General features: G+C 67.1%; 57 protein-coding genes (1 of these 57 only partly in view). 31 read left to right on the top strand and 26 right to left on the bottom strand.

Features of this window, described 5'->3' with window-relative positions:
- Positions 1-17 precede the first annotated feature (17 nt).
- The 3 genes from C1924_RS05590 (at position 18) to C1924_RS05580 (ending at position 1,664) form a co-directional block, all read left to right on the top strand.
- Positions 18-602, top strand: a complete 585-nt coding sequence (locus tag C1924_RS05590; RefSeq protein ID WP_108764404.1) for a hypothetical protein — start codon at positions 18-20, stop codon at positions 600-602.
- A 59-nt stretch (positions 603-661) separates the two neighbouring features.
- A complete protein-coding gene (locus C1924_RS05585; protein ID WP_108764403.1) occupies positions 662-1,108 on the top strand; it encodes a GNAT family N-acetyltransferase in 447 nt (148 codons plus the stop codon).
- Positions 1,109-1,169: 61 nt separating this feature from the next.
- Positions 1,170-1,664 carry a hypothetical protein gene (locus tag C1924_RS05580; protein ID WP_108764402.1) on the top strand — a complete coding sequence of 165 codons (495 nt, stop codon included), beginning with the start codon at positions 1,170-1,172 and terminating at the stop codon, positions 1,662-1,664.
- A gap of 18 nt (positions 1,665-1,682) precedes the next feature.
- Here C1924_RS05580 and C1924_RS05575 read toward each other — a convergent pair whose 3' ends face one another.
- From C1924_RS05575 to C1924_RS20455, 3 genes are read right to left on the bottom strand one after another with little or no spacing between them, the layout of a single operon-like run.
- Positions 1,683-2,174 carry a hypothetical protein gene (locus C1924_RS05575; protein WP_159094756.1) on the bottom strand — a complete coding sequence of 164 codons (492 nt, stop codon included), beginning with the start codon at positions 2,172-2,174 and terminating at the stop codon, positions 1,683-1,685.
- Between the two features lie 16 nt (positions 2,175-2,190).
- A complete protein-coding gene (locus C1924_RS05570) occupies positions 2,191-2,703 on the bottom strand; it encodes a hypothetical protein (RefSeq protein ID WP_159094755.1) in 513 nt (170 codons plus the stop codon).
- Positions 2,688-3,779, bottom strand: a complete 1,092-nt coding sequence (locus C1924_RS20455) for a PAAR domain-containing protein (RefSeq protein ID WP_254051215.1) — start codon at positions 3,777-3,779, stop codon at positions 2,688-2,690. Before C1924_RS20455 ends, C1924_RS05570 begins: the two co-directional genes overlap by 16 nt.
- Positions 3,780-3,996: 217 nt before the next feature.
- Between C1924_RS20455 and mqo the strand changes: the two genes are divergently transcribed.
- The 11 genes from mqo to C1924_RS05510 all read left to right on the top strand — a co-directional run bounded on the left by mqo (position 3,997) and on the right by C1924_RS05510 (position 17,173).
- A complete protein-coding gene (gene mqo / locus C1924_RS05560; protein WP_108764399.1) occupies positions 3,997-5,682 on the top strand; it encodes a malate dehydrogenase (quinone) in 1,686 nt (561 codons plus the stop codon).
- 338 nt (positions 5,683-6,020) lie between these two features.
- Complete coding sequence (locus C1924_RS05555) at positions 6,021-8,216, top strand: TonB-dependent siderophore receptor (protein ID WP_108766978.1); 2,196 nt, start codon at positions 6,021-6,023, stop codon at positions 8,214-8,216.
- 416 nt (positions 8,217-8,632) lie between these two features.
- Positions 8,633-10,276 carry a malonate decarboxylase subunit alpha gene (mdcA, locus tag C1924_RS05550; protein WP_108764398.1) on the top strand — a complete coding sequence of 548 codons (1,644 nt, stop codon included), beginning with the start codon at positions 8,633-8,635 and terminating at the stop codon, positions 10,274-10,276.
- 10 nt (positions 10,277-10,286) lie between these two features.
- Positions 10,287-10,607, top strand: coding sequence for a malonate decarboxylase acyl carrier protein (mdcC, locus tag C1924_RS05545; protein ID WP_108764397.1), 321 nt, complete (start codon positions 10,287-10,289; stop codon positions 10,605-10,607).
- Positions 10,604-11,512, top strand: a complete 909-nt coding sequence (locus C1924_RS05540; RefSeq protein WP_108764396.1) for a biotin-independent malonate decarboxylase subunit beta — start codon at positions 10,604-10,606, stop codon at positions 11,510-11,512. The genes mdcC and C1924_RS05540 overlap by 4 nt, the downstream gene beginning before the upstream one ends.
- Entirely contained in the window at positions 11,509-12,219 is a 711-nt protein-coding gene (mdcE, locus tag C1924_RS05535) for a biotin-independent malonate decarboxylase subunit gamma (RefSeq protein WP_108764395.1), read from the top strand. Before C1924_RS05540 ends, mdcE begins: the two co-directional genes overlap by 4 nt.
- The gene (gene mdcG / locus C1924_RS05530) at positions 12,212-12,853 is read left to right on the top strand and encodes a malonate decarboxylase holo-[acyl-carrier-protein] synthase (protein WP_108764394.1); all 642 of its coding nucleotides are present in this window, start codon (positions 12,212-12,214) and stop codon (positions 12,851-12,853) included. The genes mdcE and mdcG overlap by 8 nt, the downstream gene beginning before the upstream one ends.
- The gene (gene mdcB, locus C1924_RS05525) at positions 12,850-13,707 is read left to right on the top strand and encodes a triphosphoribosyl-dephospho-CoA synthase MdcB (RefSeq protein ID WP_108764393.1); all 858 of its coding nucleotides are present in this window, start codon (positions 12,850-12,852) and stop codon (positions 13,705-13,707) included. Before mdcG ends, mdcB begins: the two co-directional genes overlap by 4 nt.
- On the top strand, positions 13,704-14,624 hold the full coding sequence (gene mdcH / locus C1924_RS05520; protein WP_108764392.1) for a malonate decarboxylase subunit epsilon: 921 nt from the start codon (positions 13,704-13,706) through the stop codon (positions 14,622-14,624). Before mdcB ends, mdcH begins: the two co-directional genes overlap by 4 nt.
- A 104-nt stretch (positions 14,625-14,728) precedes the next feature.
- Positions 14,729-16,096 (top strand): SLC13 family permease, encoded by a 1,368-nt coding sequence (locus C1924_RS05515; protein ID WP_108764391.1) that lies wholly within the window; start codon positions 14,729-14,731, stop codon positions 16,094-16,096.
- Positions 16,097-16,453: 357 nt separating this feature from the next.
- Positions 16,454-17,173 carry a GntR family transcriptional regulator gene (locus C1924_RS05510; RefSeq protein ID WP_108764390.1) on the top strand — a complete coding sequence of 240 codons (720 nt, stop codon included), beginning with the start codon at positions 16,454-16,456 and terminating at the stop codon, positions 17,171-17,173.
- A 117-nt stretch (positions 17,174-17,290) separates the two neighbouring features.
- Here the strand turns inward: C1924_RS05510 and C1924_RS05505 are convergent, their stop codons facing one another.
- The gene (locus C1924_RS05505) at positions 17,291-17,614 is read right to left on the bottom strand and encodes a hypothetical protein (protein ID WP_108764389.1); all 324 of its coding nucleotides are present in this window, start codon (positions 17,612-17,614) and stop codon (positions 17,291-17,293) included.
- Positions 17,615-17,772: 158 nt separating this feature from the next.
- Between C1924_RS05505 and C1924_RS05500 the strand changes: the two genes are divergently transcribed.
- Positions 17,773-18,720, top strand: a complete 948-nt coding sequence (locus tag C1924_RS05500; protein WP_108764388.1) for a nucleoside hydrolase — start codon at positions 17,773-17,775, stop codon at positions 18,718-18,720.
- A gap of 4 nt (positions 18,721-18,724) precedes the next feature.
- Here the strand turns inward: C1924_RS05500 and C1924_RS05495 are convergent, their stop codons facing one another.
- The 5 genes from C1924_RS05495 to C1924_RS05475 all read right to left on the bottom strand — a co-directional run bounded on the left by C1924_RS05495 (position 18,725) and on the right by C1924_RS05475 (position 23,600).
- Positions 18,725-19,984, bottom strand: a complete 1,260-nt coding sequence (locus tag C1924_RS05495) for an MFS transporter (RefSeq protein ID WP_108764387.1) — start codon at positions 19,982-19,984, stop codon at positions 18,725-18,727.
- 167 nt (positions 19,985-20,151) lie between these two features.
- Positions 20,152-21,465, bottom strand: coding sequence for a HAMP domain-containing sensor histidine kinase (locus C1924_RS05490; protein ID WP_108764386.1), 1,314 nt, complete (start codon positions 21,463-21,465; stop codon positions 20,152-20,154).
- Positions 21,462-22,202 carry a response regulator gene (locus C1924_RS05485; protein ID WP_108764385.1) on the bottom strand — a complete coding sequence of 247 codons (741 nt, stop codon included), beginning with the start codon at positions 22,200-22,202 and terminating at the stop codon, positions 21,462-21,464. The genes C1924_RS05490 and C1924_RS05485 overlap by 4 nt, the downstream gene beginning before the upstream one ends.
- A gap of 57 nt (positions 22,203-22,259) precedes the next feature.
- A complete protein-coding gene (locus C1924_RS05480) occupies positions 22,260-22,805 on the bottom strand; it encodes a redoxin family protein (RefSeq protein WP_108764384.1) in 546 nt (181 codons plus the stop codon).
- A gap of 3 nt (positions 22,806-22,808) precedes the next feature.
- Positions 22,809-23,600 carry an alpha/beta hydrolase gene (locus C1924_RS05475; RefSeq protein WP_108764383.1) on the bottom strand — a complete coding sequence of 264 codons (792 nt, stop codon included), beginning with the start codon at positions 23,598-23,600 and terminating at the stop codon, positions 22,809-22,811.
- A gap of 343 nt (positions 23,601-23,943) precedes the next feature.
- On the opposite strand from C1924_RS05475, the gene C1924_RS05470 reads away from it, so the two are divergent.
- The 5 genes from C1924_RS05470 to C1924_RS05450 all read left to right on the top strand — a co-directional run bounded on the left by C1924_RS05470 (position 23,944) and on the right by C1924_RS05450 (position 27,493).
- Complete coding sequence (locus C1924_RS05470; protein WP_108764382.1) at positions 23,944-24,588, top strand: DoxX family protein; 645 nt, start codon at positions 23,944-23,946, stop codon at positions 24,586-24,588.
- Positions 24,589-24,687: 99 nt separating this feature from the next.
- Complete coding sequence (locus C1924_RS05465; protein WP_108764381.1) at positions 24,688-25,164, top strand: hypothetical protein; 477 nt, start codon at positions 24,688-24,690, stop codon at positions 25,162-25,164.
- Between the two features lie 55 nt (positions 25,165-25,219).
- Positions 25,220-26,065: a DUF692 domain-containing protein gene (locus C1924_RS05460; RefSeq protein ID WP_108764380.1), complete on the top strand. Its 846-nt coding sequence runs from the start codon at positions 25,220-25,222 to the stop codon at positions 26,063-26,065.
- The gene (locus tag C1924_RS05455; protein ID WP_108764379.1) at positions 26,058-26,792 is read left to right on the top strand and encodes a putative DNA-binding domain-containing protein; all 735 of its coding nucleotides are present in this window, start codon (positions 26,058-26,060) and stop codon (positions 26,790-26,792) included. Before C1924_RS05460 ends, C1924_RS05455 begins: the two co-directional genes overlap by 8 nt.
- A 50-nt stretch (positions 26,793-26,842) precedes the next feature.
- Positions 26,843-27,493, top strand: coding sequence for a ferric reductase-like transmembrane domain-containing protein (locus C1924_RS05450; protein ID WP_108764378.1), 651 nt, complete (start codon positions 26,843-26,845; stop codon positions 27,491-27,493).
- A gap of 61 nt (positions 27,494-27,554) precedes the next feature.
- Here the strand turns inward: C1924_RS05450 and C1924_RS05445 are convergent, their stop codons facing one another.
- The 4 genes from C1924_RS05445 to C1924_RS05430 all read right to left on the bottom strand — a co-directional run bounded on the left by C1924_RS05445 (position 27,555) and on the right by C1924_RS05430 (position 31,289).
- Positions 27,555-28,691, bottom strand: a complete 1,137-nt coding sequence (locus C1924_RS05445) for a metallophosphoesterase (RefSeq protein ID WP_108766977.1) — start codon at positions 28,689-28,691, stop codon at positions 27,555-27,557.
- 329 nt (positions 28,692-29,020) lie between these two features.
- Positions 29,021-30,559: a TerC family protein gene (locus C1924_RS05440; RefSeq protein WP_108764377.1), complete on the bottom strand. Its 1,539-nt coding sequence runs from the start codon at positions 30,557-30,559 to the stop codon at positions 29,021-29,023.
- Between the two features lie 38 nt (positions 30,560-30,597).
- A complete protein-coding gene (locus C1924_RS05435) occupies positions 30,598-30,822 on the bottom strand; it encodes a helix-turn-helix transcriptional regulator (RefSeq protein WP_108764376.1) in 225 nt (74 codons plus the stop codon).
- The gene (locus C1924_RS05430) at positions 30,822-31,289 is read right to left on the bottom strand and encodes a DUF2975 domain-containing protein (RefSeq protein ID WP_108766976.1); all 468 of its coding nucleotides are present in this window, start codon (positions 31,287-31,289) and stop codon (positions 30,822-30,824) included. The genes C1924_RS05435 and C1924_RS05430 overlap by 1 nt, the downstream gene beginning before the upstream one ends.
- A gap of 245 nt (positions 31,290-31,534) precedes the next feature.
- Here C1924_RS05430 and C1924_RS05425 point away from each other — a divergent pair, with 245 nt between their 5' ends.
- Together C1924_RS05425 and C1924_RS05420 are read left to right on the top strand one after the other, a co-directional pair.
- Complete coding sequence (locus C1924_RS05425; protein ID WP_079221004.1) at positions 31,535-31,846, top strand: metalloregulator ArsR/SmtB family transcription factor; 312 nt, start codon at positions 31,535-31,537, stop codon at positions 31,844-31,846.
- Positions 31,847-31,860: 14 nt separating this feature from the next.
- Complete coding sequence (locus tag C1924_RS05420; RefSeq protein ID WP_108764375.1) at positions 31,861-33,252, top strand: DUF2867 domain-containing protein; 1,392 nt, start codon at positions 31,861-31,863, stop codon at positions 33,250-33,252.
- Positions 33,253-33,286: 34 nt separating this feature from the next.
- Here C1924_RS05420 and C1924_RS05415 read toward each other — a convergent pair whose 3' ends face one another.
- Both C1924_RS05415 and C1924_RS05410 read right to left on the bottom strand, forming a co-directional pair.
- Positions 33,287-33,718, bottom strand: a complete 432-nt coding sequence (locus C1924_RS05415; RefSeq protein ID WP_108764374.1) for a pyridoxamine 5'-phosphate oxidase family protein — start codon at positions 33,716-33,718, stop codon at positions 33,287-33,289.
- A gap of 123 nt (positions 33,719-33,841) precedes the next feature.
- A complete protein-coding gene (locus tag C1924_RS05410) occupies positions 33,842-34,867 on the bottom strand; it encodes an AI-2E family transporter (protein ID WP_108764373.1) in 1,026 nt (341 codons plus the stop codon).
- A 141-nt stretch (positions 34,868-35,008) separates the two neighbouring features.
- Between C1924_RS05410 and C1924_RS05405 the strand changes: the two genes are divergently transcribed.
- Positions 35,009-35,425 carry a hypothetical protein gene (locus C1924_RS05405; RefSeq protein ID WP_108764372.1) on the top strand — a complete coding sequence of 139 codons (417 nt, stop codon included), beginning with the start codon at positions 35,009-35,011 and terminating at the stop codon, positions 35,423-35,425.
- Between the two features lie 27 nt (positions 35,426-35,452).
- On the opposite strand, the gene C1924_RS05400 is transcribed toward C1924_RS05405, so the two are convergent.
- On the bottom strand, positions 35,453-36,460 hold the full coding sequence (locus tag C1924_RS05400) for a LacI family DNA-binding transcriptional regulator (protein WP_108764371.1): 1,008 nt from the start codon (positions 36,458-36,460) through the stop codon (positions 35,453-35,455).
- Positions 36,461-36,555: 95 nt separating this feature from the next.
- Here C1924_RS05400 and C1924_RS05395 point away from each other — a divergent pair, with 95 nt between their 5' ends.
- From C1924_RS05395 to C1924_RS05375, 5 genes are read left to right on the top strand one after another with little or no spacing between them, the layout of a single operon-like run.
- Positions 36,556-37,608: a sugar phosphate isomerase/epimerase gene (locus tag C1924_RS05395; RefSeq protein ID WP_108764370.1), complete on the top strand. Its 1,053-nt coding sequence runs from the start codon at positions 36,556-36,558 to the stop codon at positions 37,606-37,608.
- 27 nt (positions 37,609-37,635) lie between these two features.
- A complete protein-coding gene (locus C1924_RS05390; RefSeq protein WP_108764369.1) occupies positions 37,636-38,853 on the top strand; it encodes a nucleoside permease in 1,218 nt (405 codons plus the stop codon).
- Positions 38,854-38,865: 12 nt separating this feature from the next.
- Positions 38,866-39,990 carry a Gfo/Idh/MocA family oxidoreductase gene (locus tag C1924_RS05385; protein ID WP_108764368.1) on the top strand — a complete coding sequence of 375 codons (1,125 nt, stop codon included), beginning with the start codon at positions 38,866-38,868 and terminating at the stop codon, positions 39,988-39,990.
- A gap of 19 nt (positions 39,991-40,009) precedes the next feature.
- Complete coding sequence (locus C1924_RS05380; protein ID WP_108764367.1) at positions 40,010-40,876, top strand: sugar phosphate isomerase/epimerase; 867 nt, start codon at positions 40,010-40,012, stop codon at positions 40,874-40,876.
- A gap of 30 nt (positions 40,877-40,906) precedes the next feature.
- Positions 40,907-41,191, top strand: a complete 285-nt coding sequence (locus C1924_RS05375) for a cytochrome c (RefSeq protein WP_254051261.1) — start codon at positions 40,907-40,909, stop codon at positions 41,189-41,191.
- 9 nt (positions 41,192-41,200) lie between these two features.
- On the opposite strand, the gene C1924_RS05370 is transcribed toward C1924_RS05375, so the two are convergent.
- The 5 genes from C1924_RS05370 to ssb all read right to left on the bottom strand — a co-directional run bounded on the left by C1924_RS05370 (position 41,201) and on the right by ssb (position 45,941).
- Complete coding sequence (locus C1924_RS05370) at positions 41,201-41,950, bottom strand: DUF1080 domain-containing protein (protein WP_174208942.1); 750 nt, start codon at positions 41,948-41,950, stop codon at positions 41,201-41,203.
- Positions 41,950-42,525, bottom strand: a complete 576-nt coding sequence (locus C1924_RS05365; protein WP_108764364.1) for a gluconate 2-dehydrogenase subunit 3 family protein — start codon at positions 42,523-42,525, stop codon at positions 41,950-41,952. The genes C1924_RS05370 and C1924_RS05365 overlap by 1 nt, the downstream gene beginning before the upstream one ends.
- Positions 42,525-44,210, bottom strand: coding sequence for a GMC family oxidoreductase (locus C1924_RS05360; RefSeq protein ID WP_108764363.1), 1,686 nt, complete (start codon positions 44,208-44,210; stop codon positions 42,525-42,527). Before C1924_RS05360 ends, C1924_RS05365 begins: the two co-directional genes overlap by 1 nt.
- Positions 44,211-44,237: 27 nt before the next feature.
- On the bottom strand, positions 44,238-45,134 hold the full coding sequence (locus C1924_RS05355; RefSeq protein ID WP_108764362.1) for a TIM barrel protein: 897 nt from the start codon (positions 45,132-45,134) through the stop codon (positions 44,238-44,240).
- A gap of 213 nt (positions 45,135-45,347) precedes the next feature.
- Positions 45,348-45,941, bottom strand: a complete 594-nt coding sequence (ssb, locus tag C1924_RS05350) for a single-stranded DNA-binding protein (protein ID WP_108764361.1) — start codon at positions 45,939-45,941, stop codon at positions 45,348-45,350.
- A gap of 372 nt (positions 45,942-46,313) precedes the next feature.
- Here ssb and C1924_RS05345 point away from each other — a divergent pair, with 372 nt between their 5' ends.
- Positions 46,314-47,345 (top strand): LacI family DNA-binding transcriptional regulator, encoded by a 1,032-nt coding sequence (locus C1924_RS05345; RefSeq protein WP_108764360.1) that lies wholly within the window; start codon positions 46,314-46,316, stop codon positions 47,343-47,345.
- 68 nt (positions 47,346-47,413) lie between these two features.
- Here the strand turns inward: C1924_RS05345 and C1924_RS05340 are convergent, their stop codons facing one another.
- Positions 47,414-47,791 carry a hypothetical protein gene (locus tag C1924_RS05340; RefSeq protein ID WP_108764359.1) on the bottom strand — a complete coding sequence of 126 codons (378 nt, stop codon included), beginning with the start codon at positions 47,789-47,791 and terminating at the stop codon, positions 47,414-47,416.
- Positions 47,792-47,944: 153 nt separating this feature from the next.
- Here C1924_RS05340 and C1924_RS05335 point away from each other — a divergent pair, with 153 nt between their 5' ends.
- Positions 47,945-48,847, top strand: a complete 903-nt coding sequence (locus tag C1924_RS05335) for an ABC transporter ATP-binding protein (RefSeq protein ID WP_108764358.1) — start codon at positions 47,945-47,947, stop codon at positions 48,845-48,847.
- A gap of 12 nt (positions 48,848-48,859) precedes the next feature.
- Positions 48,860-52,444 carry an ABC transporter permease subunit gene (locus C1924_RS05330; RefSeq protein WP_108764357.1) on the top strand — a complete coding sequence of 1,195 codons (3,585 nt, stop codon included), beginning with the start codon at positions 48,860-48,862 and terminating at the stop codon, positions 52,442-52,444.
- A gap of 88 nt (positions 52,445-52,532) precedes the next feature.
- On the opposite strand, the gene C1924_RS05325 is transcribed toward C1924_RS05330, so the two are convergent.
- The 4 genes from C1924_RS05325 to C1924_RS05310 form a co-directional block, all read right to left on the bottom strand.
- On the bottom strand, positions 52,533-52,919 hold the full coding sequence (locus C1924_RS05325) for an SseB family protein (RefSeq protein ID WP_108764356.1): 387 nt from the start codon (positions 52,917-52,919) through the stop codon (positions 52,533-52,535).
- 143 nt (positions 52,920-53,062) lie between these two features.
- Positions 53,063-53,452, bottom strand: coding sequence for a hypothetical protein (locus tag C1924_RS05320; RefSeq protein WP_108764355.1), 390 nt, complete (start codon positions 53,450-53,452; stop codon positions 53,063-53,065).
- 94 nt (positions 53,453-53,546) lie between these two features.
- On the bottom strand, positions 53,547-55,262 hold the full coding sequence (locus C1924_RS05315) for an alpha-amylase family glycosyl hydrolase (RefSeq protein ID WP_108764354.1): 1,716 nt from the start codon (positions 55,260-55,262) through the stop codon (positions 53,547-53,549).
- Positions 55,262-55,418, bottom strand: the end of a protein-coding gene (locus tag C1924_RS05310) for an MFS transporter (protein ID WP_108764353.1). The gene runs 1,331 nt beyond the window's last position; the window shows 157 of its 1,488 coding nt (coding positions 1,332-1,488); its start codon lies off the right edge, out of view; the stop codon is at positions 55,262-55,264. The genes C1924_RS05315 and C1924_RS05310 overlap by 1 nt, the downstream gene beginning before the upstream one ends.

The following is a 55,418-nucleotide window of genomic DNA, read 5'->3' as shown; positions in this document are numbered from 1 at the left end:
GTTGAGGGGGCTGAGTCATGCAGACAGACCCGGTATTCCTGCATATCCGCGTGGTGATGGGCATCATCCTGGGCCTGTCGATCACCACGCTGCTGAAGGGGGTGGCGCAGATCATCGAGCACCCGCAGCGGCGCGGCTGTTCGGCGCTGCATCTGTGCTGGGTGGCATGGACGCTGGTTTCGCTGGTCACCTTCTGGTGGTGGGAATTCCGCCTGATCGAGGTGCACCGCTGGACGTTTGAAACCTACCTGTTCGTGATCGGGTACTGCGCCATGTGGTTCCTGCTGTGCGCGCTGCTGTTTCCTGATGATCTTCGTGAGTACCGCAGTTACGGCACCTATCTGATGCAGCGCCGGCGCTGGATCTTCGGCGTGATCGCGGCGTTGACGCTGCTGGATCTGGTGGATACCGCGATCAAGGGACGAAGCCGCTGGCAGCTGCTGGGCGAAGCCTACCCGCTGCACACGGCCCTGATGCTGGCGATCTGCGTGCTGGGATGGCACCTGCGCACGGCGCGCGCGCAAGGCGTGCTCGCCGGAGTGGCACTGGCCTACCAAGTGGGCTATTTCGCCGCGGAATACTTCACAATCGGCAGTGACTGAATGGCTCCGCCTGGCACCGCCCGGCGCTACCGGTTCCGCACCACGCACAAGGACGCTGCATGCCCATCCACTACCGCCCTGCACTACCCGCTGATGCGGCCGCCTGCATCGATCTGCGCGGGCGCACCCGAGAAAACGCCTTCAGTGCCGCGCAGCTGGCCGAACTGGGCATCACCGTGGACAGCTGGGCGGCCGGCATCGCCGAGGGTGATTTCATCGGCCGCATCGCCGAAGACGACGGCACCCTGGTCGGCTACGGCTTCGCCGACCGCGACAGTGGCGAGGTGCTGGTGCTGGCCGTGCTGCCGGACCACGAAGGCCAGGGTATCGGCCAACGACTGTTGCAGGAGGTGATCGCGCTGGCCCGCGCGGCCGGGCATGCACGCCTGTTCCTGGCCTGCTCGGCCGATCCGCGATCCCGCTCGCATGGTTTCTACCGCCACCTGGGCTGGCGGCCGACCGGCGAGGTGGACGAAGCCGGCGACGAGATTCTTGAACTGCGCTGAGTACCGGCCCGCTGATGCTGTCGCTTGGGCTGCCGGGCCCGGAGAACAGCAAGGAGACAACATGTACCGCCACGTGATCTCATTGATCGCTGCCGTTGCTGCCACCACGCTGCCGGCGTACGGCAAAGAACCGCTGTCCGGGATCGAACTTCATGCGCGCTGCGTGGACGATACCCAGTGCCGTTTTCGTGGCGACACGCTCGTTGTGGAGCTGGAACTCCGCAATGCAGGCAGCGAGCCTGCGAGGCTTCCCCTGGAATACATCCGCAGCCGCGGACCCTCGGTGAAGGTGAAGGACAACCGATCTGGAAAGGTGACTGCCCTGCGCTCAGGCATGGCCCCGGCAACACTATTGGACCAGATGCAGGAACTGCAGGCGGGCCGCTCCCTGCGCATCGGCTTTCCGATCAAACCGCAGGAACTTGCACGGTCCGCACTGCGCCCGATGGATGTGACACTGCAGTTCTCGGTCAATCTAAAGCCGGGTGCAACTGGCGCCGAGGCGCAGGTGGTCCAGGCAGAGTTGAACGTGATCGATGCCGAACCGGCGGGATGATGTCCTGGGGACGCCAACTCAGCGCGGCGCACTGCCAGCAGGGTCGGTGATACGCAGTTCGCTGCTGACGACGCGTGCCTGCCCACCACGTACACCCGGCGCCAGGTTGACGCTGAATACCGCCGATACGTCGATCGGGCGACGGTCGAAATGGCTGATCTCCGTCGGCAGGATGCGCCAGGGAAACCGGAAGGACTGCCCAGGTCGCAGCGTCTGCAGTGACTTCAGCAGACGCGCATCCGGCGGATTGATGGCCAGCGATGTTTCCTTGCCCGAATGACGGTCCACCAGCTTCACGCTGGGCCCACGCCGGCGATAGAACTCGGCCGGCACCTGCACGTCCTCACTCCCGGCATTGCGCAGTTCCAGCTCCACCCGGATATCTTCACCGAGGAAGTGGCAGGGGGCATTGTCGATGCAGCGCGCGCGGAGTTCGAGTCCGTGGAACGTTTCCTGCCCGGATACAGCTGGAGGCATGGCGAGTGCGAGGGCGATCATGAGACGGGGCATGTGATCTCCCTGACGTTTACTTGCCGGCTTGGCGATCCTCCGGCTGCTGCGCGATACGGACCCGGCTTTTCACCAGTTCCATTTCTTCGCGCGGCTTCTGCGGCACCAGGTTGAGGGAGAACTCGACGCTTACATCGATCGGGTGAAGAGCGAACGACTGCAGCAGCTCCGGCATGACCGATCGGGTCATCCGGATGGACTGACCCGGCGCGAGCGCTTCCAGTTCGTTGACCAGAGATCGGTCCGGGTGAGGCGTGCGCAGCCAGGTCGATTTGCCGGAGTGGTTGTCCATCACCTGGACGCGGGGCCCCATGCGATGCAGGTATCGGATGGGCAGCTGCACGCTCTCCCGTCCATCATTGCGCAGTTCGAGTTCGACCACGATCTCCTCGCCAGTGAAACGGCAGGTGGGGTTGTCGATGCAGCGGGCATTGAGAACGATCATCGCAGGCGGCTCACTGTCAGTTGCGGTAGCTTGGGGTACGGCGAAGAAAACAAGGAGTGGAGCAAGGGTCAGATAATGTCGCATGTGATCTCCCGGCCGATTTCGCGGGTCAACAGCTCCCGTACCTCCAGCGCCACGGACCAAGCATGGAAGGGCCTGATCACTTCGCTGGACGACATGATGGTCTCATCCTCGCCCGGATCGTCTTCAGCCGGCAAGGCGACGATCTTGTTGGCATCCAAGCTGCCATCGGGGCGAACGTACTGCACATTCCATGTCTCTGGCGCGTAGGAATACTCATCAGGCAGGCCAACGCAATGGCCGAACTCATGGGCGAACGTGAGCAGATCCGTCGCGATGGACACATCCACTACGGGATAGTCGAGCTGCTCCCGATCAAAGCGGGTATGCACACGCACCGTGTAGTCGTGCGAAGGCGCATCCCATTCCACTGCATAGCGGATGGGGAAGGTACGGATTCCGCACAGGGGATCATTCACCGACAGCCGCAGCTTGCCGTTCCAGTGCCTGTCGATGCCTTCCTGCATCTGCCGCTTGGCGGCTTCCAACTGCGCGCTGCTGACACCCGGCTGCGCAACTGCTCGGGCCCGGATGAATACGAGGGCATCCCCTTCCGACTTGAGGGGTACCTGAATCCGGAAGGTTACCCTCGAGATCAGCGGGACGCGTGTGCCGTCCAGCTCGGTGGTCTGGTAATAGCGCCCGTCGATATCGCGGTCGACCAGAACCTCATGATCACGCACCCAGCACTGCGGTGCCTCGGTGCCTGGCGGCGCAAAACCCGGCGTCCTCAGCTCCGGCTTCTTCAGCAACACCTTTGCGACCGAAGCAACTGCGCCAAGTGCGGCCATCGCCTTTCCACCCGCACCGCCACCACCGCCACCACCCACAACATGCGCACGCTGCTGCTGGCCAGCCATCAGGGCGCAGCCGCAGCTGGCCTTGTCGCCCTCGCGCGCGACCGGCTGGCCGTCGATGACCAGGCTGGCATCGCCGCTGACGATGGAACCGGGCCCGTGGCGGGCACAGATGACCCGGTCGCCCACGCGGGCTACCGCGCGACCTTCGATATCGGTGTGGGGGGAACCTGAAAGAACCGAGCCGCCCGTCTGCAGGGCGTCGCCAACTACGATGAGCATCCGTGACATCGGTGCGCGGCCCCTCCATGGCCGGTCGTTGCGGGGTATCAGCCCACTAGTGTAGCGCCGCAGGCCTGCGAGCGGGATGGTGCATCGCACCAAAACAAGACCATAAAGGGTTAGAATCGCGCCAGGATGCTGCAAGGCTTTGTTTCTTCACGCCATTTGCCGTTCAGGCGCGCATCCTGACCCCCTCCCCACGCCCCAAGTCATTCCCATGAAGAAATTTGGCAAGGCTCTTCTCGCCCTGCTCGTGCTGGTGCTGCTGGCCGCCGCGCTGTTCCTGTACTGGCCGCTGACCCAGCGCTCGGTGCCCGCCGCCAGCAACGACAAGCCGGTCGACGTCGTTCTGGTCGGCGCCGGCATCATGAGCATCACCCTGGCCACTTACCTGCAGGAGCTGCAGCCGGACTGGAACATCCAGGTCTACGAGCGGTTGGACACTGTGGCCGGCGAAAGTTCGGACGGCTGGAACAACGCCGGCACCGGGCATTCGGCATTCGCCGAGCTGAACTACACCCCGGAACTGCCCGACGGCAGCATCGAGACCAAGCGCGCGGTCGGCATTGCCGAATCGTTCGAGGTCTCGCGCCAGTTCTGGTCGCACCAGGTGAAGGAAGGCCGGCTGAGCCAGCCGAGCGACTTCATCAACCCGACTCCGCACATGAGCTTCGTCTGGGGCGACGACAACATCGCCTACCTGCACAAGCGCCAGCAGGCCCTGGTGAAGAATCCGCTGTTCTACGGCATGCAGTACTCGGAGGATCCGGCGCAGATCAAGCAGTGGGCACCGCTGCTGATGGAAGGCCGCGACCCGAAGCAGAAGGTCGCTGCGACCTGGATGCCGCTGGGTACCGACGTCAATTTCGGCGTCATCACCCGCCAGCTGGCCGCCGGCCTGCAGCGCAGCCCGAATTTCGGCCTGCACCTCAACCATGAAGTGCGCGCGCTCCGGCAGAACGCTGACAAGAGCTGGAACGTGACGGTGAAGGACCTCAAGGCCGGCACCGAAACCACCACCCACGCCCGCTTCGTGTTCATCGGTGCCGGTGGTGCTGCGCTGAAGCTGCTGCAGATGTCGGGCATTCCCGAATCGAAGGATTACGCCGGTTTCCCGGTGGGCGGCCAGTTCCTGGCCTTCCAGGGCGCGGACGTGACCTCGCGCCACCACGTGAAGGCCTACGGCATGGCCGAAACCGGTTCGCCGCCGATGTCGGTGCCGCACCTGGATGCGCGCAAGCTGGACGGCAAGCCGGTGATCCTGTTCGGGCCGTTCGCGCTGTACAGCACCAAGTTCCTCAAGCACGGCTCGTGGTGGGACCTGTATTCCTCGGTCAACCACAACAACGTCGGCCCGATGCTGGAAGTGGGCAAGGACAACCTGGACCTGGTGCAGTACCTGATGGCCCAGGCGCGCCTGAACGACGCCGACCGCCAGGCCGAGCTGGTGAAGTACTTCCCCAACGCCAAGCCGGGTGACTGGAAGCTGGTGACCGCCGGCCAGCGCGTGCAGATCATCAAGCGTGACCCGCTGAAGGGCCCGGTGCTGCAGTTCGGCACCGAGATCGTGACCGACAAGGACCACACCCTGGCCGCGCTGCTGGGTGCTTCGCCGGGTGCCTCGACCTCGCCGCCGATCATGCTGGACCTGATGGCCAAGGCCTTCCCGGAGCAGATGAAGGCCGGCTGGGAAGCCCGCCTGCGCCAGATCGTGCCGTCGTACGGCCAGAAGCTCAACGAGAGCCCGGCGTTGACCAACCAGGTCCGTACGCTCACCAGCCAGACCCTGCACCTGCCCTACCTGGAGGTGCCGGCTGAAGGCGCGACAGTAGAGAACGCTGCAACGCCTGCCCCGGCCCCGCCGGAAAAGCGCAACGCCAACGAAGAGCTGCAGGCGCTGTAAGCCCGCTCGCTCTGCAGGACGCACGGACGGCCACCTTCGGGTGGCCGTTCTTGCTTGTGGCGTCCCCGCAGCTGGGGGCAGAGCCCTTTGCGGAGCAAAGGGATCCGACCCCGGGGTCGGATCCCTGCGCCGCAGGCGGAGGGCTCTGATCCCTTGCCGGTCCGCAGACACTATTTCCCGGTGTCACGAATTGTAATGTTGTTAAGAACGATTTACATTTGCGTCCCGCACGACGCCCGCATGCCTCCCAGATGGATCTGAGCCCACCCGACGCAGCCGCCCGGGTGCTGGCCGACGGCTGCCGCTCCCACCCCCTCTTCCATCTCGCCGAGCCCTCCATGTCCCTGCCTGCCCGTTCCCCCCTGCCCCGCCGTGCGCTGCTGCCGGCCGCCCTGCTGTCCTGCCTGGCCATGGCCGCGCCCGCCGCATCGGCCGCCGAAGCCGCTGCCGACGCCAGCGACGCCAAGACCCTGGACCGGGTGAGCGTGCGCGCCGAACAGACCGCGGCCCCGTCGAGCACGACCCGCCTGCCGATCACCCTGCAGGAAACCCCGCAGTCGTCCAGCGTGATCAGCCTGCAGCGCCTGCAGGACGAATCGCTGTTCAGCATCAACGATGTGATGCGCAACGTCACCGGCGTCAGCGTGTCCTTCTATGACACCCAGCGCCCGCTCTACTACGCGCGTGGTTTTGCCATCACCGATTTCCAGGTGGACGGCATTCCCACCTACAGCGGTTCGACCAACCAGGAATACGACACCGCCTTCTACGACCGCGTGGAAGTGATCCGCGGTGCCAATGGCCTGCTCAGCGGCGCTGGCGTGCCCTCGGCCACGGTCAACCTGCTGCGCAAGCGCCCGGGCAAGGAATTCGACGCTTCGTTCTCGGTCAGCGCCGGCAGCTGGGACTACCGCCGCATGGAAGCGGACGTGACCGCGCCGCTGACCGCCGATGGCCGCTTCCGCAGCCGCGTGGTGGCCGCCTACACCGATCGTGATTTCTATTACGACCGCTACAAGGAAAACAAGATGGCCGGCATGGCCGTGCTGGAAGGCGACGTGACCGACAGCACCACGGTCACGGTGGGCTACCAGACCCAGGACAACAACCCGGTGGGTTCGACCTGGGGCACCGTGCCGTTCTTCGACAGCCAGGGCAATTTCGCCCACCTGCCGCGCTCGACCAACCTGTCGCCGAAGTGGAGTTACTGGCAGCGCGAGACCAGCACCGTGTTCGCCAACCTGGAACAGCGTTTCGGTGACGACTGGCTGCTGAAGATCAACACCTCCTACACCCGCGGCAACGTGCAGAACGTGCGCCTGTACGGCACTGGCAACCCGAACCCGGTCACCGGCTCGGGCATCTTCCTGCGCGCTGCAGCCGGCGATGCGGAAGACACCCGCCGCAACGTGGACGCCTACCTGACCGGCACCTTCAGCCTGTGGGGCCAGGAACACGACGTGACCCTGGGCACGCAGTGGTCGGACCTGGAAGGCACGACCAACACCACCACGCTGAACTTCCCGACCGACTGGGCGCGCTGTGGCAATGAACGCTGCTACTACATTCCCAATGTCTACGACTGGAACGGCGACATTTCCGAGGTGACCTACACCCGTACCGGTGCGCGCCGCGTGGCCAAGACCACCCAGAGTGGCGTGTACCTGGCAACCCGCCTGCGCCTGGCCGACCCGCTGGCACTGATCGCCGGTGCGCGCCTGAGCCGCTGGGAAACCCGCACCCGCGCCTACAACGCAGCCGGTGCCTATACCGCCACCAGCGGTGCGTACAAGGTCAGTGATGAAGTCACCCCGTACGTGGGCCTGGTCTACGACATCACGCCGGCCGTTTCGGTCTACGCCAGCTACACCGAAATCTTCAACCCGCAGAACTACAAGGACAAGAACGAGAACCTGCTGGCGCCGGTGCAGGGCTCGAACGTGGAAGCGGGCATCAAGACGCAGTGGTTCGACGGTCGCCTGACCGCCAATGCCGCCGTGTTTGAAGCCAAGCAGGACAACTACGCCGTGCGTGACATGAGCGTGCCGGATGGTTCGCTCAGCGATGGCAGCTCGGCCTACATCGGCGTCAACGGCACCAAGGCACGTGGCTGGGAGATGGACATCAACGGCGAGATCCTGCCGGGCTGGACGGTCAACGCCGGCTACACGCACGTCAAGGTGACCCGCGCGGCGACCGACCTGCTGTACGCCAACCCGGCCGAAGATCTGCTGCAGTTGAACACCCAGGTGCGCCTGCCCGGCGTGCTGGACCGCCTGAGCGTCGGCGCGGGCGTGCAGTGGCAGAGCAAGGTGCAGGGCTACAACATCCCCTACCCGCTGGGCGGCACGGTGACGGTGAACCAGCCGGCCTACGCGCTGGTGCAGTTCAACGCCAACTACCGCATCACCGACAACTGGACCGCGACGCTGAGCGTGCGCAACGCCCTGGACAAGACCTACTGGGCCAACCTGGACTACAACAACTACGGCGAACCGCGCTTCGTGGCCACCAGCCTGCGCTGGAAGTTCTAAGCCACCAGTAAACCGGTGCCCGGGGTCGGATCCCTTTCCGCAGGAAAGGGCTCTGACCCCATCCGCCGCCTGGGAAGCCGGTGGGTGCCGACCGTTGGTCGGCACGCGGGGTCGGATCCCTTTCCGCAGGAAAGGGCTCTGACCCCATCCGCCGCCTGGGAAGCCGGTGGGTGCCGACCGTTGGTCGGTAAGCGGGGTCGGATCCCTTTCCGCAGGAAAGGGCTCTGACCCCATCCGCCGCCTGGGAAGCCGGTGGGTGCCGACCGTTGGTCGGCACGCCCTTCGCCACGACCCTGATCGTCGCCTACCTGAATGGGCCCGCCTGAGCGCGGGCCCTTTCTTTTTGCTGCACTGCGGGTTGCACACCCCTCCATAATTATGCCGTAATTATTTCAACGCCATCTGGAAGCCGGTCGATGAACCCGAGCTGGGACACGCTGGAACGCAGCCGCCAGGCCCGTCTGCAACGCGCCGCGCCATGGGCCAAGGGCCACCTGGTCGCGGCCACCGACGTTGCCGAACTGCTGCACGCGCTGCTGGAGCCGGGCGACAAGGTCTGCCTGGAAGGCAACAACCAGAAGCAGGCCGATTTCCTGGCCCAGGCCCTGGCCGACCTCGACCCGACGCGCGTGCACGACCTGCACATGGTGCAGTCGGTGCTGTCCCTGCCCTCGCACCTGGACGTATTCGAGCGCGGCATCGCCTCGAAGCTGGATTTCTCGTTCTCCGGCCCGCAGTCGGTGCGTCTGGCCAACCTGGTGGCCGAAGGACGTATCCAGATCGGCGCCATCCATACCTACCTGGAACTGTTCGGCCGCTACTTCATCGACCTCACCCCGCGCGTGGCGCTGGTCGCCGCGCAGGCCGCCGACCGCCACGGCAACCTCTACACCGGGCCGAACACCGAAGACACCCCGGTGATCGTCGAAGCCACCGCGTTCGGCGGTGGCATCGTCATCGCCCAGGTCAACGAAATCGTCGACACCCTCCCCCGCGTCGATATCCCCGCTGACTGGGTCAACTTCGTAGTGCAGGCGCCGCGCCCGAACCATATCGAGCCGCTGTTCACCCGCGACCCGGCACAGATTTCCGAAATCCAGGTGCTGATGGCGATGATGGCCATCAAGGGCATCTACGCCGAATACGGTGTGAACCGCCTCAACCACGGCATCGGCTTCGACACCGCAGCCATCGAGCTGCTGCTGCCTACTTACGCCGAATCGCTGGGGTTGAAAGGAAAAATCTGCCAGCACTGGGCGTTGAACCCGCACCCGGCCCTCATTCCCGCCATCGAATCGGGCTTCGTCAAATCGGTGCATTCGTTCGGTTCGGAACTGGGCATGGAGAAATACATCGCCGCCCGTGGCGATGTCTTCTTCACCGGCGCCGATGGCTCGATGCGCTCCAACCGCGCGTTCTCGCAGACCGCCGGCCTGTATGCCTGTGACATGTTCATCGGTTCCACCCTGCAGATCGACCTGCAGGGCAACAGCTCCACCGCCACCCGCGACCGCATCGCCGGCTTCGGTGGTGCACCGAACATGGGTTCCGATGCCCGCGGCCGCCGCCACGCCAGCGACGCGTGGATCAAGGCCGGCCAGCAGGCCGCACGCCCCGGCGAGATGCCACGCGGGCGCAAGCTGGTGGTGCAGATGGTGGAAACGTTCCGCGAGCACATGGCGCCGGCCTTCGTCGAACGCCTTGACGCCTGGGAACTGGCCGAGCGCGCCAACATGCCACTGCCGCCGGTCATGATCTACGGCGATGACGTCAGCCACGTACTCACCGAAGAAGGCATCGCCAACCTGCTGCTGTGCCGCACCCCGGAAGAACGCGAACAGGCGATCCGCGGCGTTTCCGGTTACACCGCCGTGGGCCTGGCCCGCGACCGCGCGATGGTGGAAAACCTGCGCGACCGCGGGGTGATCCGTCGCCCGGAAGACCTGGGCATCTCGCCACGCGATGCCAGCCGCGATCTGCTGGCCGCGCGTTCGGTGAAGGACCTGGTGCGCTGGTCCGGCGGCCTGTACGACCCGCCCAAGCGCTTCCGCAACTGGTAAGGGACAGAGCATGGAAACCCTCGACTATCGATTCGACGGCCGTACCGCCGTGCAGTTCCCGCACGACGCGGTGCTGGTGGGCGTACTCGCCTCGGGCAACCTGGAAATCCTGCTGGAGCCGGCCGCACAGGACGGCGCGATGACGGTGCGCATCATCACCGCCGCGCAGGGCTTCGGCACCATCTGGCAGGCGGTCATCGCAGACTTCGCGCAGCGCCATCCGCTGCGCGATGTGCGCGTGTCGATCAACGATGCCGGTGCGACCCCGGCCGTGGTCAGCCTGCGCCTGGACCAGGCCGTGGAAACCCTGCTGGCCGGAGGCACCCCATGAGCCACGTACAGCGCCACAGCTTCTACGAAGCGGATGCACGCGCGCGCATTGCCGGGCTGGTCGACGCCGGTTCGTTCCACGAATTCCTCGGCCCCGCACAGCGGGTCATGAGCCCGCATCTGGCCCAGTTGGACCAGCCGGCCGCCTTCGACGATGGCATCGTCGTCGGCGAAGCCACGCTGCAGGGCAGACGCGTGCTGCTGGCCGCACAACAGGGTGAATTCATGGGCGGCGGCGTGGGCGAAGTGCACGGCGCCAAGCTGACCGGCCTGCTGCGTCGCGCTGCGGAAACCCGCCCCGACGGCGTACTGCTGCTGCTCGATACCGGCGGCGTACGCCTGCATGAAGCCAACGCCGGGCTGATCGCCATTTCCGAAATCATGCGTGCCACCTTGGGCGCACGCGCGGCCGGCGTGCCGGTCGTCGCGCTGATCGGCAGCGGCAACGGTGCCTTCGGCGGCATGGGCATCGTCGCCCGCTGCTGCACCACGGTCATCATGTCCGAAGAAGGCCGGCTGTCGTTGTCCGGGCCGGAAGTGATCGAGACCGTGCGCGGCGTGGAGGAGTTCGACGCGCGCGACCGCGCCCTGGTGTGGCGCGTGACCGGCGGCAAGCACCGCTATCTGATCGACCAGGCGCAGGTGCTGGTACCCGATGCCATCGATGCGTTCGCCCGCGCGGCCGCCGAGGCGCTGCAGGCCGACGCCACCAGCACCGATACCGACGCTGCCTTGAGCGTCCTGCAGGCGCGCCACGCCGCATTGACGGCGCGCGCACAAGCCTGGGGCGAGTGCCGCGACGGGCTGGAGATCTGGGCCCGCCAAGGCATTGCCGATCCGGAGCGCCTGCCACTGCTGGATACCGACGCCTTCCTCGCTGCCACCGCCGACCGGAGCCTGCCATGAGCGCACCGCTGCAGACCCTGCTCGACGCCCTGTTTCCCCGCGGACATCGCATCGACATCCGTGATTCGGTGCTGACCGGCACGGCCACCACCGAGGATGGCGAGGTGACGGTCATCGGCACCACCGACCGCATTGAAGTGGGCGTGGACCATGCGCTGGCGCTGGCTGAAACCGTGCTCGCCAGCACCGCCACGCATCCGCAGCGGCCCATCGTGATGCTGGCCGACACTGCGGGCCAGCGCCTGGCGCGCCGCGATGAACTGCTGGGCATCAATGGTTACTTCGCCCATCTCGCGCAGACCATCGACCTGGCCCGCCGCCGTGGCGCACGCCTGGTCACCCTGGTCTATGGCGAATCGGTGAGTGGCGGCTTCCTGTCCTTCGGCCTGATGGCCGACCACATCCATGCCCTGCCCGATGCGCAGGTGCGGGTGATGGACCTGCGCGCGATGGCAAGGGTGACCAAGCAACCGCTGGAAAAACTGCAGGCGCTGAGCCAGAGCTCGCCGGTGTTCGCGCCGGGCGTGGCCAACTACGTGGCGATGGGCGCGGTGGAATCGCTGTGGGAGGGCGACCTTGCCCAGCACCTGCTGCAGGCCCTGCGCACGCCCAGCGAGGGTGACCTGCGCGCCGCACGGGGTGCACAGCGCGGTGGCCGCGCCCTCGCTGCGGATGTCGCCACCAAGGTGGCGCACGGCGATGCCTGACCGGCCCGCCCGCCACACGCTGGTCTGGCTTTCGGCGCATGCCGATTGGCGGGCCGACGTGGCCGCGCACGAACCACGCCTGGCGGCATGGTTCGCGCAGGGCCTGCCGGCCATGGTGGCCCGGCGTGCGGTGGATGATCCCGATCCGCGCCTGCGCCTGGGGGTGCCGCTGCCGCCGGGCGAAGGCAAGCAGCGCCTGGCCCTGCGCGTGCCGCTGCGCGACGTGCTGCGCCAGCAGCTGCCTCCCGCCCTGGAAAACGTACTTGATGCCGGAGTTGCCAGCGACTGGCAGGCCGCCCTGCACGCGCTGGCGCGCTTTGCGCCGGCCCGTGTGTTCGGCGCCTTCGCCTGGCAACACCTGAGCGGCCTGCCCTACGTGCACGCGGCATCGGACATCGACCTGCTGTGGCAGGTGGACACCGGCCCGCAGGCCGATGCACTGGTCGCGTGCCTGCAGCGCTGGGAGCACGAACACGGCCGTCGTGTGGATGGCGAACTGTGCCTGGCCGACGGGGGCGCCGTGAACTGGCGCGAGTACGCGGGTGGCAGCCGCCAGGTGCTGGTGAAGCGCCTGGAAGGTGCCGCGCTGGAAGCCCGCGAGCGTCTGTTCGCTGCCACCGGAGCCGCCGCATGAACGCCCTCGCGCATGCTGCCCGCCCCCTGGCACACGCCATCGACAGTGCGCGGCTGGGGCGCCTGGCCATCGCCAGCCTGCATGCCGAGCTGGCCTGTGCGCCCAAGCCGGGCCTGGTCACCCCCTTTGATACCGGCAGCCATGACGACATGGATGCCAGCACGTTCCTGCGCAGCCTGTTCGCCCTGCGCCATTACTTCACCGCCATCGCCCGTGCCGGTGCCGTGGATGCGCCCTTCGCGCAGCTGCGCACGCTGGGCATCGCCGCCGAAACCGCCATGCTGCGCGCTACCGGCGGCACCAACACCCATCGCGGCGCCATCTTCAGCCTTGGCCTGCTGGTGGCTGCCGCCGCACGCTGCCGCCGCGAGCAGGGCCGCGCGGTATCGGCCGCGCAGGTCTGCCTGGCCGTGCAGCACTGGGCCAACGACTTCGCCGCTGCGCCACTGGATGCCTCCAGCCCCGGCCAGCGCGCACGCCTGCGCCACGGCGTGCCCGGCGTGCGCGAGCAGGCCGCCGCCGGTTACCCGGTGCTGCGCGTACTGGCCGTGCCCACGCTGCGCCACGCGCTGCAGCAGGGCCTGCCGCGCGACGCGGCGATGTCCCAGACCCTGATGCAGCTGATCGCGCAGGTGGACGATCTCAACCTGCTGCATCGCGGCGGCGCCGACGGCCTGGCCTGGGCCCAGCAGCAGGCACGCGGATTCATTGCAGGCGGTGGCACCTTCGCTCCCGGCTGGGAGGCACGCCTGCACGGCATCGGCAAGGACTTCGTCGCGCGCCGGCTGAGCCCCGGTGGCAGTGCGGACCTGCTGGCCTGCAGCCACTTCCTGCTGCAGCAGGAGGCTGTATGAGCCTTGCCCTGCTCTGCCCCGGCCAGGGTGCGCAGCATGCGGGCATGTTTGATCGCATGCGCGATCTGGCTGCCGGCCGCGAAGTACTGCAGGCTGCGGGCAGCGTGCTCGGCCGTGATGTCTTCGCCGCTGCCGCCGACGAGGCGCGCTTCGACAACGCGCTTGCGCAGCCGCTGCTCTGTGCGGCCACGCTGGCGCACTGGCAGGGCCTGCGCGATGCGCTGCCGGTACCGCTGCTGGTGGCCGGGTACAGCATCGGTGAGCTGGCCGCGCATGGCATTTCCGGCGGCCTGGATGCTGCGGCCACGTTGACGCTGGCGGCACAGCGCGCGCAGCTGATGGATGCCGCCAGCCCCGCCGATGCAGGCCTGCAGGCGGTGCTGGGGCTGCAACGACACACCCTGCAACCGCTGTGCGATGCACACGGCGCGCACGTGGCCATCGCCAACGGCGCGGACCACTTCATCGTCGGCGGCACGCGCAAGGCGTTGCAGGCGCTGGCCGATGCAGCGCGCGCACAGGGCGCGGAGGTCCGTCCGCTGCCGGTGCACGTCCCTGCGCATACGCCGCTGCTGCAGGCAGCGGTGGCCCCGTTCGCCGCCGCACTCGATGCCTCGCCCCTGCAGGCGCCGCGCGTGCCGCTGCTGGCCGGCATCGATGCGCGCCCCGTGCGGGATCGCGCGGCGGCGGTGCGCACCCTGTCGGCGCAGCTGGCACAGACCATCGAGTGGGCGCAGGTGATGCGCCAGGCCTTCGAGCGCGGCGCGCGCGTGTTCCTGCAGTTGGGGCCGGGCAATGCGTTGGCGCGCATGGTCGCGCCGGCCTACCCGTGCTGCCAGGTGCGCGCGGTGGAAGAGTTCCAGAGCCTGGACGGCGCGGCGGCCTGGGTCCGCACCGCGCTGGACCGGCTGCAGTAACGGGTTCGAGCAGCACGTATCACGCATCACGTTGTACGACGCCTTACCCCGTGATGGCGGGTCACCATCGAAGCTGTACGCGAGTCACGTGTCTGGGAGGGCGCATGAGTCCACAAATCGCAACGATCATCGGCCTGGTGATCATGTTCATCGTCGCCACCGCGATGCCCATCAACATGGGTGCGGTCGCCTTCGCCCTTGCCTTCATCATCGGCGGAGTCTGGGTCGGCATGGGCGGCAAGGAAGTGCTCGCCGGCTTCCCCGGCGACCTGTTCCTGACCCTGGTCGGCATTACCTACCTGTTCGCCATCGCGCAGAAGAACGGCACCATCGATCTGCTGGTGCACTGGGCGGTGAAAGCCGTACGCGGCCACATCGTGGCCATTCCGTGGGTGATGTTCGTGATCACCGCCGTGCTGACTGCCTTCGGGGCGCTGGGCCCGGCCGCCGTGGCCATCATCGGCCCGGTCGCGCTGCGTTTTGCCAAGCAATACAAGATCAACCCGCTGATGATGGGCCTGCTGGTGATCCATGGCGCGCAGGCCGGTGGCTTCTCGCCGATCAGCGTGTACGGCGGCATCACCAATGGCGTGGTGCAGAAGGCCGGCCTGGAAGTGACCGAGATGGCGGTGTTCCTGACCAGCCTCGGCTTCAACTTCATGATGGCGATCATCTGCTTCCTGGCCTTCGGCGGCATCGCGCTGATGCGCCGCGGTTCGATCACCGCCCCCGGCACCGTGGGTGGCGCTGACCTGGCCGTGGCCGCTGGGCCGCAGGCATCGTCGCGGCAGTTCGCCATCGAAGGCCACGGCGCGCTGGTCGCTGCCGGTGGCGGCACGCTGTCGAACGATCCGGCCGCGCTGGATGCGGTGGGCTTCACCCGCGAGCGTCTGTTCACCCTCATCGGCCTGCTGGGCCTGGGCGTGGCGGCACTGATCTACAACCTCAATGTCGGCCTGGTGTCGATCACCGTGGCGGTGGCGCTGGCCCTGCTCTCGCCGCAGAGCCAGAAGGGTGCGGTCGATGGCATCAGCTGGTCGACGGTGCTGCTGATCTGCGGCGTGGTGACCTACATCGGCGTGCTCGAACATGCCGGCGCGGTGGACTTCATCGGCCATGGTGTTTCCAGCATCGGCATCCCACTGCTGGGCGCGCTGCTGGTCTGCTATGTCGGCGGCATCGTGTCTGCGTTTGCTTCGTCGGCCGCGGTGCTGGGCGCGACCATTCCACTGGCGGTACCGTTCCTGATGCAGGGCCATCTGGGCGCTGCCGGAGTGATCTGTGCGCTGGCGGTGTCATCGACCATCGTCGACGTCAGCCCGTTCTCCACCAACGGCGCACTGGTGGTCGCCTCGGCGGCGAAGGAAGAGCGCGAGACGCTGTTCCGCCGCTTCCTGGTCTACAGCGGCCTGGTGGTCGCGTTTGGTCCGCTGCTGGCCTGGCTGGTGTTCGTGGTACCGGGCTGGATGTAAGCGCGAAGGGGCGCCGGAGCTTTCCGGCGCCCTTCGGAACGCGTGGTCGACCGTTGGTCGACTGCTCTTCGCACGAACGATAGCCGGTAGAGTCGACCGTTGGTCGACTGCTCTTCGCGTGAATGCCGGAAAACCCCGCGCTTCGCGCGATAGGCGGTAGAGTCGACCGTTGGTCGACTGCTCTTCGCGTGAATGTCGGAGAAACCCGCGCTTCGCGCGATAGTCGACTGACAGTCGACTCTACCCCCGTCGTTCCACCCCGCCGTCCCACCCCCTTCGTTCCACCCCGTCGTTCTCCGCACCGCTCTTGCCCGCCGCGTTACAGGTTCCACGCAGGGAGGCAGTACACTTTCCACCATGGCCATTGCTCCCGCTCCGCGTTCACCGAAGAAGCGCGCACCTCTTTACGAAGAGGTGGCCGAGCATGTGCGCGAGCGCATCTACGATTACCGGCTGCCGCCGGGCGAATGGATCGATGAGCCGGCGCTGTGCGAGGAACTGGGCATCAGCCGCACGCCGCTGCGCGAGGCGCTGAAGCTGCTGGCTGCCGAAGGCCTGGTGCAGATTGATGCCGGCCGTGGCGCGCGTGTCACCCGGCTCACTCTGGAAGACCTCAACCAGTTGTTCCCGGTGATGGCGATGCTGGAAGGCCGCTGCGCGCACGAGGCGGTCAAGCACATCGACGATGCCGGCGTGCAGCAGCTGGAAGACCTGCATGCAGCGATGGAAACGGCAGCGGCCAACGGCAACATCGCCGAGTACTACCGCAACAACTATCTCATACACGAAACCGTGCAGCACTACGCCGGTAACCCGTGGCTGATCCGCATCACCCACGATCTGCATCGCATCCTGAAGATGCACCGTGGCCGCCAGCTGCTGGCCCCGGGCCGCACGGCGCAGTCGCTGGCCGAGCACCGCGAACTGATGGACTGCTTCCGCCGCCGCGACGCCCAGGCCGCCGAACGCACGATGGAACGGCACCTGCTGAGCCAGGGCCAGGCACTGGCCGCCTACGTGGCCGATGGTGGGTTGTTGAACGTGCCGGCCCCGCTGCCGACCGAAGGCGGCGGCTGACCTGGCTGTCGCCTCGCCGGGGACGGCCCGGCGCTGCCGATGGCCGCGGCCCCGTAGAGTCGAGCTTGCTCGACTGCTTTTCCAGAGCCAGTCGAGCAAGCTCGACTCTACATCGCCTCAATCGCCGCAGCTGCCACCATCGCCGCCACTGTCGCTGCTGCAGTCCGATCCGCCATGGCTGTGGCTGCTGTGGCTGTCACCGGCATACCCACCCGAGGAATCGTAGCTGCCTACGAAGCTTCCCTCACTGCGGCTGACCGACCCGTCGGCGGTGGCGATCGCCATGCACAGGATCGGGCCGACCAACGGCAGCAGCCAGACCAGCAGCAGCTGCACCATCCGCCCTCCCACCGACACGTCGTCGCGCCGCACCACCACATACGTGGCGACCACGTTCAGACCCAGCACCAAGGCAATCAGGACCAGGGTGACAACCAGCATGCCGCAGCTCCTTGCGCAGGGGGTGGCGGCATTATGCCCCCGTCGCGCCCCCCGGTTCGCCCTGCCTGTCATGAAGATGGGACAATGTAGGGCGCGCCGGCCTGGCCCCCAGGGCCCGCCGGCCCCCTTGCACCACACGGAAGAAGAAGAACAACAACATGCTGAAAGTCATTTTCGATACCGACCCGGGCGTCGACGACGCCCTGGCCCTGCTGTACCTGCACAAGCACGCGCAGATCGACCTGGTGGGCGTCACCACCACCTTCGGCAACGCGTCGGTGGAATCGACCACCCACAACGCGCTGTACCTGAAGCAGGCCTGGGGCTTTGCCGCCCCGGTCGCGCGCGGTGCCGCCGGCCCGCTGCAGCCCGAAGCCACCCCGGAAGCCTGGCCGGTGCACATCCATGGCCACAATGGGCTGGGCAACCACCCGGTATCGGCCACGCTGGACGTGGAAGCCGATGCGCGCCCGGCCCACCAGCTGATCATCGACCTGGTCCGCGCCCATCCGGGTGAAGTGACCCTGGTCGCGGTCGGCCGCATGACCAACCTGGCCCTGGCCCTGCAGCACGCCCCGGACATCGCCGGCCTGGTGCGCGGCGTGGTCCTCATGGGCGGCGCCTTCCACGTCAACGGCAACATCACCCCGGCCGCCGAGGCCAACATCTGGGGCGACGCCGAAGCGGCCGACATCGTGTTCACCGCGCAATGGCCGGTCACCGCCATCGGCCTGGACGTCACCACCCGCGTGGAAATGGACCGTGACGGCCTGGACACGCTGGCCGCCATCGGCGGTGCCGACGCCGAACTGGTGCGTGCGCTGTCGCAGGACTACGTGGACTTCTACCTGCAGGCCGGGCACAAGGGCATGGTCGTGCACGACTGCTGCGCCTGCATCGCCCTGACCCGCCCGGAGCTGTTCCAGTTCGAGCGCGCCAGCGTGCGCGTGGCCACCGACGGCGTGGCCCGCGGCATGACCATTCCCAAGCCGGAAGGCCTGGCCTTCGGCCCCAGCGTGTGGGATGGCCACGTGCTGCAGTCGATCGCCATCGGCGTGGATGCTGCGGCGGTGCTGGCCGACATCGAGCAGACCCTGGCCGTCTGATCGCCTAGCGCCTGCCCCTGCCCGGGGTCGTCTCGGGCAGGGTCCACAGCACCGGCAGCACCAGCACCGCCACCAGCGCGATCATCGCGCCCGGCGCCGCCGCCCAGCCGCTGCGTTCCACCCACCATTGCGCCAGCCACGGTGTCGCTCCACCGAACACCGCCGTGGCCATGGTCACCCCTAGTGCCAGCCCGCTCACCCGACCCTCGCCCGGAAACTGCTCGGCCGTGGCCGGTGCGGCCACCGCGCTGACGCCGCCCGCCACGCAGGCCAGTACCACCGCCGCCACCGCAATGCCCAGCGGCGCGGCCTCGGCCATCCAGCCGAACATCGACAACGGCAGCAGTGCCGCCAGTACCGTCAGGCCCAGCAGCAGCGGGCGCCGCCCGAAGCGGTCGGACAGTGCACCGCACACGGGCGTGATCGCAATGACCGCCACTGCGGCAACCGTGGACAACCACAGCGCATCGCCTTCGTCGTGCCCCTGCGCGTGCAGGAAGGCCGGCACGTAGGTGATGCCGACGTAGTATGTGATTGAACCGAGTGCGGAAATCGCGAACGTGCGCGCCACCGCGCCAGGATGGTTGCGCAGCACGTGGCGCAGCGGCGTCGCCGGAATGCTGCCCGCGCGGCGCTGGCGCTCGAACTCTGGCGATTCGTGCATGCCCGAACGCGCGATGAGAATCACCAGTGCCAGCGCGGCACCGACGAAAAATGGAATGCGCCAGCCCCAGCCATCCAGCTGCGCGGGCGTCAGCATCGCCACGGTCACGGCGGAGAGCGCCACCGCCAGCAGCGCGCCCACTTCACTGGCGGCCGACGCCAGCGAAGTGACGAGGCCACGTCGTCGTGCGGGGGCGCTTTCCAACAGATAGGCCACCACGCCGGTGTACTCGCCCCCCACCGAAAACGCCATCACGCAGCGCAGGACCAGCAGCAGCACGCCGGCCGTGGTGCCTGCCGTGGCTGCGGTCGGCAGCAGGGCGGTAGCCAGCATGGCCGCCGCCATCAACGCCATCGAGGCCAGCAGCATCCAGCGCCGGCCGAGACGGTCGCCGAGGTGGCCGAAGCACAGCGCCCCCAGCGGGCGCATCAGGTAGGACACGGCAAACCCGGCCAGGGTGACCAGCATGGCCTGCTCGCCACCGCCGAAGAACACCCGCGACAACACGGTGGCGAAGTACAGGTACAGGGTGAAGTCGTACCACTCCACCACGGTGGACAGGCCCGCCACCCACATCGAGCGCTGCCGCGCCGCGGTCATCTCAGTCATTGCCGCAGGGTGTCACGGGCAGGGTGAGGGCGTGGTTCACCTGTACACGGGTGCCCTTGGGGTCGGATCCCGTTCCCGCAGGAAATGGGCTCTGCCCCCAACAGGCGGTGACGGGGTCAGAGCCCTTTGCCACGGGCAAAGGGATCTGACCCCGCCCGCTACCCCGGCAGCTGCAATACCGCCTGCAATCCACCGCCTTCGCGATTGCGAAGCTGCAGCGAACCACCCAGCGACTGCGCCAGCTGCACGGCGATGGCCAGCCCCAGCCCGGTTCCGCCGGTATCGCGGTTGCGCGAGCCTTCCAACCGGTGGAAGGGCGCCAGTACGGCCTGCAGTTGATCCTCGGGAATGCCCGGGCCACGATCGGAGACGCTGATCCACGGCCTGCCGGCAGCATCACGACCGGCATCGATTTCGGCACTGCCGGCATAGCGCAGCGCGTTGTCCACCAGGTTGCCGACCACCCGCCGCAGCGGCTGCGGCCAGGTCTGCACGGTCAGCCCCGACGGCGCGCCGCCTGAGACCGGCTTGCCCATGTCCTCGTAATCGCCGACCACGCTGGCCAGGAAGGCCGCCAGATCCATCGCCACCGGTACGCCGCTGGCAACGTGGCTGCTGCGCGCATAGGCCACGCCCTCGCGCACCAGCTGGCCGAGGTGATCCAGGTCATCCAGCAGGCGCTGCTGGGTGGCATCCTCAGGCAGCGTCTCCACGCGCAGCTTCATCCGCGTGATCGGGGTCTGCAGGTCATGCGAGATGGCCGCCAGAATCTGCAGACGCTCACTGACATGCCCACGGATACGCGCCTGCAGTGCGTTCAGCGCTGCCGCAGCGGTGCCGACTTCGGCCGGGCCATCTTCCGGCAGCCGCGGTGCGTCTTTACCCGGCTGCAGATGCTCCACCGCGTGCGACAGCTGCTGCAACGGACGCAACGCCAGGCGTACTGCCAGCCACGCGCACAGCAGCAGCACAGCCAGCTGCACCAGCAGCACGGCCGGCAGCCATCGCGCCAGCGGCAGGCCCGATGGCGTGACCTCGATGGTCAACGGCGAACCGTCGTGCAGGCGCAGTTCCACCTCGAACCGTTCTGGCAGGCGCGCCACCTGCCGTGCCTGCAGCGCATAGCGGTGCTCCAGGCTGTCATCGATGATGGCGGTGACCTGGCGCGCACGCTCGGTTTCAAGCGCCGGGCCGGACGCCGCCGGGCGCAGCAGGTAGCGGTAGGTCCGGCGTTCCAGGCGCGGCACCCAGGCCTGGCGCTGGTCGGCCGGCAGGTGTTCCAGCAGCGCCACGCTTACTGCCACGTCTTCGTCCAGGTTGCGCAGCATCATGCTGCGCGTGGCCTGGTAGCGCTCGTAGAACAACAGGCCGAACGACAGCGCGTGGGCCAGGGTCAGCCCGCCCAGCAGCACCAGCAGCAGGCGCGCGGACAAGGTGCGCGGCCACAGCAGGCGGCGCGCGGCGGCGTTCATTCCCCCGGCCCCAGCAGCTGCACCGGCACGCTGAACACATAGCCTTCGCTGCGCACGGTCTTGATGTAGGTCGGTTCGCGCGCATCATCGCCAAGCCGCTGGCGGACACGGCTCACCAGCAGATCGATCGAACGATCGAACAGTTCGGCATCGCGGCCCTGGGTAAGGCTGAGCAGCTGGTCGCGGCTGAGCACGCGGTTGGCATGGTCGAGGAACACCCGCAGCAGGCGGAACTCGGCGCCGCTGAGCGGATAGGCGGTGTCCTGTGCATCGAGCAGGTGGCGCGCGGTGGTATCCAGGCGCCACTCGCCAAACGCCAGCTGGCGGCCGGCCTCGGTCACCTGCAGGTTCGGCGGCAGCATCTGCGTGCGTCGGATCACCGCGTTGATGCGCGCCAGCAGTTCGCGCGAGGAAAACGGCTTGGTCACGTAGTCATCGGCGCCCATCTCCAGGCCGATGATGCGGTCGGTTTCATCATCGCGCGCGGTCAGCAGTACCACCGGCACCGCGCGATGCTTGCCCGCACGCAGGTTGCGGCACAGGCTCAGGCCATCCTCGCCAGGCATCATCACGTCCAGCACCACCAGGTCGACGGCGTGGGTGTCCATCAGCGCGCGCATTGCGCGGCCGCCATCGGCCTGGCTGACACGAAGACCATTGCGCTGCAGGTAGTCGGCCAGCATCTGGCGGATGTCGCTGTCATCGTCGACGACAAGGATGTGCGGTACGTGGTTCATGGCGTTCTCGATGGAGGCGGAGGACAAGGCCGCGCGGCGCGGCCATGGTAGCGCGGCTCAGAGGCTGGCCAGCAGGCGCTGGATCTCGCGTTCGGTACGTGCATAGTCGCCTTCACCGTAATGGCGGTAGACCACCCGGCCCTGCCGGTCGAGCAGGTACAGCGCCGGCCAGAATCGATTGCCCCACGCATTCCAGATGCGGTACTGGTTGTCCTGCACCACCGGCCAGCGGATGTCGAGGCGGTGGATCGCGTGGCGCACGTTGCTCTGCAGCCCTTCATAGGCGAATTCCGGCGTGTGTACGCCGATCACGCGCAGGCCCTTCGCGGCATAACGTGCATGCCACTGGTGCACGTACGGCGCGACGTTGAGGCAGTTGCTGCAGCCGTAGGTCCAGAACTCGACCAGCACCACTTCGCCACGCAGCTGCTCCAGGGTCAGCGGTGGGCTGTTGTGCCACGGCCCGCCGCCGCTGAAGCCCGCGCTGGGGGCGGCTTCGGCCGGCTGCGCACCGGCCTCCGGGCTGGGCCAGGCCAGCAGCAACGCAGCGGCACCCAGCAGGGCCAGCAGCAGCGGTACGGTATAGGCACGCAACGTCGTCATCGGTCAGCCCCCCTGCTCGGCCAGCGGCAGTTCGGCCGGCTTCACCCCGGCAGCTTCGAGGATGCTGTCGGCCACCTGCGCCGGGTGCGAAAGCAGCGATACATGGCTGCTGCCGATCGACTGCAGCTCCGCGCCGATGCGCCGCGCGGTGGCGACCTGCAGCTGCGGCGAGAGCATGCGGTCATCACGGCTGACCACATACCAGCTCGGCTTGCTGCGCCATGCCGCAATGGTCACGGTTTCACCCAGCGCACTCGCCTTCAGCGGCACCTGCGTGCTGTACAGCAGCGTGGCGGTCTTCTTCATCACATCGGGTGCGAAGTCCTGGGCGATGGCATCGGCCGGCAGGGTCAGGTAGCCGTCCTTCTCCTGCAGGCGGGTCAGCCCGGGGCCGACCGGGAAGCCTTCGCCCTGCTGCGCCGAGGACTGGCCGGCATCCGGTGCGAACGCGGCCACGTAGACCAGCGCCTGCACCTTGGGATCGTTGCCGGCTTCGGTGATGACCGTGCCGCCCCAGCTGTGCCCCACCAGCACCACCTTGCCCGGTGCGGCGGCAATCGCGCGGCGGGTGGCCGCCACATCGTCAGCCAGCGAACTCAGCGGGTTCTGCACAGCCACGGCCGGCAGCTTCCAGTCATGCAGGGTGGTGATGACCTTGTTCCAGCTGGAGCCATCGGCGAAGGCGCCGTGCACCAGGATGATGGTGGGCGGCGCGCCGGCATCGGCCTGCGCGGCGAGGGCGGGAGAGGTGGCGCCCAGCGCAAGGGCAGCGGCAAGCAGGGTGGTGCGGATCATGGGTGGCACTCCGGTGTTGGGAGTGACCATTTCCGCCTGCGGGTGTATCGCTGCTGTTTCGGCATGGAGCGGAGTTGTACCGGACTGTAGAGCGGCGGCGCGTTCCTACAGTTGGATACATTCGGCCACCGGCCATGGCACGGCACTGCCGGGTGGACAGGGTTCCCCGCACGTGTGCGCGCGACGGCCGCGGCGGCGCCGACGCGGCCTCTTTGTATCCGACTGTACGAAACCCCTGCCGTGGCCACAGTGGCTGACAAAACCCCGGGCAACGGCACACGTTGCCGATACCTGCGTGGCCCGGAATGGCCTCCATCGACCACTGGCCCGCAGGACACCCCGCATGATCAGCACCGCCGCTACCCACTACACCCCGCGCCTGGACGCCGTTGGCCGCTGGCTTTCGCCGCTGGCCCTGCGTGCCCTGCTGGCCTGGGAATTCTTCGAGTCCGGCCGCGAGAAGCTGGGCGGGCAGAACTGGTTCGCCGATCTGGAAGGCCGCTTCCCGTTCCCGTTCTCCACCCTGCCCGCTTCGCTGAACTGGCAGCTGGCCACGTGGCTGGAACTGGTGGGTGCGGTGATGCTGCTGCTCGGCCTGGCCACGCGTTCGGTGGCCTACATCTTCTGGGTGCTGACCATCGTCGCCATTGCCGCCGTGCACTGGCCCGACCAGTGGAACAGCCTGGACGAACTCTGGCAGGGCTATGCGATCACCGACCAGGGCTATGGCAACTTCAAGCTGCCGCTGCTGTTCCTGGCCATGCTGCTGCCGCTGATCCTCAACGGTGCCGGCACCCTCAGCCTGGACCGTCTGCTGGCCGGCCGGCAACACGCCACGCTCGGCGATGACGGCCTCGGCTGGGGCGTCAGCCTGATCGCCCTGCTGCTGCCCCTTGCCGCGATGCTGCCCGGCATCGGTTTCGGAGGCTCTCTGCTCGGTGGCGCCCTGCTGCTGGCGTACGAGCTGCGCCGTCGCCGCAGCGCCTGATCCACCACGTTCCTCCACACGCTTCCTCCCTTCATTTTCCGCCGCCCCGCGCGGCGTCCATCCCGCACGCCCTGCGTGCACTCCCAAGGAGTCATCACCATGTCCGTTTCGATCAAGAACCCCTCTGCCTCCCGTCTGCCGCGCATCGGCGCCATTGGCATCGCCCTGGCCGGAGGGCTGTTGCTGGCGGGCCAGGCCGCTGCGGTCCAGCCGTTGGCAATCAGTGCTGTGGCCATGAGCGCCGCTGCCGAAGGCAAGTGCGGCGAAGGCAAGTGCGGCGCCAACAAGGCCAGCACCAGCAAGCCCGCCGGCAAGGCCAAGGTGGCCGAAGGCCAGTGCGGTGAAGGCAAGTGTGGCGATGCTTCGTTTGCCCGCACCGACCGCGACCACGACGGCCGGGTCTCGCGTGCCGAGTTCAACGCCGTGGCAGGCGACCGCGCGGCGGAGTTCGATCGCATCGATGCCGACCACGACGGCTTCATCAGCGAACAGGAAGCGCACGACTACCTGCGCAGCGTCTACACCGCCCACGGCAAGCCGATGCCGAAGGGTCTGTTCTCCCGCGTCCACGACTGATTGCCCACCACCGGCGCCGCCCTCGTGGCGGCGCCACGGCCCCGGAGTACCCCGCATGTTCCTGCCCCTGCCCTCTGCCAGCGCCGGTCTTGGCCTGCGCCGCGGACTGATTGACGAGCTGCTGGCAATGCCCGCCGATGCCATCGACTTCCTCGAAGTCTCGCCCGACAACTGGATCGGCGTCGGCGGTGCCCACGGTGCCGCGCTGCGTCAGCTCAGCGAGCGCCACCGCCTGACCTGTCATGGCCTGTCGTTGTCACTGGGTGGGCCGGACCCGCTGGACAGCACCCTGCTGGCACAGACGCGCGCCTTCCTCGACCTGCACCAAGTGCAGCTGTACAGCGAGCACCTGAGCTACTGCGCTGCCGGCGGCCATGTCTATGACCTGTTGCCGCTGCCCTTCACCAGCGAAGCCGTGCACCACGTCGCCGGTCGCATCGCCCAGGTGCAGGACACGCTGGGACGGCGCATCGCGGTGGAGAACATTTCCTATTACGCCGTGCCCGGTGCGGACATGAGCGAGATCGACTTCATCAATGCCGTGCTGGCAGAAGCAGACTGCGACCTGCTGCTGGACGTCAACAACGTCTTCGTCAACGCCTGCAACAACGGCTACAACGCCTTCGATTTCCTCGACCGCGTGCCTGCGCACCGGGTTGCATCGCTGCATGTGGCCGGCCACTTCGACGAAGACGATGGCTTCAAGATCGATACCCATGGCGCGCCGGTAAAGGGCGTGGTCTGGGCGCTGCTGCGCGAGGCCTATGCGCGCATCGGCGTGCGCCCCACCCTGCTGGAACGCGACTTCAATTTCCCACCGCTGGCCGAACTGCTGGCCGAAGTCGCGCAGATCCGCCAGGCCCAGGCCGCGGTGGTACTGCCGGAGCGGGCCCATGGCTGAGTCGCTGGCCACCCTGCAGCAGCGCTGGGCCGACCATGTGCGCGACCCGTCGATGCCCGCCCCTGAAGGCGTCGAGGCACGCCGGCTGGCGGTATACCGTCGCCTGTGCATGGGCAGCCTGGACAGCCTGCTGGCGGGCAGCCTGCCGCGCCTGCGGGAACTGCTGGGCGAAACGCGCTGGCGTGGCCTGGTCGAGCACTTCTACGCGCGGCATGCCTGCCACACCCCGCTGTTCCCGCAGATCGCCAGCGAGTTCGCGGCGTGGCTGGCAGTGCAGGACACGTTCGCGCTGCCCGGCTGGGCGGCGGAGCTGGCGCACTACGAAAGCACGCAGCAGGCGCTGCACATCGAAGCACGTGAGGCCGGGCATCCGTTGCACCCCATGCCTGCGGGCAGCGACGTGCTGGTGCTCTCGCCGCTGGTGCGGGTACTGGGCTACCAGTGGCCGGTGCATGAAGACGCCGGGCTGGACGATGCACCCGCCAGCGAACCCACGCTTCTGCTGCTGCGCCGCGTGGAGGGCTACCACCTGCAGGTCGAGGAACTGGCACCGCTGGCGTATGCGCTGCTGTCGGCCTTTGGCAACGAGGGTGCGCGCATGGATGACGTCCTGCAGGCGCTGGCCGAGGCGCATGGCGTGGCCGCTGATGGACTGCGCGTGGTTGCCGCGCCCGTGCTGGGCGAACTGTATGCGGCCGGCGTGCTGGTGGCGCTGGCCGGCTTCTGAGATTGCCGGCCAGCGGCCGGCACTACCCCTATCTGATTCGAGGTTTGACCATGGCTGTTTCCAACACTTCCTTCCTGCACGGCTGGCGCTTGTTCGTGGCCATCGCCGTGGTGCTGATCGCCTTCGCACTGGCGGCATTCGCGCTGCAACCCGACGTGGCAGAAGGCAGCCGTGCCGCCATCCGGGTGACGGCGCGCACCTCGTTCCTGCTGTTCCTGGCCGCGTTCACCGCATCCTCGTTCGCCAGCCTGCTGCCCGGGCCGACCAGCCGCTTCCTGCTGCGCGAACGCCGGATCATCGGCCTCTCCTTCGCGTTCTCGCACCTGCTGCATGCCATCGCGATCACCGCATTCGGCATCCTCAACGCCGCGTTCTGGCCCGCACGCTCGGCCTTGGCCAATCTGCCCGGCACCATCGGCTATGTCGCCATCCTCGCCCTGGCCATCACCTCGCACCGTGGCATTGCCCGGCGCATGGGCCCCACCGCGTGGCGTCGCCTGCACGTGACCGGCATGTGGATCATCGCGGCGGTGTTCACCTACTCGTACTTCAAGCGCGTGCCGGGCAACTTCTGGTACGCCGTGCCTTCGGCGCTGCTGTTCACCGCCGTCGTGGTGCGCACCATCGCCAAGCGCGCGCAGTCGCTGAAGCGAAGTGTGCATGCACGGGGTCAGAGCCCTTTGCCGGGCAAAGGGATCTGACCCCCAAGGACCGGGGTCGGATCCCATTCCCGCACGGAATGGGCTCTGACCCCAGCAGGCATCACCGCGCGCGGCGCAGGGTGAACATCGTGATTTCCGAAGGCACGCCGATGCGCGCGGGGAAGCCCGCCCACAGGCCGGCGCCATTGCTGACGTACAGGGTCATGCCATCCACCTCGTAACGGCCGGAGACGTAACCGCCGTTGGCCCGCTTCACCAGCTGGTCCATGCCGATGATCTGCCCGCCGTGGGTATGGCCGGACAACTGCAGCTTCACCCCACGTGCGGCCGCCTCGACCGCATTGCGCGGACGATGATCGAGCAGGATGACCGGCGCCGCCGGATCGGCACCGGCCAGGGCCGCCTGCAGGTCGGGCTGCGGCAGGCCATAGCGGGCAGCCACCGGATCGGTGACGCCGGCAATGGTCAACGCTGCATCGCCACGCCGCACCTGGGTGTGGCTGTTTTCCAGCACCTGCATGTGCACCGCGCGGAAGGCCTGCATCCACGCGCTGTACTGCGCGTAATACTCGTGGTTGCCGGTGATGGCGATCACGCCGTCCGGCGCCTGCAGGTCACCCAGCGGACGGAAATCATCACGGCGCGCGTCCACTGTGCCGTCGATCAGATCACCGGTGATGACGATCAGGTCCGGCTTCAGTGCATTGCTCTCGGCCACCACCTGGCCCACCCACTCGCCGGTCAGCAGGCGGCTGGCGTGGATGTCGGTGAGCTGCAGCACACGGTAGCCATCGAAGGCCGCCGGCAGATCCTTGATCGCCACCTCGATCTGCCGCGGCTTGGGTACGGCCATGCCCTGGCTGACGCCATAGCCACTGACCAGCAGGGCCACCGCCGCCGCCAGCGGCCGCAGCAACGGCGCGCGCAACGCCGACACTGCACGCGGCAGGTGCAGCGCGCGTGCTGCCAGCAGTCCGGCATCGAACAGCAGCATCGCCAGCGCCAGCAGCAGCACGGCGGTGGAGCCGGTGGCCAGTACGGCGATGGCCATCTTCGGAATTTCCGGCGAGGCCATCGTGCCCCAGAACGTGGCGACGATGCGCAGCTGCACGGCCAGTGCAACCAGCAGCAACGACAACAGGGCCTTGGCCCACAGCGGCAGGCGCAACGGCCAGAACAGGCGCCAGGCCACGTACAGGCCCATCAATAAACCAATCGTACTCAGCACTGCGCGGATCCATAACGTGGGGCCCGCCATGGTGACGGGCAAAGGTTGCAAAGGGTAGAGTCGAGCGTTGCTCGACTGCCCCAATGGTAGAGCCGAGCCCATGCTCGGCCGCCCCAACGGTAGAGTCGAGCGTTGCTCGACTGCCCCAACGGTAGAGCCGAGCCCATGCTCGGCTGCCCCAACGGTAGAGTCGAGCGTTGCTCGACTGCCCCAACGGTAGAGCCGAGCGTTGCTCGACTGCCCCAACGGTAGAGCCGAGCCCATGCTCGGCTGCTGTTGAAGCAGTCGAGCAAGCTCGACTCTACGAAAAGCAGTCGAGCAAGCTCGACTCTACGTCGTCAGGCGCCGACCAGGCGCTGCACCCGGAGGCGGGCGATGCGGCGCTTCTCCATCGCCAGCACGGTGATGCGTACGTCGGCCACGTCCACGGCATCGCCTTCGTCGGGCAGGCGCCCCAGCTGTTCCAGCACCAGGCCGGAAATGGTCATGTAGTCGCTGCTGCGCGGCAACGACACACCCGCCAGGCGCTGCAGGTCATCCAGGGTCAGCGCGCCGTCGGCTTCCCACTGGTCCTCGCCCTGCGCAACCACGCCGTAGCGCTCATCCTGGGTGTCGGCCAGATCACCGGCAATCGCCGCCAGCAGGTCGTTGGCGGTGACCAGGCCTTCCACGCTGCCGTATTCGTCCACCGCCACTGCCAGCGGCACCGGGTGCCGGCGGATCAGTTCCAGGGCCTGCAGCGCGCTCGCGCTGGACAGTACGTACTGCGGCTCGCGCAGGTTGCCTTCCAGCTGCAGCGGCCTGCCCTGCAGCAGGTCGGCCAGCAGATCGCGGCTCTGCACCACGCCGCGTAGGCGGTCCAGATCACCCTCGCCCACCAGCAGGCGCGTATGGGGCGAGGCCACCAGGCGGGCCACCACGTCGTCCTGGCCACGCGTCAGATCGATCCACTGCACGTCGGCGCGCACCGTCATCACGCTCGACACCGGCCGGTCAGCCAGGCCCAGCACGCTGCGGATCATCTCGTGCTCGGCCGGCTGCAGGCGTTCCTCGTCCGCATGTTCTTCCTCACCGTGGCCATCGTCGTGGCCGTTGGCCGGGCGTGCGCCCAGCATGCGCAGCACCGCATCGGCGGTGCGCTGGCGGAACGGCTGGCGGCGCTCGTTGCGCTCGCGGTTGAAGCGTACCCACTGGTTGAACGCTTCCACCAGGATCGAGAACGCGATGGCCGCGTACAGATAACCCTTCGGAATCTTGTAGCCGAGGCCTTCGGCCACCAGGCTGAAACCGATCATCAGCAGGAAGCCCAGGCACAGCACCACCACCGTGGGATGCTTGTTGACGAAGCGGGTCAGCGGCTTGCTGGCCAGCAGCATCAGCACCATCGCGATGGTCACTGCGGCGTACATCACGCCCAGGTTGTCGACCATGCCGACGGCCGTGATCACCGAGTCAAGCGAAAACACGGCGTCGAGCACCACGATCTGCGCCACCACCATGGCGAAGCTGGCATAGACCTTCTTGCCATCTTCATGATGCTCGCGGCCTTCCAGCCGCTCGTGCAGTTCCATGGTGCCCTTGAACAACAGGAACAGGCCACCGCCCAGCAGGATCAGATCGCGGCCGGAGAAGCTGTGGTCGAACAGCGTCAGCAGCGGCTCGGTCAGTTTCATGATCCAGGCCAGCGCGGCCAGCAGTACCAGGCGCATCAACAGGGCCAGGCTCAGGCCGATCACCCGCGCGCGGTCGCGCTGATGCGGCGGCAGCTTGTCGGCCAGGATCGCGATGAACACCAGGTTGTCGATGCCGAGCACGATCTCCAGCACGATCAGGGTCGCAAGGCCCATCCAGATCGAGGGGTCAGCCAACCATTCCATTTCGGGTCCGTTTCTTCATGAGGTAAGGGAGAGAGGGGTCAATCGTCGTCCTGCGCCTGCAGCGGGTCATGCCCGAGCAGATCGCCCGGCGTGCACTGCAGTTCGCGGCAGATCGCATCCAGGGTGGAAAAGCGGATGGCGCGCGCCTTGCCGGTCTTGAGGATGGACAGGTTGGCCAGGGTGATGTCGATGCGCCCGGCCAGTTCGGACAGGGTCATGCCCCGTTCCTGCAACATGCGGTCGAGCGTGATGACGATCGCCATCAGATGACTCCATCGAGGTCATCGCGCATCGCCGCACCGACGGCGAACACGCGCGCCAGCACGAACAGCATCAGCACTGCGATCAGGCCGGTGATGGACATGCCGCCGCCGACTTCCATCCAGGCGAAGTCAGGCCCCATCCATGAGGCGTACACGCCGATGATGATCGACAGCACCTCCATCGCCAGCATCAGCCACGCCATGCGTTGCAGGCGCCGCGCATTGGCATGGGTGAACGGGCGCGCGCCGGCCGCCGAGCGCAGCAGCCGCGCCAGGTGCCGCAGGAACACCAGGCACAGCACCAGCAGGGCGACGATGGTGCCCAGGCCGATGCAGAAATGCAGGAACAGGTCACCGCCGTGGACGGCAGCGGCGTGCGCGTCGTGCACGCTGTCCAGCAGCCAGCGCCGATCGTAAGCCACCAGGGGAACGGACAGCAGCGCGGCCAGGATGCCCAGCCAGCACATCGCCCGTACGGCCTGCACGGCGGTCTGGGCCAGGGTGAACAAGCCTCGCGCGGGTTCGGCGCGGGCGGGACGAGCGGTCAAGCAGCCTCCGGCATGGGGCGGCCTCGCCGCCCAGGATGGATTTATCGATAAACGATATACCACATCACGGGCGATTGGATGAATCGCGTGCTCCGGGCAGGGCGGGTTGACACCGGCCCGGCCTCGCAGAATACTTAATTAACGAATTAGTTAATAAACGATCCATGGACCGTATCTTTGAAGCCCTTGCCTCCGGTGCCCGCCGGCAGATCCTGGCCTACCTCAGCGCCGGTGAACTGAGCGCGGGCGAGCTGGCCGAGCGCTTCGACTTCAGCAAGCCGGCGCTGTCCAGCCACCTGCGCATCCTGGAAGAGGCTGGCCTGATCGAACGCGAAAAGCGCGGCCAGTTCGTGTATTTCCGCCAGGTGCCCGAGCGCCTGGCCAACACGCTGTTTTCCTGGGCCGCCGAAGTGTGTCCGGTGGGTGGCCCACTCAAGCGCGAAGCCCGCGCCCGCCGCAAGTCCCCTGCCCGCTGACAAGGAGCACGACGATGCCTGGTTCGACCCGCAACAGCCGTTCGTTTCCAGGTGTCCAGCTCCCCGCGCAGGACGGCGCCGGCCCCATCGAAGTCACCCTCATCGCCCAGCTCGGCATCGGTGCCGGCGATGCGCTGGTGAAGGACGCGGGCGAGCGCCAGCGCCACCATCCGGCCTTCATCGATGCGCTGGATGAACCTTCCGCGCGCCTGGGCGGCATGCACCTGCAGCACGGCGATGCGTCCTCGTTGTACAGCTTCGTGGTCGAGGGTCGTGGCCACCCGTTCCACCGCCATGCGGGCCCGCGCATGTTCACCGCCATCGCTGGCAGTGCCGGTGCCGAGCTGCGCTTTTCCACCGCCACCGATGCACAGCTCGCCGGGGATCCGTCGGCGTTCGTGCGCAACCTACGCCGCTTCCGCATACCGCCGGACTGCCTGTTCACCGTGCGCTTTGGCGGCGGCACCTGGCACCAGTTCGCCTCCAACCATTCCGCCCACCCTGCCATGTTCGCGCTGTCGTGCCACAGCAATGAACTGGCCGGGGCGATGAACGAGGCCACCCGCGCGCGGGTGCAGGCCAACAGTGCCGACATTCCCAGTCTGACCGAGGTGCTGGCGCAGCCGCTCTGGCCGAGCGCCGCCATGCTGGCCACAGCGCCCCTGCTGCAGTTGTCACTGCAGGCCGCGCCGCCCAGCCTGTGTGCGCGCCTGTGCACGCAGACGCGCGCGATGCTCGGCCCGCTGCGGCGCATCAACCTGCGGCCGCTGCGCGGGTTCGTCGAACGCAGCACACCGCGCTACCCGGTACACAGCGGTCGGCCCGATGCGCAGGGGCTGCTGGCCAGCGCGCTGCCGCGCAGCCACTACCAGGACCTGACCGTGCTGACCCTGCGCAGTGGCCACTGCGCGCAGCACTCGGCCTCTGCCCTGCTGGCGGATGTACTGGACGGGTTCCTGCGCAATCCGCCCGGAGGCGTGGGACGCCTGATGGCCCTGCGCAACCGCCTGGTGGCACCGTTGCGCCTGCGCACCTCGCCGCTGGGCTGCCCGGTGTCGTCGCTGTTGTCGGCGGATCGCAGCCGCGTGTTCGCCGGGCGCTTTCCGGTGCTGGATGCGCGCGTGGACGACGCCGACCGCAGTGCCGAAGTGCTGCTCGGCGCCGATGACCGCCACCTGCGCTTCCGCGGCAGCGTGCGCGTGCAGTTCGACGACGACGGCCGTGTGCGGATCAGCCTGGGTTCGCGCGTGCAGACCCTCAACCGGTTCGGCCAGCTGTACATGGCGCTGATCGACGCCCTGCACCGCCACTACATCGCCCCGGCGCTGCTGCGGCGTGCGGTGGAACATGCGCTGGCGCCGGAGCTGGCCGACTGGGTGGATGAGGGTGTGGCGGCAGCAGGCTGAGCCGCCGGGCATGGCCCGGTGCTGCCGCGGATGATCAGACGCTCAGCTCGCCCTGGTCCTCGCCATCCCAGTACTGGATGCGCCGCGCGTGCACGTGGATCAGCACCAGCCCCGGCGTATCCACGCCCTGCTCGAACCAGCGTTGCAGATCCTTGACCCAGTGCTGGGCCAGCACGCCGCGTTCGCGGATGATCGTGGCCTGGCCTTTGACGTGGACGAACAGTGGCGGCTTGCCCAGCAGCGACTTGCTGCCGGTGAAGCCCAGCGCGACCCGGGAATCGGCCTCGATCTGGCGGACCATGTCGGTACTCTCCAGCGCGAAGAACCAGCTGTCACCGTCGTAGTCCACATCGCCGTTGTTGCTCATCGGCCGGCCATCGATCTCGCCGCCCGCGTGGGTCTGCAGCATCGCGAAATCGATGCCGGCCATCTTTTTTGCCAGTTCGGGCAGGGTAAGCGTGGTCATGTGCAGCGTCCGGGAGGAAGGGGAACCCAGCGTCCTCCGCCTGCGGTGACCGGCACGTGCAGTGGCGCTGGCGCAGCCTTCACGCCCATCCGGCGGGCATGGCCCCGCGCTGCGGGGCGCGGGTCAGATCCAGCCCTGGTCGACCAGCTCACGCTTCAGGTAGGCATAGAACACCGGGGCCGCCACCAGCCCGGCCAGGCCGAACGCTGCTTCCATCACCAGCATGGCCAGCAGCAGTTCCCAGGCCCGCGCCTGGATTTCGCCGCCCACGATGCGTGCGTTGAGGAAGTACTCCAGCTTGTGGATGACGATCAGGTACAGCAGGGCCGCCACCGCCACGTAGAACGACACCGACAGCGCGACGATGGTGATGATGGTGTTGGAGATGATGTTGCCCACCACCGGCAGCAGGCCGGCCAGGAAGGTGATCAGCACCAGCGTCTTCGACAGCGGCAGGTGCACGCCGAACAGCGGCAGCACGCCCAGCAGGAACACCGCGGTGAACACCGTGTTGAGCAGCGAGATCTTCACCTGGGCAAACACCACCTGGCGGAAGGCCACCGCCAGGCGGGTGGTGCGGCCGATCAGTTCCTGCGCCAGCGGGCCCATCTTCGGCAGCGGCAGCTCGTCGTACAGGGCGATCATGGCACCCAGCACCATGCCGATGAGGATGCGCACGCCCACCTGCACCACCGAGGTACCGGCCACGCCCAGCTGCCGCTGGTGCTCGGCCGCCCAGTCGTTCAGTGCCTCGCGCAGGCGCGTCAGGTCTTCGGGAATGTACGGCTGCAGCAGCGCCGGCACCTGGTGGCGCGAGGTGTTGAGGATGTCCATCAGGCGCGCCAGCAGCACGTCGGGGCCACCGGTCTCGTTGCGGAAGAACGACGCCACGCCGATACCAGCCAGCACCAGCGCACCGATGATGACAGCCGACAGCACGATGACGGCGACCGCGCGGGCGCGGCCCGGTGGCAGCTTGCCCTCCACGGTATTGGCCAGCACGTGGGTGAGCTGGAACACCAGCAGGCCCGACAGCAGGGTGACCACCAGGCCCAGCTTCAGCGCCAGCCACATGCCCAGCAGCATCAACAGCCAGGCGGCGATGCGCGCGGCAGGCGGTCTGGGCAGGGCGAGGGTCAGGTCGGTCATGGCAGGGCATCCACTGGGGTGGCCCATGGTAGTGGAATGGCGAGGCGGTTCCGGGACACGCGGCGGCGTTCCGTTCAGCCCACTGGCGGCCGTGCGCACGCCAGCGCACACTGGCGCCCCACCCACCCGCATGGATGCCCGATGCCCCGCCTGCTGCCCGTCGTTCTGGTCCTGATGCTGTGCCCGCTGCCGACGCTGGCCATGGGCGGCGAAGCCGACACCACGCCGTTGCCGCCGCAGGTCAAGGCGGATGCCGAGGCCATCGCTGCCTCGCTGCTGGAAGTGCAGCGCACCGACGTCGAACTGTCCTGCCCAAAGGCCGTCGAGAATGCACGCTACGGCGTGGAAACCATGCTGGAAGTGGGCGCGAAGAACGTGGCGGGCGGGTACATGGATGCGGCGAAGTTCGAGGCCATGGCCACCCCGATGCGCGGCCTGCTGCCGCAGATCACCGAAGCCGACTGCGAAGGCGCGACCGACGCGAAGCGGGACTTCTACCAGTGCATGTCCAGCGACTACAACCATGTGCTGGCCTGCGCGAAGGCCCACCTGCGCTAGCAGCCCGCGGAATGATGCGCCCGCCGCTCACCCCGCTGCGGGCGCGGCGGTCGATCCGCGCAGCATCAAGCTGAAATCCAGCGTCTGCTGCAGTGGCACATCGACGCGTTCGATGATGGCCAGCAGCAGGTTGACCGCACGTGCCCCGATTTCGCGCATCGGCTGGCGGACGGTGGTCAGCGGCGGCGTCAGGAAGCTGGACGAGGCGAGATCATCGAAACCGACGATGGACAGCTGGTCCGGTACGCGCACCCCCAGATCACGGCAGGCCGCCAGCGCGCCCAGCGCCATCTGGTCGCTGAAGCAGAACACCGCGGTGGGCGCGAGCGGCAGCGCGAGCAGCGCCTTCACCGCCGCATGGCCGGATTCCAGTGAAAAATCGCCGGGTACGACGCGCAGGCTGCGCAGCCGACCGCGCACCTTGCCGGCACTGCGCACGCCTTCCAGCCGCTGCTGGTGCAGCGGGTTGTCGGGGGGCCCGCCGACCACGGCGATTCGTTCGTGGCCCAGTCCGTACAGGTGGTCCATCACCGCGCGTGCGGCGGCGGCATTGTCAATGTGGACGCTGGGGATGCCCAACGCAGGGTCGAACTCGCAGCCGTTGACCACCGGTGCGGCGGCACCGAGCGCCTGCACGATCCCGCGTGCGGTCGGCGGCAGGCGATGCCCCAGGACGATCAGGCCGTCGGCCTCGTTGCGCCGGAGCATCTGCGCATAGCGTTCCTCGCGTTCGGGCTGGTGCTGGGTATCGCCCAGCAGTACGGCATAGCCGGCTGCCTGTGCCGCGTCTTCGGCGCCCTGCAGGATCTGCGCGAAGAACGGGTTGGCGATATCCGGCACCGTGACCAGGATCTTGCCGCTGCGCTGGGTCTTCAGCGTTCTGGCCACGGTGTTGGGCACGTAGCCCAGCGCTGCAGCCGCCTGTTCGATGCGCGCACGCGTGGCCGGGAGCACTTTGTCCGGGCGGGACAAGGCACGCGACACCGTGCCGGCAGAAACGCCTACGTGCTTTGCGATGTCGTAGATGGTTGCCATGGTTTCAGTTCCTGGTTCCGCTGTGCACTGCACAACAGGTCCGCGGGAGGCCCATGCTAGGGTAATGCAATCGATTGCATCGACGGCGAATCACGTTGAAGACGCTCAAGGGTCCAGCGCTGTTCCTGGCGCAGTTCATCGGCGACAAAGCTCCTTTTGATCGGCTCGACTCGATGGCCGGATGGGCCGCGGGTCTCGGCTATTCTGGCCTACAAGTCCCCACCACCGCGCCCCGGCTGTTCGATCTGGCCGAGGCAGCACGCAGCCAGGCCTATTGCGACGATGTGGCCGGCATGCTGGCCGGGCACGGTGTGCAGATCACCGAACTGTCGACCCACCTGCAGGGACAACTGGTCGCCGTCCACCCTGCCTATGACAGCCTGTTTGATGGATTCGCCCCAGTGGACAAGCGCGGCGATCCTGCCGCGCGCCAGGCCTGGGCGGTGGATCAGCTGATGCTGGGCGCACAGGCCAGCCAGCGCCTGGGGCTGACCGCGCACGCCACGTTTTCCGGCGCCCTGGCGTGGCCTTACCTGTACCCCTGGCCGCAGCGCCCGCCCGGCCTGGTGGACGAAGCCTTCGCCGAACTGGGCCGGCGCTGGCGCCCGATCCTGGATGCGTACGACGCGTGCGGGGTGGACCTCTGCTTCGAGATCCACCCGGGCGAGGACCTGCACGATGGCGCGACCTTCGAGCGCTTCCTCGAGGAGGTCGACCACCATCCGCGCGCGAAGATCCTGTACGACCCCAGCCACCTGCTGCTGCAGCAGATGGACTACCTCGGCTTCATCGACCGCTATCACCCGCGCATCGGCATCTTCCACGTCAAGGATGCGGAGTATCACGCCAGTGCCCGCAGTGGCGTCTATGGCGGCTACCAGGACTGGATCGATCGTCCTGGCCGCTTCCGCTCGCCCGGCGATGGCCAGGTCGACTTCAAGGGCATCTTCTCGAAGTTCGCGCAGTACGACTTCCCGGGCTGGGCGGTGCTGGAATGGGAGTGCTGCCTGAAGCACCCCGAAGACGGTGCACGGGAGGGCGCCGCCTTCATCCGCGACCACATCATCCGGGTCACAGAGCGCGCCTTCGACGACTTCGCCGACAGCGGGACGGACGCTGCATCACTGCACCGCATGCTGGGAATCTGAGCTGACACCGCCCCGGGAGGGCAAGCCATGACGCACGCCATGTCGCGCTTGGGCGCGATGATGTTTCTGCAGTTCTTCATCTGGGGGGCGTGGTTCGTCACCCTCGGCACCTACCTGGTGCAGGGCCCACTGCAGGCCAGCGCCAGCCAGGTGGCCACGGCTTTCCTCAGCCAGTCCATCGGCGCAATCGTCGCTCCCTTCCTGGTCGGTCTGATCGCCGATCGCTATTTCGCTGCACAGCGCATCCTCGCGGTACTGCATCTGGCCGGTGCGGTGCTGATGTGGCTGGCGTCGACGGCCACCAGCTTCAGCACGTTCTCCGCCTGCGTCATGGGCTACATGCTGCTGTTCATGCCGACGCTGGCGCTGGCCAACAGCGTGGCGATGCGGCACATGCAGTCGCCGGAAAAGCAGTTCCCGCTGGTGCGCGTGGCCGGCAGCATTGGCTGGATCATCGCCGGTGTGCTGATCGGCTGGCTGGGCTGGGAGCAGGCGCATCGGCTGGAACTGACGTTCCGGATGGCGGCCGTGGCGTCGCTGGCACTCGGCCTGTACTGCTTCACCCTGCCGCACACCCCGCCCCTGGCGCGGCAGCGTGATGCCGGGCTCGGCCAGATCCTCGGCCTGGATTCGCTGCGCCTGCTGAAGTCGCGCGCCTACCTGGTGTTCTTCCTGGCCTCCATCGCCATCTGCATTCCGCTGTCGTTCTACTACAACTTCACCAACCCCTATCTCAACGATCTGGGCGTGCGCGGCGCGGCCGGCCTGCAGTCGCTGGGCCAGGTGTCCGAAGTCCTGCTTATGCTGGCCATGCCATTCCTGTTCGTGCGGCTGGGGGTGAAGACCATGCTGGCCGTGGGCATGGCCGCGTGGGTGGTGCGTTATGCCCTGTTCGCCTTCGGCGATGCAGGCGGCGGCTTTTCCCTGCTGGTCATCGGCATCGTGCTGCACGGCATCTGCTACGACTTCTTCTTCGTCACCGGGCAGATCTACACCGATGCACACGCGGGCCCTGACGCACGCAGCAGCGCACAGGGCTTCATCACGTTGGCCACCTACGGCGTGGGCATGCTGATCGGCACCTTCCTGTCCGGTGCGGTGGTCGAGCACTACACCACCGCCGCAGGGCCCGACTGGCAGCAGATCTGGCTGTTCCCGGCCGGCGTTGCGCTGGCGGTGCTGGTGGCCTTCCTGCTGCTGTTCCGCGACCGCCCCGCCACCGCGGCCGCACCCACCACGCACTGAGGAGCGCACTCGATGCCCAGGCTTGGAATCGCCATCATCGGCACCGGCATGATCGCGGCGGTCCATCGCCGTGCCGCGCTGCTGGCCGGTGCGGACGTGCGTGGCGTGGCCGCCTCTTCGCCGCAGCGCGCGCACGACGTCGCACAGGCATGGAACGTTCCGCGCGCCTACCGCGATATCGAGGACGTCGTCGCGGATCCGCAGGTGCAGGTCGTGCACGTGTGTACGCCGAACCACCTGCACCGGCCGATGGCGCAGGCTGCCCTGGCGGCCGGCAAGCACGTGGTCTGCGAAAAGCCGCTGGCGACCACGCTGGGCGACGCGCAGGCATTGGCGTCGCTGGCCAGCTCGAGCAGCCTGATCGCCACGGTGCCGTTCGTCTACCGCTACCACCCGGTCGTGCGTGAAGCACGCGCCCGCATCGCGGCAGGCGACATCGGGCCACTGCACCTCATCCACGGCAGCTACCTGCAGGACTGGCTGCTGGACCCGGCCAGCAACAACTGGCGCGTCGACCCCGTGCTGGGCGGCACCTCGCGCGTGTTCGCCGACATCGGCTCGCACTGGTGCGATCTGGTGGAATGGGTCAGCGGCGAGCGATTCGCCGAGGTCAGCGCTGCCTTCGCGACGGTGATCGCCGAACGCAGCGCCGAGAGCGCGCAGAGTTTCAGCACCGCCGCAGCAGGCGGTGCGATGCAGGCGGTTGCCAGTGAGGATGTGGCCACGGCGATGTTCCGTACCGGCGCGGGCACACTGGCATCGCTGACCGTCAGCCAGGTCTCGGCGGGGCGGCACAACCGCCTCTGGTTCGAGATCGACGGCGCCAAGGCCAGCGTGGCCTTCAACCAGGAAGACCCCGAGCGGCTGTGGATCGGCCGGCCCGACCAGCGCGAAGAAACCTTCGTGCGCGGTCCGGGGGCCGGCAGCGCCGAGCAGCGGCGACTGTCGGCACTGCCACCCGGGCATGCGCAGGGCTATGCGCAATGCTTCGAGGCATTCGTTGCCGACACCTATCGCGCCATCGACGGCGGACAGCCGGAGGGCCTGCCCACCTTCGAGGACGGCGTGCGTTCGGCGCTGATCGTCGACCGCGTCATCGCATCGGCCAAGTCACGGGCCTGGACCACCATCGAATGATTCCCGGGAGGATGTACTGATGAAGGCTCCAACACGCAGGATCGCAACCCTCGCACTGCTGCTGTTCGCCGCCCTGCCCGCCTTCGCTGCGGAGAGCGGCGGCGCTGGAAAGCCCATCGCGGTGCAGATGTACACGCTGCGAAACGCCGGCACGCTCGACCAGCAGTTGAAGATCGTCCACGACGCAGGCGTGCACGCAGTGGAAACGGTCGGCACGCAGAACGTCAGTGCGGCCGAGCTGAAGCAGCTGCTCGACAAGTACGCGATCCGCGCGATTTCATCGCACACCGCGCTGACTGATCTGCGCAATGACCTCGACAAGGTGGTGGCCTTCAACCAAGCCATCGGCAACACCACGCTGGTGGTGCCCTACCTGGACAGCAAGGACCGGCCGACCGATGCCGCAGGCTGGGCGGCGTTGGGCAAGGAACTGGGCCGCCTCTCTGAGCGCGTGCGCGCCAAGGGCATGCGCCTGGCCTACCACAACCACGATTTCGAGCTGGTCGACTTCAACGGGCGTACCGGCCTGGAGCTGCTGTTCGATGCAGCAGGCCCTGGCCTGCAGACCGAACTGGACCTGGCCTGGGTCGCGCGTTCCGGGCATGACCCGGTGGTGATGCTGGGCAAGTTCCGCGGCCGCCTGTTCGCGGTACACGCCAAGGACAACGCACCCAAGGGCCAGGCCGAGGACGAAGGCGGATTCGCCGCTGTCGGCCAGGGCGTGCTCGACTGGAATGCCATCCTGCCGGCCGCCGAAGCTGCTGGCGTGCAGTGGTACATCGTCGAGCACGACCAGCCGCGCGACCCGGCCAAGGTCATCCAGGCCGGCGCCGACTACCTGCGCCAACACCTGACCATCGCCCCGCCCGCCCGCGCACCGCGCTAGCCCGCAAAGGAGCCTTGCTTGAAAACCGTCCTGATTCTGGTCCTGGGCGTCTGCGCGGCAACGCAGGCGTTGCCGGCATGGTGCAAGGAAGACCCCGCTGCGGGCGCCAAGCTGTACGCAGCGAACTGCGTGGCCTGCCACGGTGCGGACCGCGCGGGCATGCCCGGCACGTTCCCCGCGCTCACCGACATCGGCAAGCGCCTGCCCCCTGCGCAGATCAAGGAAAAGATCAGCAAGGGCGGCGGGCTGATGCCGCCCTTCTCCCAGCTGTCCCCGCAGGAAATCGATGACCTCGCCAGCTTCCTGGCGAAATAGACGCGCGCCTTACAGCTCGCGCACCCAGATGTTGCGGTAGCTGACCTTGGACGCGTGTTCCTGAAGGTAGAGCGGCGCGCATCCATGGGGCGAGTACGACGGCGCACCGATGTACTCCGTCTTCCCCGCCAGCACCGTGTCGTTCTGCACCAGCACACCGTTGTGCAGCACGGTGATCCGGGCCGGCGAGGTGAGCCCGCCACCGGCCGAGAACCGCGGCGCCTTCCAGATGATGTCGTAGGCCTGCCACTGGCCGGGCGCACGCGCGGCATTCACCAGCGGCATGGCCTGCTTGTAGATCGAGCCCGCCTGGCCGTTGGCGTAGGTCGGGTTGTCATGGCTGTCCAGTACCTGCAGCTCGTAAAGCTCCTGCAGGAAGATGCCACTGTTGCCGCGGTCCTGTCCGTCGAAGCCCTTGGTTTCAGTGGGCGTGCGCCACTCGATGTGCAGCTGCATGTCACAGAAGCGCTGCCGGGTGCGGATCCCCTTGCTGCCGGGAACCACCGTCATGGCCCCGTCGGCCACCGTCCACGGCACGCGCCCGCCCTGCTCCGCCTCCCACGCGGACACGTCTCTGCCATCGAACAGCACGATCGCATCGGACGGGGCCGCACCTGCAGGCGTGGCGACCTCGGCTACCGCCGCCCACACCTCGGTTTTCGCAGGATCACGTTCGCTGCCGGCCTGTGCAAAGGCCGGCGCCACAGCGAGCAAGCCTGCGGCCATCAGGAAAGGTCTGATCACTCTGTCATTCTCCATCAGCTGGTGGCCCAGGCCGGCGTGCCTGGCGTGTAGGCAAGGTCACCATCGTATCGTCCAGGCACGGCGACGTACTGCAGCACTTCGGTCGCGCCCTGCTTCGAGGTGAAGAAACCGAAGATGGCCAGCTGCTTGATCATGGTGAATGGATGCGGCGTCGCCTTTGCGGCCTCTGCGGTACCTGTCTCGCTCACGTCGATCGCGCGCTTCCTGGCTTCCACATCCAGCGTGCGCAGCAGCGTGCTGCGCGCGTCGGGTGCAAGGGCGACGAAGCTTCCGCCGGCGCGTTTGTCGATGTCGGCCAGGCCGGCGCGGAACGTGGCCTGCTGCCGGGCGGTGTAGCAGTCGGTCACGAACAGCGCCATGAAGGCGCCGGTTGCCGCGTCCTTCGCGCCCGGTGTATGCGTGCGTGGCAGGATGGTCTCGGCGATCTCATCGAGCGTGGCAATCTCGGCGTCGGTAAAAGGGACGCCCGCTGCGGCCGGCGGCAGCTTGCCGCTGGCCAGCGCAGGCAGGCCGACCATGGCCGCACCAGTGGCGGCGACAATCATCTTCAACAGTTCACGGCGGTCCATCACAGATTCCCCGCTTTCAGTTCGCGCACCGCGTGATCGGCCGCCCGCGCGGTCAGCGCCATGTAGGTCAGCGACGGGTTCACGCAGGCACTGGAGGTCATGCAGGCACCGTCGGTGACATAGACGTTGGGCGCATCCCAGACCTGGTTATGCGCGTTCAGCACCGACGTCCTGCGGTCACGCCCCATACGCGCGGTTCCCATCTCGTGGATGCCCTTGCCAGGAGCGTAGTCGTTGTCGTGCATCTCCACGTCCTTGACCCCGGCCGCCTCCAGCATCTCGGCGGCATCGGCGGCCATGTCCTTGCGCATCGCCATTTCGTTGTCACGCATGGCAACGTCCATCGCCAGTACCGGCAGCCCCCACTTGTCCTTGCGCTCGTGGTCCAGGCGGATGGTGTTGTCGTGGTGCGGCAGCATCTCGCCGAAGCCGGTCATGCCGATGCGCCAGTCCCCTGGCAGGCTCAATGCCTCCTTCAGGTCCGCGCCGATGTTCAGCTCGGCGATCTCGCGCGACCAGCCGTTGCGGCTGGCACCGCCCTGGTAGCCGAAGCCGCGCAGGTAGCCGCGCTTGTCCGTGGCGACGTTGCGGAAGCGCGGGATGTAGAAGCCGCACGGGCGACGGCCGAAGTAGTACTTGTCGTCGTAGCCCTCGACACGCCCGGAGGCTCCTGCGCCGAAGTGATGGTCCATCACATTGTGTCCGAGTTCGCCGGACGAGGAGCCCAGCCCGCCTTCCCAGACATCGGTGGCCGAATTCATCAGCAGCCAGGTTGAATTGAACGACGAGGCATTGAGGAAGATGACCTTGGCCGTGTACTCGTAGGTCTGGCCGGTCTCGGCGTCGAGGACCTCCACGCCACGCGCACGCTTGCGGTCCTTGTCGTAGAGCACTTCCTTGACGATCGAGAACGGGCGCAAAGTCAGGTTGCCGGTCTTCATCGCCGCCGGCAGCGTGGCCGCCTGGGTCGAGAAATACGCACCAAACGGGCAGCCGAGGATGCACTTGTTGCGGTACTGGCAGTTGACCCGGCCCTGCTCGGGCATCGGCTTGGTGATGTTGGCGGTGCGCGAGTGGATCATGTGGCGCGTTCCGCCAAAGGCTTTCCTGATCCGCGCAGCCACGTCCTTCTCGACGATGTTCAGCGGAATCGGGGGCAGGAACTCACCGTCGGGTAGTACATCCAGTCCCTCGCGCGTGCCGGCGATACCGGCGAATCGCTCTACGTGGTCGTACCACGGCGCGATGTCGTCATAACGGATCGGCCAATCCGTGGCGATGCCTTCCTTCAGGTTCGCCTCGAAATCCAGATCGGAAAAGCGGTAGCTCTGCCGCCCCCACATCAGCGAGCGGCCACCGACGTGGTAGCCGCGGAACCAGTCGAAACGCTTCGTTTCTATGTAGGGCGAGTCCTGTTCGTCTGCCCACATGCCCTGCAGGTTCTCGGCCAGCGCGTAGTCGCGCATCAGCACCGGGAAGGCTGCCTTCATCGCCTGCGTCGGCCGGTTGCGATGCGGGAAGTCCCACGGTTCCTTCATCGCATTGACGTAGTCCTTCACGTGTTCGATGTTGCGACCGCGTTCGAGCATCAGGACTTTGAGGCCTTTTTCGGTCAGTTCCTTCGCCGCCCAACCGCCACTGATTCCCGAGCCAACAACGATGGCGTCGTAATGATTATCTGCCATGGGTCTATCACCTGGGTGGATATCGTTTCAGACGTCGCAGAGACGGATCGCCTCGCGCAATGAGCCGACGGGATCCGGCGCGGCAGGCATGAATTCCTGCGCCAGATACCCATCAAAACCTGTGTCGCGGATTGCGCGACAGATGGCCGGATAGTTGAGTTCCTGCTGGTCCACGATCTCGTGCCGGCCAGGCACGCCTGCGGTGTGGTAATGCTTGAAGTGCGCGTGGTGCCGACCGATGGTGGCGATGATGTCGCCCTCCATGATCTGCATGTGGTAGATGTCGTAGAGCAGGCCGAAGTTGTCCGAGCCGAGGCGCTGGCACAGTTCCACGCCCCACGCGGAGTGGTCACACAGATAGTCGGGATGGTCGACCCGGGAGTTAAGCAGCTCCATCACCAGCACGACGCCGCGTTTCTCGGCATGGCCAAGGATGCGCTTGAGCCCGGCTTCGGCATTCGCCATGCCCTGCTGGGGGTCCATGCCGTTGCGGTTGCCGGAAAAGCAGATGAGGTTGCGATAGCCGGCATCGGCCACCAGGTCGATGTGCCGTGTGTAACGCGCCACCAGTTCATCGTGGAACTCGCGGCCGGCGAAGCCCTTGGTCAGGCCCAGTTCCGCGCCGTTGCACATCGCGCTGTAGATGCCGTGGGCCTTCAACGTGGGCCAGTCTTCCGGGCCAACCAGGTCGACGGCGGCAAAGCCGAGACCTTTCACGGTCTGGCAGAGCTGGGCGACCGAGAACTGCGGGAAGGTCCAGCGGGCGACGGAGTGCTTCAGTCGGCCCTTCAATGCCGTGGCCGATGCGAGCGCGGGAACTGTGCCTGCCACTCCCAGCCCAACGGCCCCGGCTACCGCAAGACGCAGGGCGTCCCGGCGTGTGATACCCGGCGCCGGCGCCGGTCCGCTTGAATGAATGGACATCCACTCACCGGCCTCCCAACCGGTAGCAAACGCAAACGATTCACTGCAATGCAATCGATTGCACCATACGGGAGGATGTATTTTTTTTGCAAGACGCGGTGCACGAAAACCGATGTTGCGGGGCAAAACGCTGCTGGCCCGGCGCATGAAAAAAGGAGCCCCATGAATGGGACTCCTTCTGGATTCACATCACGGCCTGTTGCCAGGCGTGCGTCAGAACGGAATATCGTCGTCAGCAAAGTCGTCCATCGGCGGTGCCTGCTGCGGCTGCGGGCGCTGGTTGCCATAGCCGCCGCCCTGGTTGCCGCCCTGGTTGCCGTAGCCGCCCTGGCCACCGCCCTGGTTGCCGTAACCACCGCCCTGGCCGCCACGCTGGCCGCCGCCACCGCCGCCGTACTCCTGGCGCGGGGCCTGCTGGCGCTGCGGACGGTCGCCGCCATAGTTGCCACCGCCACCACCGCCGCCGCCTTCACCGCGGCCGCCCAGCATCTGCATTTCGTCGGCGATGATGTCAGTGGAGTACTTCTCCACGCCATCCTGGCCGGTGTACTTGTCGTAGCGCAGGCTGCCTTCGACGTAGACCGAGCTGCCCTTTCGCAGGTACTCGCCGGCGATTTCGCCGAGCTTGCCGAAGAACACCACGCGGTGCCATTCGGTGCGCTCCTGCTGGTTGCCGTCCTTGTCCTTGCGGACGCTGGTGGTGGCCAGGCTGATACGGGTGATGGCCATGCCACCCTGGGTGTACTTCACGTCCGGGTCGTTGCCGAGGTTGCCGACCAGGATGACTTTGTTGATGCCACGCGCCATAGGTGTGTTCGTCCGTTGTCCGAGGGCAGACCGCCAGTGATAGCACGTCCTCCAGGCAGGAGGCAGTGGCCGGGGCCGCCCCCGATGCAGGTGGGGGAATTCAGGAATGGCCCATCTTATCATCCACGCCGCCCGGCGCCCGGTCAGGGAAGCCCCCGCTGCGGGCCGGAAAGTGCCCCTATCCCTTGCCAGGCCTGGGTCTACGGCCGTTGCAGACGAAATCGCGCACGTCCCCTGCACCCTCGCGCGCGAGGTCGCGGCGCAGCCAATCATTGTCCCGTCGGCGTTCCCGACAGGACATCGTCGGGGCCAGCGCCTGCGACCCGTGGCATCATCCCCTATCGCCCGCCTGTCCCCGCGCCCGCACTGCACATGACCATCAAAGGCAAAGCCACGTCCCTGGACATCGCCCACCTGGCCGGGGTTTCCCAGCCCACGGTGTCGCGTGCCCTGCGCGGCAGCCCGATGGTCAACGCCGAGACCCGCGAGCGCATCCTGCGCATCGCCCGCGAGCTGAACTACAAGGTCGACAAGAACGCTTCCAGCCTGCGCCTGCGCAATGCCGGCACCCTGGCCCTGCTGTTCTTCGAGGACCCGACCAATGACGATTCGCTGATCAACCCGTTCTTCCACTCGATGCTGGGCTCGATCACCCGCGCCTGCGCGCTGCACGGGCAGGACCTGCTGGTGTCCTTCCAGCAGCTTTCGACCGATTGGCAGGCCGATTACGAGGACAGCAACAAGGCCGACGGCATCATCCTGCTCGGCTATGGCGACTACCACCAGTCGCGCGACCGGCTGCAGCGGCTGGTTGAACAGGGCACGCATTTCGTGCGCTGGGGCGCGGCGCTGCCCGGGCAGCCGGGCGTGTCGATCGGCAGCGACAACTTCCAGGGCGGGCATGACATCACCGCCCACCTGCTGCAGCAGGGCTGCCGTCGCATCGCGTTCCTCGGCCACGCCTCCAGCCATTACCCGGAGTTCGAGGAACGCTACCGTGGCCACGTCGAGGCCCTGCGTACGCACGGCCTGGCGGCCGACCCGGCGCTGCAGCACGATGCCATCACCACCGAGGCGTCCGGCCAGGAGGCCTGCCAGGCCCTGCTGGCACGCGGCGAACGCATCGATGCAATCTGCGCGGCCAGCGACCTGATCGCCATCGGCGCGATGCGGGCGCTGCGCGAGGCCGGCCTGCGCGTGCCGCAGGACGTGGCGGTCACCGGCTTCGACGATATTCCGCTGGCGGCCTCGGTATCCCCGGCACTGACCACGGTGCAGCAGGACACCAAGCAGGCCGGCCAGCTGCTGGTTGAGAAACTGCTGGCGCTGATCGGCCGGCAGCCGGTGGAAAGCCTGAGCATTCCGGTGAAGCTGGTAGTGCGCGAGTCGTCGCTGCGGATGTAAAGGCAGAACAGCCGAGCATGGGCTCGGCTCTACAGAAAATGGCAAAGCAGCCGAGCATGGGCTCGGCTCTACAAGGTCTCGTGCAGACCGGTAATCCGCGTGACCTCGCCCACCGCGACCGCGCGTGGACCTTCGTGGCAATGAAACCGGACACCCTCGCCGATCCGATCACGGTGCAGGGTCTGCCGCAGTTCCCGGTTCACGATCCGCATTCTCGCCCGCAGCCACGGGCCGACCGGCAGCGCGATTTCATGGGCCAGCGGTTGGCTGTCCTCGCCAAGGAACTCAGGGAAGATCATGAACAGCTCGAGCTCACCCGACGCATCGGCATAAGCAAAGTCCCAGCGGATGCCGTTATACGCGGGTTGGCGGCGGCCGCCCTCGCCAGGCGCCAGCAGGCGGATGCGCGCCTCGAAATCATCCTTCAGCAATAGATAGCCACCCACGTCCTGCTCCCTGCTCCCTGCGCTTGGCTCCGGTTCGGGCCCGATGATGCCCCAACCCCGCGCCGCTGGCAGTAACCATGACCAACGGCGTTTGACCGTACGCCTGTTCAGCGCGATAAACGGCCATTCACACAGGGAAGAGGTGTACGCCGCATGCTGCAGATCGACTCGCTCTCCAAGACCTACGCCAACGGCGTCCACGCGTTGAACGGGGTCACGCTGGATATCCCGCGCGGCATGTTCGGCCTGCTCGGGCCCAACGGCGCCGGCAAATCCTCGCTGATGCGTACCCTGTCCACGCTGCAGGAAGCCGACAGCGGCAGCGCGGTGCTGACCATCCCCGGTGAATCACCGATCGACGTGCTGCGCGACAAGGACGCCGTGCGCCGCCGGCTGGGCTACCTGCCGCAGGATTTCGGCGTCTACCCCAAGGTCAGTGCGCTCGACCTGCTGGAGCACTTCGCCGTGCTCAAGGGCCTGACCCAGCGCGCGCAGCGCCGCGAAGTGGTGGACGGCCTGCTGCAGCAGGTGAATCTGTGGGACGCGCGCAAGCGCAAGCTGGGCACCTATTCCGGCGGCATGCGCCAGCGCTTCGGCATCGCCCAGGCCCTGCTTGGCGATCCGCGCCTGGTCATCGTCGATGAACCCACCGCCGGCCTCGACCCCGAGGAGCGCAACCGCTTCCTCAATCTGCTGGCCGCCATCGGCGAGAACGTCGCGGTGATCCTGTCCACCCATATCGTGGAGGACGTGACCGACCTGTGCCCGAGCATGGCCATCATGAACAACGGCCAGGTGCTGCTGACCGGCCGTCCTGCCGATGCCATCGATGCCCTGCAGCAGCAGGTCTGGCGCAAGCAGGTCGACCCGTCCGAACTGGCCGACCATGAGGCACGCTACGTGGTGCTGTCCACGCGCCTGGTCGGTGGCCGCCCGGTCATCCATATCCACAGTGCCAGTGATCCAGGCGATGGCTTCCACGCTGTGGCTCCCGATCTCGAGGACGTCTACTTCCAGCGCCTGCGCCTGCAGGCGTGTGCCCGCGCGGCAGCCTGAGCGGAGCACGCCATGATCCTCAATTTCTTCCGGTTCGAGCTGCGCGAGCAGCTGCGTTCTCCGCTGCTGTGGCTGCTGGCCGGGCTGTTCGCCCTGCTCGCCTTCGCCGCCGCCTCCAGCGATGCAGTACAGATTGGTGGTGGCAGCGGCAACGTGCACAGCAATGCGCCGACAGTGATCGCGCAGATGCTGGGCATCTTCACCCTGCTCGGAATGCTGGTCAACGCGCTGTTCGTCAGCAACGCGTTGCTGCGTGACTTCGAGCTGGGCACCGCCGAACTGATCTTCGCCAGCCCGGTGAAACGTCGCGACTACCTGGCCGGGCGCATCGCCGCAGCGCTGGCAGCGGGCCTGCTGGTCTACGTCGTGATCGCGCTCGGCCTGTGGCTGGCACCGTTCATGCCGTGGGTCGATCCCGAACGCATGGGCCCTGTCAGCTGGCGTGGCTTCGCGTGGACCTTCGCGATCTTCGTCATTCCCAACCTGCTGTTCACCACCGCACTGCTGTCGCTGCTGGCGGCACTGACCCGCTCGATTCTCTGGGTGTACATTGGCCTGGTCGCCTACCTGGTGCTGTACGGTGCCAGCGCGGCGCTGCTGCGTGACATCGACAACACCTGGATTGCCGTGCTGAGCGAACCGTTGGGCATGCGTGCGCTGGGCCGTACCATCCGCTACTGGTCCACGGCCGAACGCAACAGCGGCATTCCCGAACTGGCCGGTTATCTGCTGGCCAACCGCGCCCTGTGGCTGGGCGTGGCAGCAGCGCTGTTCGCCGCCACCTTCGCGTTGTTCCGCACCGAGCGCAGTGGCAGCGGACGCCGCCGCTGGGGCCGCACGCATGCGTCGCCGGCTGCCGATGCGGCTGCCGCCCGGCCTACCCGCGCAGCACTGCCGCGCGTGGTACCGGCGTTCAACGCTGGAACGGCATGGCAGCAGTTCCTGCGCCAGGTCCGCTTCGACACACGCGGCGTGCTGCGCAGCGTGCCGTTCATCGTATTGCTGGTGCTGGGCCTGGCCAACTTCCTGCCAAGCGCACTGTTCCGGCAAACGCTGTACGGCACCTCCATCTGGCCGGTCACCTCGCAGATGATCATGGCCCTGCAGGGGGCCTTCAGCTGGCTGCTGGTGATCATCGTGCTGTTCTTTGCCGGCGAACTGGTCTGGAAGGAACGCAGCGCCCGCATCAATGAAGTGACCGATGCCATGCCCGTGCCGAACTGGGTACCGCTGCTGGCCAAGTTCACGGCGCTGCTGGCGGTGATCGCCTGCTTCCAGGCGGCTGGCGCGCTCGCCGCGATGGGCGTGCAGCTGGCCAAGGGCTACACCCACCTGGAGCCGCTGCTGTACCTGCGCAGCCTGGCGCTGGATTCGGTGGTCTACATCCTGATGGGGGGCCTGGCACTGGTGCTGCAGGTCCTTACCAACAACAAGTTCGTCGGCTATGCACTGCTGATCGTGGTGATGATCGGCCAGGGCGTGCTGGGCATGCTCGACTACACGCAGAACCTCTACAACTTCGGCAGCTGGCCGAATGCCCCCTATTCGGACATGAACGGCTATGGCCACTTCCTGACCGGACAGCTGGCGTTCCAGGGCTACTGGGTGCTGTTCCTGCTCGCGTTGATGTGCCTGGCCTCGGCGTTCTGGGTACGCGGCGTCAGCCAGGGCCTGCGCCAGCGCCTGGCCCTGGCAGGCCGCCGCCTGCGGGGCCCGACCGGCGCCTTCGCGGCCGTGGCTGCACTGGCGTTCGTCGCGGTGGGCGGCTGGCTGTACTGGAACACCAACATCCGCAACGAGTTCCTCTCACCGGACCAGCAGCTGGATCTGCAGGCCCGTTACGAACGCGAGCTGTCGAAGTACCGCAGCCTGCCGCAGCCGCGCATCGTGGCCGTGGACAACCGCGTGGACCTGTTCCCGGAATCGCAGTCCATGGTGATCGACGCGAACTGGACGGTGCGCAACACCCACGCCGTGCCGATCCATGAAGTGCACGTCTCGATGGGGGATGACAAGCAGCTGCTTGCGGTCGACCTGGGTGGGCAGACGCTGTCGATGCATGACGCCGATCTCGGCTACCGCATCTACCGCCTGCAGACGCCGCTGCAACCGGGTGAAAGCCGCAGCGTGCATTTCCGGGTGGTGCAGAAGCCCAGCGGCATCACCGCCGGCCAAGCACCGAGCAACATCGTGGACAACGGCACCTTCATCAACAGCCGCGCATTGCCTTCCTTTGGCTACAACGAACGCGTCGAGATCAGCGACCGCAACGAACGGCGCAAGCGTGGCCTGGGCGAACCGACCCGCATGCCGAAGCTGGAGGACGAAGCGGCGCGGGCCAACACCTACGTCTCCGACGATGCCGACTGGCTGGACTTCCGCACCACGGTCTGCACCGCACCGGACCAGGTCGCACTGGCGCCGGGCTACCTGCGGCACGAAACCACGGTCAATGGCCGTCGCTGCTTCAGCTATGCCATGGACCGGCCGATGCTGAACTTCTATGCCTACCTGTCGGCACGCTGGGAGGTACGCAAGGCGACGTACAAGGACATCCCGATCGAGGTCTACTTCGACCCGGCGCACGGCTACAACGTGGACCGGATGATCGAAGCGGTGCAGAAGTCGCTGGCCTACTACGAAGCGAACTTCACGCCCTACCAGCATCGCCAGGTACGCATCATCGAGTTCCCTGGCTATGCCCGCTTCGCGCAGTCCTTCGCCAACACCATCCCCTATTCCGAAGCCATCGGTTTCATCGCTGACCTGCGCGATCCGGACAAGGTGGACTACGTGTTCTACGTGACCGCCCACGAGGTCGCCCACCAGTGGTGGGCACACCAGGTGATCGGTGCCAACGTACAGGGCGCAACGGTGCTGTCCGAGTCGCTGTCGCAGTACTCGGCGCTGATGGTGATGGAGCAGGAGTATGGTCGCCAGCACATGCGCCAGTTCCTCAAGCGCGAACTGGATGGATACCTGTCGGGGCGCGGCGGCGAGGCCATCGAGGAACTGCCGCTGGAACGCGTGGAGAACCAGCAGTACATCCACTACGAAAAGGGTTCGCTGGTGTTCTACCGGCTACGCGAGGAAATCGGCGAACAGGCGCTGAACCGTGCGTTGAAACGCTTCCTGCAGGACAAGGGCTACCAGCAGCCGCCGTACACCACCTCACGCGAACTGCTCGAGTACATCCGCGCCGAAACGCCGGCCGATCGCCAGCAGCTGGTCACCGATCTGTTCGAGAAGATCAGCTTCTACGACAACCGCGTGATCTCCGCCAGCGCCCGCAAGCGCAACGACGGCCGTTACGACGTGACGCTGGTCCTGCACGCCGCCAAGCAGTACGCCGACGGCAAGGGCGAGGAGAGCAACGGCAGCATGGATGACTGGATTGAGATCGGCGTCTTCGCCAACGGGCCATCGGGCAAGGAACGTGACCAGAAGGTGCTGTACCTGCAACGCCACCATGTCACGACCGCCCAACCCACCATCACGGTGACGGTGGACAGCAAGCCGGACGAAGCCGGGTTCGATCCGTACAACAAGCTGATCGACCGCGTCAGCGGTGACAACCGGAAGAAGGTGTCGATGTGATGCCGGCGGAGGTGCCGGCGCCGGCCGGCACCTCCCCTCCCGTCCTTCCACGTCTGTAGAGTCGAGCTTGCTCGACTCTACAGATGCGTCACCTCTGCGCGAAATCCTTCAGGATCTCGCCCACGCCGCTGGCGGAAATTTCGAAGCCCAGCGTCGTGCCGGGGTTGACCACTACACCGTAGCCGCCGGGCACGCGGCGCAGCACGTCCAGCATCAGCCAGCGGATCTGGTGCGGGGCCTGCTGGGCGTGGATGCCAACCCGAGCGGGATCGGTGAACACGGCCACGTGCAGGGTGCCTTGCTTGTCGAACAGCAACGGGTCGAAACCGCTGCCGTCGGGGGTGACCAGGCTGCCGGTCAGCAGCACCACCTCGGACGCCACGAACGCCTCCATGAAGGCGCGGATCGGCACGGCTCCATCCATGGCGGCCTTCAGCAGGGTTTCGATCGGGGTCTGCGGGGCGAGGTCGGTCATGGCGTTACGGCTGGTTTCGGGGGGCCCTATTGTGCCGGATGCGGTCCCGCCCGGTGGTGCCGGCCGCTGGCCGGCATGCCAAGGAACCGGGTTGCCGGCCAGCGGCCGGCACTACCGGACTTAAGGATGCGGACGACCGGACGTCACGCTGTTGTGCGGGGAGCGGCCTTCCGCCAGACACTGTGCACCAGCGCAGCCAGCAGCATGCCCACGGCCCATGCCAGCAGCACGCTGCTACCGGCCTGCAGCGCGTCCATCACCTTCAGGGCGACCACCAGCGGGAGCAGCGCCGACACCAGCAGGGTCGCCACATCGGCGCCACGTACCCGGGTCAGGCGCAGGCCCAGCAGCATCAGCGGCAACGCCACCAGGCTGGCGCCGAGGCCGAACACCACCACGGCATCCCATAGATAAAGATTGAAGCTTCGCGGCATGGCGATGGCGGCGGTGCGGGCCAGCCACGGGAAGGTCACTACCGCGATCAGGGCACCGGTGACCGCACCACCGCCCATCGAAACCAGCAGACGTCGCATCGTTCAGGCCATCCTTGTCGTCGTGGCGTAGTGCCGGCTCCTGGCCGGCACCTGAATATGCCATCCATGCGGGGCTGCCGGCCAGCAGCCGGCACTACCGCTTCAATCGTTGGTCCCGCGCCTGCTGGTCGGTCATGGCCTTGTCCAGTTCGGCCTGCAGCGCGGACTGCTGCACCGGGGCATCCAGCACGTAGACCTTCACCCCGTGCGCCGGCACCTCTACCTTCAGCGAGCGCTTCACCTTCAGTTCGCCACCGTCCAGTGCATCGCGCCAGGTACCGGCCTGCAGATAACGATCGACCTCGAAACCACGGGCGGCTTCGCCCTTGTTCAGCAGCACCAGCGCGGTCTGTGCCACGTCGCCGTGCTGCAGCACGCGGAAGAACACCGCTTCATCGCCCTGCAGGCGCTCGTTCACCTGCAGGCCACGCTGCAGGGCCGGGGTGGCTTCGCGCAGCTTGGCGATGCGCTGCAGCGGCGCGAAGATCGGGCTCTGCGGTGCGTCATCCACGCGCTGCTGGCCGAAATAGGCGCGGTTGCCAGCATGCTCGGCACGGCCGCGCATGAAGCCGGTTTCCGACCCGTAATAGACCACCGGGATGCCGCGCGCAGTGAACAGCCAGTTGTGCGCGTCGATGAAGCCGTTGTCGCTGGCCTGCAGGCGCGGCATGTCGTGGTTGTCGTAGAAGCTCATCAGCTCGTACGGGTTGGCGTACGGGCCACCGGTGAGGTGCAGCGGTTCGGCCAGCGTTTCAAAGCCCTTGCCGGCCGTGCCGAACGTCTGTTCCAGTGCGCCGCGCAGCGGGAAATCGAGCACGCTCACATTGGCATTGGCGGGCCAGGTGTGTTCGGCGATGCTGGCGGCGTTGTAGTCGAAGGCCTCGCCGAACATGAACATGCCAGGGTGCTCGGCACGGATGCGGTTGACGAATTCATGCCACCACGGGTGCGGCAGCCAGCCGATGGTGTCGATGCGCAGTGCGTCCACGCCCTGCGCGGTCCACTGCAGGTAAGCGCCCACCAGGTAATCCATCACTGCCGGGTTGTTCTGGTTGAAGTCGGACAGCTCGGCCAGGTTGCCATCGAAGATGGAGCCGTCCTTGCTGTCGACCGGGCCGATGTTGTTGTAGAACGCGTGCAGCGGGTTGTGCTGCGGGTCCAGCTTCTGCGGCGGCAGGTTCTGGTGGTCGGCGATGAGCCTGCCGTCCTTGTCGAAGATCTGGCCGAACTGGGGCTGCCGCGTGGGCATGGTCCAGGCAGGCGAACCGTGGTTGCCGACGATGTCCAGCACCACCTTCAGGCCGGCTGCGTGCAGGCCCTTGTTGAGGCCGGCGAAATCCAGATCCTTGCTCGGCAGGTGTTCGTCGATCGTGTAGAAGTTGATGCCCCAGTAGCCGTGGTAACCGGTCTTGCCGCGGTCGGTCAGCGTACTGGTGCAGCTGATCGGCTTGCTGCCGGTGAACGCCTCGTCCGGGTTGTCGACGATGGGCGTGATCCACACTGCACCGAAGCCAAGGTCGCGGATGTACTGCGCGTTGTCCAGCACGCCGCGGAAATCGCCGCCGAGGTAGCCGATATTGCCATCGACCTTGTCCGGGCACGGCACCGGAATATCGAACGTGCGGTGCTTGCCGCCCTGGTCGCGGTGATCGTTGGACGGATCGCCGTTGACGAAACGGTCGGTGACCACGAAGTACACCGCATCGCTGGCGAACGGCTCGGTGGTGCCGACATAGTCCGGGCGCGGCGCGGCCACGGCGTGGCCAGCGAACAGGGCAAGGGAAACCGCAACAGCCAACACACCACGCATCACACCACCTCCGGACGGGACGGAACCCGCAGCACGCACAGGCCGGCCACCAGCAGGCTGCAGCCGCCCAGCACCAGCACATGGATCGGCTGGTCGCCCAGCCAGGCACGCAGGGCAAAGCCCAGTGCGCTGGCCGCGACCAACTGCGGGATCACG

It is taken from the genome of Stenotrophomonas sp. ESTM1D_MKCIP4_1 (assembly GCF_003086895.1).
In the GTDB taxonomy this organism is placed as follows: domain Bacteria; phylum Pseudomonadota; class Gammaproteobacteria; order Xanthomonadales; family Xanthomonadaceae; genus Stenotrophomonas.
The sequence above is the reverse complement of the archived record's forward strand: the minus strand, read 5'-3'. Positions and strand labels throughout refer to the sequence as shown.

Bases quoted from the DNA above. Each gene is read 5' to 3' on its own strand.
- C1924_RS05475 (WP_108764383.1), bottom strand. From the start codon at position 23,600: ATGATCCGCACCACCCTGCTTGCCGCTGCCCTTGCGCTGGGCGCCACC.
- ssb (WP_108764361.1), bottom strand. From the start codon at position 45,941: ATGGCGCGTGGCATCAACAAAGTCATCCTGGTCGGCAACCTCGGCAAC.
- C1924_RS05355 (WP_108764362.1), bottom strand. From the start codon at position 45,134: ATGTCCATTCATTCAAGCGGACCGGCGCCGGCGCCGGGTATCACACGC.
- C1924_RS05400 (WP_108764371.1), bottom strand. From the start codon at position 36,460: ATGGCAACCATCTACGACATCGCAAAGCACGTAGGCGTTTCTGCCGGC.
- C1924_RS05385 (WP_108764368.1), top strand. From the start codon at position 38,866: ATGCCCAGGCTTGGAATCGCCATCATCGGCACCGGCATGATCGCGGCG.
- C1924_RS05420 (WP_108764375.1), top strand. From the start codon at position 31,861: ATGCCTGGTTCGACCCGCAACAGCCGTTCGTTTCCAGGTGTCCAGCTC.
- mdcC (WP_108764397.1), top strand. From the start codon at position 10,287: ATGGAAACCCTCGACTATCGATTCGACGGCCGTACCGCCGTGCAGTTC.
- C1924_RS05415 (WP_108764374.1), bottom strand. From the start codon at position 33,718: ATGACCACGCTTACCCTGCCCGAACTGGCAAAAAAGATGGCCGGCATC.
- C1924_RS05540 (WP_108764396.1), top strand. From the start codon at position 10,604: ATGAGCCACGTACAGCGCCACAGCTTCTACGAAGCGGATGCACGCGCG.
- C1924_RS05380 (WP_108764367.1), top strand. From the start codon at position 40,010: ATGAAGGCTCCAACACGCAGGATCGCAACCCTCGCACTGCTGCTGTTC.
- mdcG (WP_108764394.1), top strand. From the start codon at position 12,212: ATGCCTGACCGGCCCGCCCGCCACACGCTGGTCTGGCTTTCGGCGCAT.
- C1924_RS05470 (WP_108764382.1), top strand. From the start codon at position 23,944: ATGATCAGCACCGCCGCTACCCACTACACCCCGCGCCTGGACGCCGTT.
- C1924_RS05575 (WP_159094756.1), bottom strand. From the start codon at position 2,174: ATGCCCCGTCTCATGATCGCCCTCGCACTCGCCATGCCTCCAGCTGTA.
- mdcB (WP_108764393.1), top strand. From the start codon at position 12,850: ATGAACGCCCTCGCGCATGCTGCCCGCCCCCTGGCACACGCCATCGAC.
- mdcA (WP_108764398.1), top strand. From the start codon at position 8,633: ATGAACCCGAGCTGGGACACGCTGGAACGCAGCCGCCAGGCCCGTCTG.
- C1924_RS05490 (WP_108764386.1), bottom strand. From the start codon at position 21,465: ATGAACGCCGCCGCGCGCCGCCTGCTGTGGCCGCGCACCTTGTCCGCG.
- C1924_RS05495 (WP_108764387.1), bottom strand. From the start codon at position 19,984: ATGACCGCGGCGCGGCAGCGCTCGATGTGGGTGGCGGGCCTGTCCACC.
- C1924_RS05315 (WP_108764354.1), bottom strand. From the start codon at position 55,262: ATGCGTGGTGTGTTGGCTGTTGCGGTTTCCCTTGCCCTGTTCGCTGGC.
- C1924_RS05320 (WP_108764355.1), bottom strand. From the start codon at position 53,452: ATGCGACGTCTGCTGGTTTCGATGGGCGGTGGTGCGGTCACCGGTGCC.
- C1924_RS05425 (WP_079221004.1), top strand. From the start codon at position 31,535: ATGGACCGTATCTTTGAAGCCCTTGCCTCCGGTGCCCGCCGGCAGATC.
- mdcH (WP_108764392.1), top strand. From the start codon at position 13,704: ATGAGCCTTGCCCTGCTCTGCCCCGGCCAGGGTGCGCAGCATGCGGGC.
- C1924_RS05500 (WP_108764388.1), top strand. From the start codon at position 17,773: ATGCTGAAAGTCATTTTCGATACCGACCCGGGCGTCGACGACGCCCTG.
- C1924_RS05450 (WP_108764378.1), top strand. From the start codon at position 26,843: ATGGCTGTTTCCAACACTTCCTTCCTGCACGGCTGGCGCTTGTTCGTG.
- C1924_RS05440 (WP_108764377.1), bottom strand. From the start codon at position 30,559: ATGGAATGGTTGGCTGACCCCTCGATCTGGATGGGCCTTGCGACCCTG.
- C1924_RS05465 (WP_108764381.1), top strand. From the start codon at position 24,688: ATGTCCGTTTCGATCAAGAACCCCTCTGCCTCCCGTCTGCCGCGCATC.
- C1924_RS05590 (WP_108764404.1), top strand. From the start codon at position 18: ATGCAGACAGACCCGGTATTCCTGCATATCCGCGTGGTGATGGGCATC.
- C1924_RS05360 (WP_108764363.1), bottom strand. From the start codon at position 44,210: ATGGCAGATAATCATTACGACGCCATCGTTGTTGGCTCGGGAATCAGT.
- C1924_RS05510 (WP_108764390.1), top strand. From the start codon at position 16,454: ATGGCCATTGCTCCCGCTCCGCGTTCACCGAAGAAGCGCGCACCTCTT.
- C1924_RS05480 (WP_108764384.1), bottom strand. From the start codon at position 22,805: ATGACGACGTTGCGTGCCTATACCGTACCGCTGCTGCTGGCCCTGCTG.
- C1924_RS05405 (WP_108764372.1), top strand. From the start codon at position 35,009: ATGCCCCGCCTGCTGCCCGTCGTTCTGGTCCTGATGCTGTGCCCGCTG.
- C1924_RS05460 (WP_108764380.1), top strand. From the start codon at position 25,220: ATGTTCCTGCCCCTGCCCTCTGCCAGCGCCGGTCTTGGCCTGCGCCGC.
- C1924_RS05435 (WP_108764376.1), bottom strand. From the start codon at position 30,822: ATGGCGATCGTCATCACGCTCGACCGCATGTTGCAGGAACGGGGCATG.
- C1924_RS05505 (WP_108764389.1), bottom strand. From the start codon at position 17,614: ATGCTGGTTGTCACCCTGGTCCTGATTGCCTTGGTGCTGGGTCTGAAC.
- C1924_RS05570 (WP_159094755.1), bottom strand. From the start codon at position 2,703: ATGCGACATTATCTGACCCTTGCTCCACTCCTTGTTTTCTTCGCCGTA.
- mdcE (WP_108764395.1), top strand. From the start codon at position 11,509: ATGAGCGCACCGCTGCAGACCCTGCTCGACGCCCTGTTTCCCCGCGGA.
- C1924_RS05325 (WP_108764356.1), bottom strand. From the start codon at position 52,919: ATGACCGACCTCGCCCCGCAGACCCCGATCGAAACCCTGCTGAAGGCC.
- C1924_RS05390 (WP_108764369.1), top strand. From the start codon at position 37,636: ATGACGCACGCCATGTCGCGCTTGGGCGCGATGATGTTTCTGCAGTTC.
- mqo (WP_108764399.1), top strand. From the start codon at position 3,997: ATGAAGAAATTTGGCAAGGCTCTTCTCGCCCTGCTCGTGCTGGTGCTG.
- C1924_RS05515 (WP_108764391.1), top strand. From the start codon at position 14,729: ATGAGTCCACAAATCGCAACGATCATCGGCCTGGTGATCATGTTCATC.
- C1924_RS05555 (WP_108766978.1), top strand. From the start codon at position 6,021: ATGTCCCTGCCTGCCCGTTCCCCCCTGCCCCGCCGTGCGCTGCTGCCG.
- C1924_RS05585 (WP_108764403.1), top strand. From the start codon at position 662: ATGCCCATCCACTACCGCCCTGCACTACCCGCTGATGCGGCCGCCTGC.
- C1924_RS05485 (WP_108764385.1), bottom strand. From the start codon at position 22,202: ATGAACCACGTACCGCACATCCTTGTCGTCGACGATGACAGCGACATC.
- C1924_RS05580 (WP_108764402.1), top strand. From the start codon at position 1,170: ATGTACCGCCACGTGATCTCATTGATCGCTGCCGTTGCTGCCACCACG.
- C1924_RS05335 (WP_108764358.1), top strand. From the start codon at position 47,945: ATGCTGCAGATCGACTCGCTCTCCAAGACCTACGCCAACGGCGTCCAC.
- C1924_RS05455 (WP_108764379.1), top strand. From the start codon at position 26,058: ATGGCTGAGTCGCTGGCCACCCTGCAGCAGCGCTGGGCCGACCATGTG.
- C1924_RS05410 (WP_108764373.1), bottom strand. From the start codon at position 34,867: ATGACCGACCTGACCCTCGCCCTGCCCAGACCGCCTGCCGCGCGCATC.
- C1924_RS05430 (WP_108766976.1), bottom strand. From the start codon at position 31,289: ATGTGCTGGCTGGGCATCCTGGCCGCGCTGCTGTCCGTTCCCCTGGTG.
- C1924_RS05345 (WP_108764360.1), top strand. From the start codon at position 46,314: ATGACCATCAAAGGCAAAGCCACGTCCCTGGACATCGCCCACCTGGCC.
- C1924_RS05370 (WP_174208942.1), bottom strand. From the start codon at position 41,950: ATGGAGAATGACAGAGTGATCAGACCTTTCCTGATGGCCGCAGGCTTG.
- C1924_RS20455 (WP_254051215.1), bottom strand. From the start codon at position 3,779: ATGCTCATCGTAGTTGGCGACGCCCTGCAGACGGGCGGCTCGGTTCTT.
- C1924_RS05365 (WP_108764364.1), bottom strand. From the start codon at position 42,525: ATGGACCGCCGTGAACTGTTGAAGATGATTGTCGCCGCCACTGGTGCG.
- C1924_RS05330 (WP_108764357.1), top strand. From the start codon at position 48,860: ATGATCCTCAATTTCTTCCGGTTCGAGCTGCGCGAGCAGCTGCGTTCT.